This window comes from Fibrobacter sp. UWT2, from assembly GCF_900142545.1.
GTDB lineage: Bacteria > Fibrobacterota > Fibrobacteria > Fibrobacterales > Fibrobacteraceae > Fibrobacter.
In genome coordinates, this window is sequence record NZ_FRBF01000015.1 from 1 (window position 1) to 57,671 (window position 57,671).

The following is a 57,671-nucleotide window of genomic DNA, read 5'->3' on the forward strand; positions in this document are numbered from 1 at the left end:
AGTGTCAGGCCGTCAACGCGTGCAACGCGTTGCTAGTATCCTAGGGCTATGCCCGTATATGAAGAACCGCCGGCTATGCCGGCGGGTCACTTTTTTGATTTTGGTTGTTATAGACAACATTTCGAAAAAGAAAATGGCGGATCAAGTCCGCCATTCATTATCTACAGTCTGTAGCCTACTAAATAAGTGGATTTTTACGGGGACGGCCACGTCCGCGCTTAATCGGCTGGCCATCAGGCATCACGGTTGCTTCCGGGTGCTTAGCCTTGAAGAAATCCTGAATCTTCTTCGCGCGTTCTTCGGCTTTCTGCTTGGCGTGGTCTGCTGCGGACACGATTACGGCCTTGGGCTTGTCGCCGGTCTTGGCGCCAAAAGAGGCCTTGAGTACGCGGCCCGAGGCGGGCTTCGGGGCTTCCGAAATCATCGCCTTCGGCTTAATGAACTCGGAGCTGCTTTTCAGGTCGTAGGCGCTATAGCCCTTGCTTTCTTCGGTAAAGGCCGTTTTCAGCATCATCTGCTTTTCCAGGGGAAGCTCGCTCATGGGCGGAATTCCCGGAATTTGCGTCTTGGGTTTGAAGTACAGGTCGCTTTGCTTGGGGATGGAGCCGAAAATCTCGTTGGCGATGCTCTGGGCTTCTTGGAACTCTTTTTGCTGCTTCAAGGCAAGGCGGTCTTTTTTTGAGGGCCTTGCCGCCCCGTTCTTGCGCTTGCCGCTAAAATCCTTCTTGATTTTCTCGGAATTTTGGATGATTTCTTCGTCGGTGAGGCCGCGGAGTTCAGGCGGAACTTCGATGATTTGAAGCGCGATATTAGACAAATTCTGATCCATAAAACCCGATTTTTAGCCCTTTGTGGGCCTGTCAAGAGTGGAAAAAGTCAATTTATTGTAAAAAATGCGACCCAAATTTAAAAAAAATTGAAAAAAATGCTTGTCAAGACCTAGAAAAAAAATTTTTTTTGGACTATTTTTGTTATACATGCTTCGGTTTACTCAAGAAATATTACTTGCTCTCCGTGCTATCTCTAATGAAGAAGAAGCACACGAAATGTCTAAGAAGGCGCGAGAACAGTTCGATTTCCTTGGAATTCGCCTTGTTCCCCGCCGCGAGGTGACCTACCCCATATTCGACAAGTATCCGCCGAAAGACGGTGACGAATTGGTGGCTAGGGTCGAGGACATGTGGGCACAGCCGTATCGTGAAATCCAGTATGCGGCTTGCGACTACCTGTTCCGCCACAGGGTTCTGCTCGGTGGACAGCACCTTGCCTTCCTTAAAAAGTTGATCAAGACCCGCGCCTGGCGCGATACCGTCGATACCCTCGCCGCTTGCGTGTTGGGTGACCTGGCTCTCCGTTTGCCGGCCCTCCGTGGAAAGATCGCTTCCTGGATTCGCGACCCGAATGTCTGGGTTCGCCGCAGTGCGATTATTTTCCAGATCCAGTACAAGGATCGCACCGACTGGCCGCTGCTCAGACAGTTCTGCCTGACTTGCGCCAAGGATGACGACTACTACATTCGTAACGGTATCGGACGCGCCCTTTCGGAATACGCCCGAATCAACCCGACCGAAGTCCGTCGTTTTGTGCAGGACAATACCTTTGCCGAACAGACCGCTCAGGAAATCCTCCGTCTGATCTAAACGAAACAAAGAAAACATCATTTTAGCAGCCTTCCTGTAAATCTTACGGGAAGGTTTTTTTATGCAGTTTCTTTCGTCTTTTATCTCTCGTCTCTCGTCTAAAAACTAAATTTACACCATGCGTTACGGTGACATTTCATATTTCCAGAGCGGCGTGGCCGTTCCCCTTTTTAGCCTTTACAGCAAGCAGAGCATCGGTATCGGTGAATACCTGGATTTGATACCTTTTGGCCGCTGGGCCGCTTTTTGCAATTTTAATATTATTCAGCTTTTGCCGGTGAACGACACGGGGGCGGAATCTAGCCCTTACAGTGCCCGTAGCGCCTTTGCGTTGAACCCGGTGTTTATCAATGTGCAGTCGGTGGAAGGTTCTTCGGAATACGAAGACGAAATCCAGCAGGGTAAGGTCGATTTCCAGAAGTACGGCAAGATTGACTACTACAATATTTCGACCTGGAAGCGCATGATTCTGCGCAAGATTTTCGACAACCGTTACGACGATCTGAAAAAAGACAAGATTCTTTTGCACTGGATCGACAACAACGCTTGGGCGAAGCCTTATTGCGTCTATTGCACTCTCAAGGCTCAGAACGACGAAAGAAGTTGGAAGGATTGGAAAAACTATCGTGAGCCGACGTCGAAGGATATCGAAGCCCTTTGGAAAAAGTTCGTGAAGGACAACCTGTTCCAGGCCTGGATGCAGTTCGAAGCCGAAAAACAGTTTAGCGCTGCCGTAGCCGAAGTTTCTAAAATGGGCGTTCGCATCAAGGGCGACATTCCGATTCTCATTAACGAAGACAGTGCCGACGTCTGGGCTGACCGCAAGTACTTCTCGCTAGACGACCGTGCGGGTGCTCCTCCTGACATGTTCAGCTACAGCGGCCAGAACTGGGGATTCCCTACGTACCGCTGGGACGTGATCGAAAAAGACAACTTTGAATGGTGGCGCCGCCGCTTGGCTCAGGCAAGCAAGTTCTACCATGCTTACCGTATTGACCATGTGCTGGGCTTCTTCCGCATCTGGTCTATTCCGCAGACCGAAACCACGGGGATTTTGGGCTACTTCAATCCCTGCGTGCCGCTCACTTATGACAAGCTCGCTTCTGCTGGCTTTATGCGCGAAACCTTGGAATACCTGCGTCGCCCGAATTACGGCATTGACCAGCTTCGCGAATTCCTGGGTGACGATACGGATCGTCTTGCTCCCATTTGCTTTACGCAGCTCGAAGGTCACCCGGATCGCTTGATTCTCAAGTCCGAGTTTAGCTCCGAAAAGGCAATCCTTGGCATGAACGAACCGCAAGAAGTCAAGGACAAGCTGCTCAAGGTTTACTGGAACCGTGTGTTTGTCCCCTCGGGCGATGAGAACAATTTCTACCCGTATTGGTACTGGTACAATGCTCCGGTGTTCTTTACCTTGCCGGATTACGAGCAGGAGAAACTGCGTAACCTGATTAAGGAAAACGAAAACGCCCAGAACGGCCTGTGGGAAGCCAATGCGACCAAGCTCCTGTCGGTGCTGTCTCAGGAAACCGATATGCTGGTCTGCGCCGAAGACCTGGGTGCCGTGCCGCCTTGCGTGCCTGCCGTGTTGAACAAGCTCAATATTCTTTCGCTGCGTATTGAACGCTGGGCCCGCAACTGGAATGCTCCCTATTCGCCCTACTACGACATGGACGAATACCCGCGCATGTCCGTGTGCGCTACAAGCTGCCACGATACGTCTACCTTGCGTGGACTGTGGCAAGAAAAGGATTTCGACCGTGAACTTTACTGGTCCCATGCGCACTTGCCGGGCAAGGCTCCCGAAACGATTACGCCGTCGGTGGCCCGCCAGATTTTGGCTCATGTGTATTCTGCCAACAGCCTGTTCTGCATCTTGCCGGTGCAGGACTACTTCGCCCTCTCGGCCAGCCTTTCCAAGTGTGCTCCTGAAGCAGAGCGCGTGAATGTCCCGGGTACCGTGGGCGGAACCAACTGGTGCTACCGCATGCCTTGTTCTGTGGATGAACTGATGGATTATTCGTCGCTCAGCTCCGACATCCGCATGCTTGTGGATGTGCGCAAGCGCCGCCCGATGTGGAATATCTAGGATGTTCGCTCCTGCTTGGGTTAAAGACGCTGTCTTTTATCAGATTTTTCCGGACCGGTTTTGCCGTTCGGGGCGTTACCATGCAGTAGGCAAGTTCGTGGAGTGGGGGAGTAAGCCCACTCGCGAAAACATGTTTGGCGGAAACCTCGCGGGTATCGAAGATAAGCTTGAATACATTGCGGGCCTGGGTGTCAATGCGATTTACCTGTGCCCGATTTTCAAGAGCAATTCGAACCATCGTTACCATACGGTGGACTACTTTGAAATTGACCCGGTGCTTGGCACGCTCGAAGATTTTGACCGCCTGGTCAAGAAGGCGCACAAACTAAAACTGCGCGTGATTCTGGATGGCGTGTTCAACCATTGTTCGCGCGGATTCTTTCAGTTCAATAGCCTGATGGAATTGGGCGAGCATTCGCCGTATGTGGACTGGTTCCATGTGAAGGGCTGGCCGCTGAACGCCTATACCGACAAGCCCAATTACGAATGTTGGTGGAACTTTCCGGCGCTCCCGAAATTCAATACGGACTGCCCCGATGTGCGCGAATATCTTTTCTCGGTAGGCGAGTACTGGATGAAGCGCGGCATTGATGGCTGGCGCCTCGATGTTCCGAATGAAATTGACGACGATAGCTTTTGGCAGGAATTCCGCCGCCGCGTAAAGGCGGTGAATCCGGAAGCCTACATCGTGGGCGAGATTTGGGATGACCCGATTCGATGGCTGAAAGGCGACCAGTTCGACGGCGTGATGAATTACGTGTTCCGCAAGGCGGCGATGCAGTTCCTGTTCGACGAAAATCCGATTTCGATCAAGGAATTCGGCGAACGAGTGAGTCGCGCATTCCCCGAAGGTCGTGGCGACATTCCCATGAACTTGCTCGGAAGCCACGATACCACGCGCCTGATGTCGCAACCCTGCGCAACCCTTGAACGAATCAAGCTCGCGTATGCGATTCTGTTCTTCTTGCCGGGGGCGCCTTGCATTTATTATGGCGAAGAACTTTCGATGAAGGGTGGCAAGGATCCTGACAACCGCCGTAGCGTACCGTGGAGCAAATTGGCCGAAATGCAGGCCAAGCCCTTGTACGAGTTTATCAAACAAATGATTGCTCTGCGCAACAAGAATGCGGTCCTCCGTGACGGAACGCTTGAAATCCGCTCTGCAGATAACGGATTGGCCATTGTGCGTACCCTTGGAAAAAAGACGATGACGCTCGTTGTGCTGCAAGACGGCACGGAATATAAGTTTAATATTGTCTAAGATTCTGAAGCCGTGGGGTATTTTTGAGTTAATCTCTCGTCTTTCGTCTCTCGTCTTTCGTCAAAATTTCTACATTTGGGCGCAAAACTTACTGAATAATGCCTTATTAAGGGATTACAAATGAACAAGAAAAAATTCGGCATGCGAGAACTCATTATTCTCCTCGTCATTGTTTTGTCGGCCTACACTGTATGGCCTTCTATCCAGGTCCACACCAAGAAGGGCGAAGAAAAGCAGACCTTCCTCAAGGAAAATCCGAAGATGGGTGCAAAATCCATCAATTTCGGCCTTGACCTTGCTGGTGGTACGGCAATTACCCTTGAAATTGACAAGACCAACATCAAGGGCGACGATATCAAGGACATTCAGGAACAGTCCCTCGAAATCATCCGTAACCGCGTTGACCAGTACGGTCTTTCTGAACCGCAGATTTCTCCGTCCGGCGACGACCGAATCGTGGTTGAACTGGCAGGCGTGGATGACTCCACTGCAAAGGCTCTCGTGGGTTCGACCGCCAAGCTCGAATTCAAGATTTTGGCCGAAGCTGAAAAGTTTACCCAGGTTGTTGGCCTCATCGACCAGTACCTGACCCGTCAGACCACCGATATCGTGGCTGACTCCGCTGCAACGGATTCTACTGCCAAGGACTCTACGGTTGCCAAGGCTGATTCCGCCAAGGATACGACCAAGACCCTTTCCGATGACGAACTCCTCGGTAAGGCTCCTGCCGCTGAAGTTGCTGCTACCGATTCCGCCAAGGATTCTGCCGCAGTTGAGGCTCAACCGGCATCTGAGGTTGGCGTTGCCCTTTCCGCTTACTACATGAGCTTTGGCAACGGTGGCTTTATCGCCGAAGAAAATGTTGAAAAGGTGAAGAAGCTCCTCGCTACTGACGGTGTGCAGAAGCTGATTCCGCGCGATGTCGCTTTCGCTTTCGGCAGCGGTCTCGAACCGGTGCAGCGCGATTCCAAGATCAAGGCCAAGCGTCTTTACCTCCTCAAGCGCCGTGCTGAAATGGCTGGTGACGATGTGGTTGATGCTCGTCCGTACCGTGTGTCTGACGGTGTGAGCGCCGGTGAAGTGGCCGTGAGCCTCAAGTTCGGTGGCATTGGTCCTAAGAAGTTCTCTGCTGTGACTGCCGCAAACATTGGCAAGCAGATGGCTATCGTGCTCGACAACCAGGTGATTTCTGCTCCGGTGATCCGCGACCGTATCCCGAACGGCGAAGCCCAGATTACGGGTCTCGACGACATGGCCGAAGCTAACCGCCTCTCCGTGGTGCTCCGCGCCGGTGCCCTCAAGGCTCCGATGAAGATTATTGAAAGCCGCAGCGTGGGTGCAACCCTCGGTGAAGAAAACATTGTGCAGGGCTTCGGTTCCGGTGCTATCGGCCTTATCCTCTGCTTGGTGTTCATGGTTGCCTACTACCGCCTCGGTGGTCTTATTGCAAGCTTCGGTATGGTGATCAACACCTTGGTGACCGCCGCCGTGATGTCTGTGTTTAACGCTACGTTGACCTTGCCGGGTATCGCAGGCTTCATCCTCGTGGTCGGTATGTCTCTCGACGCCAACGTGATTATTTACGAACGTATCCGTGAAGAACTCAAGAACGGCCTGACCGCCCGCGCCGCTGTGGCCAAGGGTTACGAACGCGCCTTCGGTGCCATCTTGGACTCCAACTTGACCACCGTGCTTACCGGCCTTATCCTTTATAAGATTGGTACCGGTTCTGTGAAGGGTTTCGGTCTTACGCTTACGATCGGTATTTTGACTTCCTTGTTCTGCGCTATCACGGTGACCCGCTCCATTTTGGATTGGAAGCTTGCCAAGCGCGACGCTACGACCCTTTCGATCGGTGGCGGCTTCAAGGCTATCAACGAAGCTAACCTCCAGATCATTCCGAACCGTCGTCGTTTCGGTCTCATTTCCTTGATCCTCATTGTTGCTTCTATCGCCTTCATCGCTGTTAAGGGCTTTGACTTCAGCATCGACTTCACTGGTGGTCAGGTTTATACTGTGCAGTACCAGGACGATGCTAAGCACGAAAAGGACTTGAGCAAGGCTTTGTCTGCTGCCGGTATCTCTGGCACGAAGGTCCGTACGCTCGGTGGTACTTCTGCTAACTCTTACCAGATTAGCATGCGCGCCTCTGACGACGCCCAGTTCGAAGTCAAGATGGCTCAGGCCTTCGAAAAGGCCGGTCAGAAGTGCGAAATCGTCGCTAAGGACAATGTGGGTCCGACCATCGGTAAGGAACTCCGCTTCAACGCAATCCTTTCTGTGATTCTCGCATGGCTCGGCATTCTGATTTACGTGTGGTTCCGCTTCGGTAAGTTCGGTCTCGGCTTCGGTGTCGCTGCCGTGCTCGGCCTGGTGCACGATACCGTGATTACGCTCGGCTTCATCTCCGCCTTCGGTCTTTCCTTCGACGGCGCCTTGATTGCCTCGCTCCTCACCATGATCGGTTACTCTGTGAACGACACTATCGTGAACTTCGACCGTATTCGTGAAAATACTGCCGTGTATGGTTCCAGCAACTTCGCCGAAACCATCAACAAGTCTATGAACCAGTGCTTCAGCCGTACCATGGTGACCTCTCTCACGACCTTGTTCGTGTGCGTGATCCTCGCCGTGATGGGTGGTTCTTCCATCCGCGACTTCGGCTTGGTCCAGTGCTTCGGTATCCTTATCGGTACCTACTCTTCTGTGTGCATCTGCTCTCCGATCGTTCTGTGGTGGAGCAAGCGCTTCAAGAAGGGTGTGTAGTTTAGACGAGAGAACGCTCGCGTCGCTCGCTACAGACTAGAGACTAAAGACCCCGGCGAAAAGCCGGGGCTTTCTGTATTTGCATGCTTTTTAAATGAAAAATGGCAGGGGGTTGTTCTTTTTTTTAGAATAAGTGATATATTTATGAATAAGGAGAACTTGTATGAAATATCAAAAGAGTTTATTTGTATCTGGTTTTGCCTTGGCCTTCGGGCTGCTGCTTGGACTTGGGACCAATGCCCTGGCTAAGGAATGGGAACAGTCTTTGGTGGTTTACCTAACCCGTCATGATGTGCACGGACCGATATATGGCTATACTCGATGGGGCTTTTCTAAAGACAGCCTTGTTGTGGATAGTTCAGGTGTCGTGGGTAAGGGAATCACGTATTGGCAGGTGGATGAATCTTGTGTATGTGGTTTTATGTTTGGGGGCTGTGGGTATTATCTATATCATTGGAACTTCTTTGATTATGACCAATCATTTTGGAACGTTGCTCTAGTCGAAGGCTTAAAAGCGGGAATTGCCCTAGACTTGAACGATACGACTGCTTTTGCAGAGATTACTTATTATGGGTCTGATTTGCTTGAATCCTATAAGTTTTCCGAGAAACGTGGTTCGTCTGCAAATGATACGAACTACTTTGTCTATAGAAAAGATTCTACATATTACGCCCTTTGCCAATATATAACGGTGTATAATAGTTCTATGGATAATTGGGATGAAACGGAAACAGGCATTCCGGCCTATTTTGCGCATCAATGTATTTTCCAGGATGATGGTACGCCTACGTTTAGCAAGATTCCGATGTATACGGGCGAATTACCGGAGGGAAAGCCTGTGAAACCGCCTTCTGTTATTGCAAAGTCGATGCATAAGAAGGTTGAACCTAATGTGGACCACAAACCTTATTTGGTAAACGGGCAATCGGCTAGGAAAAATTCAGCGAGCGGTATTCGCGTCGAGAAGGAGCGCGTTTACCGACAATAAAAAATCAGCTGATGAGGCAGCCTTTGGCTGCCTTTTTTAATTGGTCTTTACGGCGTGTCCACTGGATACGCAGGGTGTACACAAAAGTGCTTAATTTTTATAAATTTTGCGTAAAATGGTAAAATTTTGCGAAAAACTTAATTTTTGTACACAAATTGATTTTAAAAACCTATATTTGTCTTTGTGAAAGATATTGTTGAGTATACGGATTACCGCAAGTATATCCAGGATTACTATGAGGAACAAAAGCGTTGTTCCGCCTTTTCCTGGAGAGAGTTTGCGAGGGCTGCGGGGTTCTCGTCGGCTGTATACCTGAAGTATATTTGCGAAGGAAAACGAAATCTGAGTTTAGGGTCCGCCGGATCGGTGGCGAACGCCATGGGACTCGCCGGATTTGAATGCACCTATTTTGTTTTAATGGTCTCGTATGCCCATGCGAAGAATGACGCTGCAAAACGCGATGCCTTCGAAAAGCGCTGTGCCTTGGCGAATGCACATAAGGTGCATGTGCTTGGAAATGAGGAATTTGATTATTATAAGTCTTGGAAAAATCCGGTGCTACGCGAATTGGCTCCGCATATGCCCGGTGCAAAACCGCTAGAGATGGCCCATGCCTGCGAACAGCCGATTACCGCGGCAGAGGTAACTGAAACTTTGAATTTCTTGGTGAAGGCGAATCTCTTGAAAAAAGACCGGGACGGCAATTATCGTCAGACGGAAAAGTCCGTGTCGATGGGAACTGCGGAAGCAGTCTCTGTGGCCGCAAGAGACTTGCAACGGCAAATGGGAGAATTCGCGGTAAAGGCGTTGGATTTACCCCTTTCGGAACGTGATATGTCGGGGGTGGTCTTGGGACTTACGCAGCATGCCTATGAACGGATTAAAAAAGAGATTGTCGACTTCCGCCGTCGAGTTGTGGCAATTGCTACCGAAGATGACGAAACGGAACGGGTGTATCGCTTGAACGTGCAACTGTTCCCGATGAGCGACCGTTTGAAAAAGGACAAGGATTTTAAAGGAGCTGAACAAAATGAGAAATAGTTTTGGGGCGTTAACCATTCCGCTTATTTTCGTTGCACTTGCATTGACTTCGTGCTCCGAAAGCAAGCCGGTTGCAGGCGGTTCTTCGGATGATTCTGGAATCATCGCAATTTCAGACAAGTCGGTGGCGGGTGTTTCGCAGAAGGGCCCGTTCGTGAAGGGCTCCGCCGTGACGGTGCAGGAACTGGAGGGCGAAACGCTGAAACAGACCGGCAAGAGCTTCAAGGGGACCATCATGAGTGACAAAGGTGACTTTGTCATCAATAATGTCAATCTGGAATCGCAGTATGCAATTCTTGAGGCTACGGGCTATTATCGCAATGAAGTTTCCGGGAAAACGTCTGGAGGAATGTTGACGCTGCGAGCCTTGACGGACCTTTCTAAAAGGAATTCGGTAAACATCAACATGCTCACGCATATGGAATATGAACGCGTGATGTATCTAGTGGGTACGGGCCTCAGTCTGCAAGATGCCAAGAATCAGGCTGAAGCAGAAATTTTCAGGGCTTTTGGAATCCAGGACGAATTTGATAGTCCTGAAGACTTGGATATTTTCCGCGAAGGCGATGGAAATGCAGCATTGCTTGCTATTAGCATTCTGATGCTCAGGGATCTTTCGGAAGCGGAATTTACCGAATTCTTGATTGATTTTGCCGCAGACATTGAAACTGATGGAACTTGGGATAATGAAGACGTCAAATTGGAATTGGCTACATGGGCAAATAGAATGGGCTATATTACTCGAGTGAATCTTCGTGAAAATATAGAAGCGTGGAATTTGGGAACAGTCCCTGATTTTGAAAAGTATTTGCGCAACTTTTGGTACTTGGTTTTTGGACTTGATGAGTGCGGAGCCGAACAAGAAGGCGTGATGTCTGCGATAAAGAATGATTCTATTTGCGATAGAAATATCGTGAAACAGACAGGAAATTTTATTACAACAATTGGTATCTGCGGCAAGAACGATCGCTATGTTTGTAAAAGCGGTGTTTGGACTCTTGCAAGCGATTTTGAAAAGGATTTTTATGGCTCGGGAAAGGCAGATGGTGGTGAAGATGGCGAAATATGGGTGGGCCCTAATACAGGGACGTATTACGTGTATGATGACAGTTTGAAGGAATGGACAGTGAGAGGCATTGTGTCAAAGCCTTATTTGGAACAAAGTGACACGGCTGGTGTTTCTGCTTTGATGACAGTGGGTGTGGGGTGTACGGTTAAGCGAAAGGATGAAGTTCGAATGGGCAAGGATGGGTTGTATTATGTATGCAAGTCAAACCAAATATGGTATGATGCCCAAGAATTTGATTATGATACTTCTTACTGACGTCCGAGGGTTTCGCGGTAATTGTGAACGGCATTCTTGTAAGCGCTGACGGCTTTTGAAATGCGTTCTGCAATATCGGCTTGAGCCTTGTTGGTCATCATGTAGGCTTCTTCTTCGGGGTTGCTGATGAAACCGATTTCGAAGAGCACGGCGGGCATTAACGCGCCTACGAGCACCATGAATCCGGCACCGCCGACACCACCGCCCTGACGCTTGATTTTGCCGTCGTCGAAGGCCTTGAGCATTTGTTCAGTGAACATGTAGCTGTTCTGCTTGTACTTTTCGAGGCGGGCCTCTAGCTTGAACCATTCAAGCGGGGAAAGTTCTTCCTTGGCGTTCTTTTCGCCGTAGAGCGTGGCCACCTTGTTTTCGCGGCGGGCAATCGCCTTGTCTTCTTCGCTTTCGGGGGCGCGAAGCACGTACACGTGGTAGCCCTTGATTTGCTTTTTGCGCTCGGGGCTTGCGTCAATGGCGTTACAGTGCAGGCTAATGAAAAGGTCGCCGTCCCATTGGTTGGCGAGGTTTGCGCGTTCGCCGAGTTCGATGAACACGTCTTTGTCGCGGGTCATTTTGACCTTGAAGCCTTCTTTTTCGAGTTCCTTTTTCAGGAGCTTGCCGACGGCGAGTACGATGTCTTTTTCGTTGGAATTCTTGCCCTGGGCGCCGGTGTCCTTGCCGCCGTGGCCGGGGTCGATCACGATGGTCTTGACTTCGCGGGTGCCGGCGGTTTCGTTCTTCGGCTTGGTGGCGGTAACGGGGGCTGCCGCTGCGACAATCTTTGCAGAGGACGATGAAACTTTGACGGAGGAACTGCTGCTTGCAGGAACGGCTGCAGCGGCCTGCACATTTCCGACTCCGTACAAACTAGCGACATCCGCAGAATCCAGCAGGATGTGCCCGTCTGCAATTTCGGGAGCGTGTTTAAGGTCGACTGATTTGCCGTGGCTGCTCACGTAAGGGAGCCCGATAGCGAATTTGAGCGTATCGGTTTCGCCTGCGAGAATGAATGTCTTTTGGATGGGGAACCAGTGGAAACTGGCCTTGTGCTGCTTGGCGACTTGTTCGGCATCGACTGTATTTGCGGCCCAGGCAGAAGCTGCGAGAGCTACGCAAAAGAGGATGTACCAAACAAGGTTTCTCATTATTTGTGCGCCTTTGCCGCACGGGCCATTTCAAGTTTCGCGTCGCGGTTGATGATGTCCTGACGTTTGTCGCGCTGGTCCTTACCGCGGCAGATTCCCATTTCGAGCTTGGCGCGGCGATTCTTGAAGTAGAGCTTCAGTGGAATGAGCGTGCAGCCCTTTTGTTCCTTGGCCTTGCGCATCTTGGCAATTTCATGCACATGGGCCAAGAGCTTGCGGCGTCTTGCCGGGAAATGGTTGAAGCGGTTTGCGAAAAGGTATTCGTCGATGTGGGCTCCCACGAGCCAGATTTCGTTCTTGGACTCGTCGATGTCGATCCACGCTTCGCTCAAAGTGCACTTGCCATCGCGGATAGATTTGACTTCCGAACCGATCAGCATGATACCCACCTCAAACGTCTCGTCGACGAAATAGAGGTGGTTTGCCTTGCGGTTTACGATGACCGGCGTACTCTGTTCTTTTTTCGCCATTCGTTAAGCCTTCTTCTTGCTGCGGGCTTTTTTTGCTCCGGCGGCCTTGGAGGCTGTTTTAGCGGAGCTTTTCGATGCCGAGCTAGCCTTGCTCTTTGCGATCTTCTTGCCGGTGCCGTCGATGCCGGTAGTGGCGCTGCTGAGTTTCTTGCTTTCCCAGCCGACCTTCTTCTTTTGCACGTGGGGCACGGCTTCGTCCAGAGCCAAGGTGAGTTCCTTGCAACCGTCGCCTGTTACGGCGGAGGTCACGATGACTGCTTCCTTGTGAGCCTTGAACTGCTTGATTGCTTCGTCAATGCCGAGGTCGCTCTTGTTCAAAGCAATCACGTAAGGCTTCTTTGCAAGCTTCGGGTGGAACGCCTTGAGTTCTTCCTTAAGGACGCTGAACTGTTCGTAGGCGTTTTCGGCAAAGCCGTCGATCACGAACAGGAGCGTGTGCGTACGTTCGATATGCTTCAAGAACTGGTGACCGAGGCCCTTGCCTTCGCTGGCGCCTTCGAGCAGACCCGGAATATCTGCGACCACGAAGCTGTGGCCATTCATCTGCACGATGCCGAGCACCGGTTCAAGTGTGGTAAACGGGTAGTCACCGACTTTGGGACGGCCGCTTGAAATCTTGTTCACGAGGCTGGACTTGCCTGCGTTCGGGAATCCGACGAGGCCTACGTCTGCCATAAGCTTCAGTTCCAAAAAGAGTTCGCGCTTTTCGCCCTTTTCGCCGGGCGTGCACTTGCGCGGAGCCTGGTTGGCGGGCGTTGCAAAATGTTGGTTGCCCATGCCGCCCTTGCCGCCGCGAGCTGCGATCCACTTTTGGCCGGGTTCGGTAAGGTCTGCGAGAATACGACCTTCGGCATCCTTTACGATCGTGCCGCGCGGAACGCTTACGATCAAGTCTTCGGCACTACGACCGGTGCAGCGCTTGGCACCACCGGCTTGTCCACTTTCTGCCTTGTAGATGCGGGCGTTACCCATGTCCAAAAGTGTGGAATATTGCTCGTTCACCTGCAGGATCACGTGACCGCCGCGACCGCCGTCACCGCCATCGGGACCGCCGAGGGGTACGAACTTTTCGCGGTGGAAACTGCAAATGCCATCGCCGCCCTTACCGGAGCGAACTTCAATTGATTTTTCGTCTAGGAACATTAAAGGCTAATTCCTTCGTCGAGGCCGAGGGCGATATTCATGTTCTGAATGGCTGCACCACTTGCGCCCTTGCCGAGGTTGTCGATAATAGTCGTCACCTGCATCACGGTTTCGTTGCCGAACACCTGGATGCGGGCGTTGTTCGTATCGTTGCAGACGGTAGCGTCAAGGCGGCCGTTGAACAGCACGGGGGCTGCTTCGTAGGGCATCACCTTCACAAAGCGGGATCCTTCGTAATGCTTTGCCAAGATTTCGGTGAGGCCTTCGGGGCCGACCTTCTTGGTGAGTTCATTTGCAAAGATGGCGACAGTGACCGCCATGCCCTTGTAATAAGGGCCAAGCACCGGGTTGAAGAACGGTGTGTTTTCAAGTTCGCAGTACTTCTTCATTTCGGGGAGGTGCTTGTGTGCGAGCGCGAGCGCGTACGGGGCGGGCGCCATGATTGCCTTCGATTCACCAGCCTTGTGTTCCATGGCTGCTGCTTCTTCGTATTCGGCAATCAGCTTCTTGCCACCGCCGGAATAACCGGTAATGCTATAGGCGGCCAGGTTTGCGCTCTTCGGCAAAATGCCTGCGGCCACCAGCGGGTGCACACCGAGAATAAAGCCCGAGGCATGGCAACCGGGGTTGGCGATGCGCTTGCTCTTGGTAATGGCTTCGCGCTGGGCAGCCGAAAGTTCCGGCATCCCGTAGGTCCAGTCGGGGTTTACGCGGTGTGCGGTCGATGCATCAATCACGCGGGTGTTCGGATTTTCGCAGAGGGCTGCACTTTCGACAGCCGCAGCATCGGGCAGGCACAGGAACGTCACGTCGGACTCGTTGATGAGTCGCTTGCGTTCGTTAATGTCTTTGCGGAGTTCGGGAGAAATGCGCAACACTTCGATGTCGTTACGCTTTGCGAGTCTCTCATAAATCTGCAGGCCAGTGGTCCCTGCTTCACCATCTACGAAAACTTTGAACATTTGCTTAATGATTTAAGGTTGAAGATTATTATTTAGTAGGAAGTAGACGGTAGGAAGTAGGAAGTTCTATAATCGCGGCAAAGCCGCCTAATTAAAACTGTTTACCGTCTACTGTCTACTGTCTACTTATTCGCGCCGCAGCACTTCTTGTACTTCTTGCCGGAACCGCACGGGCACGGATCGTTACGGCCAACGACCGGACCTTCGTGACGAACCGTTTCCTGCTTCACGGCACGACCGTCGTAGAAGAACCAAGCGCCGCCCACCTTGTGGAATTCGCCGAGTTCGTGGTGGTTACGGGTGATGTTGCCCTGCTTGAAACGAGCGATGAATTCGACCCAACCGATGTTCTTTTCTTCTTCGGTCTTGGTCTGCTTGATTTCGATGCCGAGCCATTCGGATTCCTTGCTCCAAGCGGTCACGCTAGCTTCGTCGAAGTCGCTGCGCTGGGTAGCTTCCAAAGAGTCCTTGAGCCATTCGATTTCCTGTTTCACATAAGCGGTGTAGCGGGAACGCATCAATGCTTCGGGAGTTGCAGCGAGAGTCTGCTTCTTGATGATAGGTTCGCAGCATTCGCCGTAGGCTTTGCCGGATCCGCAGGGGCATAAATCTTGTGCCATATAAATACCTTAGTTCCTTGTGTTGTTCATCAGGCGAACGCGTCGCCCGGTTTAAGTAAAAATCTTGCGAAAAAATAGAAAAATTGAAAGAGAATAGATTTTGTCAAGTGTGGCTTGATAACGAAAAAGACGAGAGTTTTTTATTCTCTCGTCTCTAGTCTGTAGCTCGCAATGCGAGCGTTCTCCAGTCTAAATTACAGGCACTTTTTAAGGAGCCAGATTTCTTCCTTGCCTTCGCGACCGGCGATGCTGTTTGTGGGCTTGATACGTTCGACGACATCGAACACGCCGCCGAGACGGGCCATGAGTTCGCCTTCGCTGGTGGCATGCGGCGGACCCTGCAGAGTCTTGCCGTTCATGAGCGGGTACAAGAAAAGAATCAACAGGCCGTCGTCCTTCATCATCTTGTAGCAGACTTCGAAGAATTCGTCGCGGCGCCCCGGGTGGATTGCCGTAAAGCAGCAGTAATCGTAAACGATATCAAAAAGCTGACCGCCACGCTTGTCGTCCTTGGGAGAAAGCGAGAACAGGTCAAGGTCCAAAGAACGCAGGTTCTTGTGTTTGCGGCTCAAGTGGTCAAGTTCATCGACGGCAGAGGGGGCAAAGTCTACTGCCAGCACGTCGTGTCCGCGCAAAGCCCAAGCTTCGGCGTCGTAGCCAAAGCCTGCACCGGGAACCAGAACGGAGCCCGTAGCGGGACAAGAGGGGTGCTTGAAAAATTCCGTCAGAGCGGGCGTCACCTTCTTGAGATTCCAGTAGTCCTTGCCTTCGGCATAAAGATTATCCCAGAAATCCGGGAGGTTCTGCGTTAACATTATTTACCTTCCTTTTTGTACGCAAGTTGCCCGCAGGCGGCGAGAATGTCGCGGCCGCGCGGGTTGCGGATCGTGATTTGAATTTCGGCAGCCCTAACCATTGCCAAAAAGTCTTCTACCTGTTCCGGCGTGGGGGCATGCAGCGTGGGGTCGTCGCCGTCGTTTAGCACGATGGCGTTCACTTTCACGCGGCGGGGGGCGCAAATGCGAATGAGCTCCTTGGCTGCCTTCGGGGTGCAGGTGATGTCCTGAATCAGGACAAATTCAAACGTTACATAATTATCGGTTCTGCGGATGTATTCGTCAACCGCTTCCAAAAGTTTTTCGATGGGCCAGGTCTTGTTTACCGGCATCACGGACGAACGGTATTCGTTATTGGTGCTGTTCAGGCTGACAGCGAGGCAGCAGGGCGTGTTGCGGTCTACCAGTTCCTTGATCTTGGGGACGACGCCGCTGGTGCTGACTGTCATGCGCTTGGCACCCATGTTGAACAGGCTCTGGTTATGCAGCGTACAGCAGACGCGATGCACGTTTTCCAGGTTGTTCAAGGGTTCGCCCATGCCCATGAAGATAATGTTGGTGACCTGGGCCGTTTTGCCTTCTTCGTTCAAGAGGCCGGCTTCTTTCAGGTACCAGTTCACGTTGATGATTTCTTCCAGGATTTCGCCGGCTTCTAGGTTTCTGGTAAAGCCCATTTTGGCGGTACGGCAGAAGGCGCAGTTCATGGCGCAGCCTACCTGGGTCGAAACGCATACGGAATAGCGTCCGTTTGCGGGAATCATCACCGTTTCGATGTGGTGGTCGTCGTGGGTCTTGAAAAGCCACTTGACGGTTCCGTCTACCGATTCCATGCGCTGTTCTTCGGTCAGGGCGCGGAGGGTAAACTGGTCTGCCAATTTCTGACGGAGGGCGGGGGAGATATTGCCCATTTCGTCATACGTCTTAACTTGTTGGCAAAAGAGCCATTTCTGAATTTGGCTGGCTCGGAACGGCTTTTCATCTACGTCCCGGAGCCATGCCTTAAGCTCGTCTTCGGTGAGCGATTTTATGTTCTTCGGCCATTCCATCGGGGGCTAAAGATAGCAAAAAAATACATTTTTGTTAAGGGTAAAAATAGCAGTTATTGCCCGGTGTTTTCTTGGGGAGCAGAGGGGGCGACTGTTGCTGAATCCGCTTGTTTTTTGGCGTTATTGATGTATTCGCTCAATTTTCGCCTAGTTTCTGCGGCTATATTTGGCGGAATCCTGAAGAGTTGCTTCTTGTTCTCGATAAGAGGATAAAAGCGGTCTACTTCGTGAAATAGCTGCGAAAGGGATTTGTTGTAGGCATTCGCCAAAGCGCAAAGCGTGTTGATAGATGGAAGTCTTTTTCCGACTTCAACTTGCGATATGAATTGCCGGGTGATATTTGACCGAATGGAAAGACCGCTTTGGGTGAGCCCCTGTTGTCGGCGACTTTCCACAAAAACAAGCCGAATGGCTTCGCTGAGAATGTGATCCTTGTATTCCACAAACAACCTCGAAAAAAAAACGTGGATTACCAAATCACTCTCTTGGTGACAATTTTAGAATTAGTGGGTGTGGATGCGTGCAAACACGTGTTTGCAGGTTTTGAAAAAATATCTTAACGGTTTTTGCGGTTTGCGGAAATGGGGCGTAAAACAAGAAAGGTCAACCTATTGGTTGACCTTTCTTTCTGCGGGTGCCAGGACTCGAACCTGGAGCCTTTTGGTTCGTAGCCAAACGCTCTATCCAGTTGGGCTACATCCGCTTGATTGATGGCCCAAAGATAGTTTAAAGTGGTGGTGCTGTCAAGGGTTTTTGTTGAAAATTTTTTAAGATTTTTTGATTTGTCGGCTAATTGCCCCGCTTTTGCGGGGTTGGGAGACTGTATGACAAAAAGGTCTGTCTTATAAATAACTATCTTTTTGGCCAAATTTTTTAACGGTATTGGACCATGGATAAAGTCAAACCCGTATTACTTTCGGTTCTTAACATTTTAAAGAGCTGGTTTACTGACCGCAGGGTGGTCAAGTGGCTGATTATTTTTGCGGTTCCTGTGTTGGCAGCTTTCATCGCTGTCATTGCAGTGTATAACCACTATTCGCCGGAACTTCCGTCCCTTTCGCAGTTGGAACAGATTAACCCGAAACTGGTCACCAACATTTATGATATGAACGGCAAGATCGCCCACGAATATTTCGTGGAACGCCGTGAATGGACTAGCTTCGACTCGATTCCCGAAAATGCAATTCACGCTGTGATGGCAACCGAAGACCGCGCTTTCTATAGCCACTGGGGCATGAACGTGTGGGCGATTCCTTCGGCAATCATGGAAAGCGCCATGTCGGGCAAAAAGCTCCGCGGTGCCTCTACCTTGACGCAGCAGCTGACCAAGCTCCTTTTCTTGACACCGGAACGTACGATTTCGCGTAAGATCAAGGAAATGATGACGGCTATCCGTATCGAACAGACTTATACGAAAGAAGAAATCCTTGAATTCTACATGAATGAAGTCTACCTGGCTGGCGGTAACTATGGTTTCCAGGCTGCAGGTAAGTTCTATTTCGGTCGCCCGCTCGATAGCCTTACGATTCCGGAACTCGCCGTGCTTGCCGGTATGTTGCAGCGCCCGGAAGCCTACCGCCCGGACCGTCATCCCGAAGCTTCTCTGGAACGTCGCAATACGGTGCTTTATGCCATGCGCGATGCTGGTTACATTAATGATGACGAATACCACGAATATATCAAGACGCCCATTACGCTTGCCGAAAAGGAAACTTCCAACGAATCGGGCCTGTACTTCTACGAAGAAATCCGTAAGTATATGGAAAAGAAGTATGGCGAAAATTCGCTCTATGCCGACGGTGTTTCGATCAACTCGACGATTGACCCGGATATTCAGGCCTATGCCGATAGCGTCGCCCGCGTGCAGGTTGAAAAGGTTCGCCGCCGCGTGAAGTACCGCGCCACGCGCCGTCTTTTCTTGACCAAGAAATTCAATATGCCCGAAGATAGCGTGGTGGCTCACTTCGACAGCCTCTATACGATTTTCAAGAAGGAATACCTGGCCGACGACTTGAAGCGCGATGCCAAGCACCGCCGCTTCCCGGACTCTATCCTTTATCACCATCCTGAAATCGCCGCCATTTTGATCGAAAATGAAACGGGTGCAATCCGCGCCATGGTGGGTGGTTCTGACTTTAACCAGTCCCGCTGGAACCGTGCGGTGCAGTCCCTGCGTCAGCCCGGCTCGTCGTTCAAGCCGATTGTGTATTCGACGGCTATGGATAACGGCGCAAGCCCCTGCGACTCGGTGAACGACCAGCCGGTTAGCATTCCCGACCCGGATGACAAGGACAAGAACAAGGTTTGGCGCCCGGCGAACTTCGAACACGACTTCGAAGGTATGATGACGCTCCGCCGTGCCCTTTACCGCTCCAAGAACTTGCCGGCTATTCTGACGGGTATGAAGTACGGCCTCAACAACGTGGTCAACTACGCCCGCAAGTTCGGCATTGTGCGTGCTCCGCTCATGGCCGTGCCTAGCTTGGCTCTGGGTTCCGTGGGTGCAACGCTGATGGAAATGACGTCTGCCTATACGGTGTTCCCGAACGGCGGTAACCGAATCGAACCGTACATGATCGAATCGATTGTGGACCGCAACGGCGAAGTCATCGAAAAGAATTCCAAGGTTGAACACGAAGTGTTGCGCCCGGCATCGGCCTACTTGATGGTCGACATGCTGAAGGACGTGAATATTCGCGGTACGGCAGCCCGCGTGTGGGCGAGCGGCTTTACTCATCCGAGTGGCGGTAAGACCGGTACCACGAACGACTATACGGACTGCTGGTACATCGGCTTTACCAAGCAATACACTATGGGCGTGTGGGTCGGTTCCGACAGCCCGGGTACCTTGGGCGCAGGCCATACGGGTACCGAAGATGCCTTGCCGGTCTGGATGGCTGTGATGAAGCAACTCCATAAGGACTTGCCGCGTAAACCGTTCCCGGTTCCGAGCGGTGTGGTCAGCAAGGGCGTCTGCAACCATACGGGTAAGATTGCCGGTGAATTCTGCTCCGAAAAGACTTACTGCCTCTATACCGCGGGCTACGCTCCGACTGAAGTCTGCGACGGTAATCACTTCGAAGTCAAGACCAAGTCTGCCGACGACGCTACGCTCTTCAGTAACAAGGGCGCAAGTACGGCTCCCAAGCCGAGCGCCAGTGGTAAGGGCCCTGCCAAGAAGAATACTCGCAAGATGTTCTAGAGGTCGCGTCCTATGGACGCTTGGGGCTATGAGGTCGGTCGCTGAGGCTCCCTTTGAGGGAGCCTTGCTTTATAAGGTTTTGTGAGTAAACTAAAAAGTGCCCCGGTTAGGGGCACGTGCTCATTACTCAAAGCCACGTAGTGGCGAGCTCACTTGCTATTTAAACATCTTGTTGAGCGTGGCGCGCATGTGGTTCATGTTCGCTTCGTTCAAAGTTTCGTAGCGGTAGAAGGTTCCGTCCTTCTGGACAACATAAACGACGGGAATGTAGCCGGTTCCGTAAGCGGGACCGAACTTGTAGTCGCTATCCTGGAATACGGGAATCGCTACGTGGAACTGGTCGATAAACAGGCGAATGTCGTTTTTCTTGATGCCGCCGCCGAGGCCGATTGCGATACCGGTCAGGCCCTTGGGTTCATATTCCTTGACCAGATTCTGGATTTCGGAAATGTGGCGTTGGCAGTGCGGGCACTTGGGGCTAAAGTAATAGATCAAAAGAGGTCTGTTTGCAAACTGGCTGAACAGAATTCCCGGATCGCTAATGCCCGAAAGAGGCTTCGAAAAGTCCATCTTCATGGGCTGGTTAGTGGTGGTATCCTGCATCAACTTCACATCGGCCATCTGGGGTTCCGGAGCGAGCTGCGCAAAAGGCGTAACCGCTGCAATGGCTGCAATACTTAAAATTTTAGAAACGAAATTCATAACCCTTAAAATACGAAAAAATAGGCCGAAAAGACAGGTTTATTCAAAAAAAATGCGATTTTTTGCGAAAAATCACACTTTTGGATATTCCAAACTGGAATGGTTACAGGTTGTAAGTCGTGATAATCGAGTAGTGCGGTTCTGCCTTGCGAACCCCGTTCAGCGGGATGCTGACATCTACCTTGTTGACGAGTCTGCTGATTGACTTGGTTTGTGCAAAACGTACGCCAAAACCGATGAGGTAGACCAGGTCCTTGCGGTTGATATCCCAAAGGTCCCAGGCGGTTTCGCCTACGCTTTCAAAGATCGCGAACACGGGCATGAGCGTTGCGATTTCGAAGTTCGTGAAGTAGCGCTGTTCCAAGTTTGCGAATACGCGGGCTTGTCCGGCGTAGAAACCGGTGGGGAATCCGGCGAATCCGTTTCCGCCGCCTAAGGTTAGCTGCTTGCCGTAGCGGGCGTCTTCGTAAAAGTCTACAAGGCCTGTGAGTGCGGTCGAGAATCTTTCGTTCGGGTGGAAAATGTATTCGCCTGAAAGCTTGCCGTAGTAGTCGTGCTGTTCGCCGTGATCCAGGTAGAAGTTCATCTCGGATTTGAGCGTGAGGTGGTGCATGGAGAATCCAAGCATCAAGTCGGCCCAGAAATCAAGGCGAATGTCGTTGTCGGCGGCACCCAGCTGTTCGTAGTTCTTGGAAATCTGCGCCTTGAGTGAGTAGCCTTTTTCGATGTCTTCGGTCCACTTGGCGTTGTGGAAGTTCTTGATTTTTTCGTAGCGGATGTTCGAGAACGTCAGGTACATGCCGAGGCGTGAATCTTTCTGTTCGGGGAGCCATTCGTTGACTGCCGTGGCGGAATCGATGGCATAGGTGGTGTCGCCGTCGGTAAAGGAGTAGCGGTAAAGCTTGCCTTCGGTTGCGGTGGTGCGGTGGTAGTCGTAGGTGGCGCCCGCGTAGAGCTTGCGGTAGGTTCCGCCGAAGGAGCGGCTGATTCTAAAGCTGAGCGAGTCGTCGATAAAGTCCTTGACAGCCATGAGCTTTACGGGTTCGTTGCCGTTATACAGCGGGAAAGAGTCCAGCAGGGCTTTCTTGTGATTGTAGATGGGGCTGTCGCCGTATCTCTGTTGGGCGTCGTAAACAGAGGCGCCTGGCGGGAGTTTCCCGCTGCCATAGAAGAAGGCGTTGCGCTTGTTCTTTAAGCCTTCGATGGTGTAGGCCCACTGGTTCTGGCTTCTGCTGAGGAACGGAATGTACATCTTTCCGTAGGCGAGGTAGCCGTCGGTATTGTAGCTATAGAGAAAGTCTAAATGGTTGTAGCGGAACAGAAAGTGCGGGTCGCCATATTCCACCTGCCACATGTCGCGGAATTCATCGTGTCCGAAGTAGAATCCGAGCTTTTGCCCAAGGCCCAGGAAGTTGCTTTCTTGAACGCCGATACCCCAGTTCAGGTTACTGTAGGTGTATTCTTTTCCGGAAAAACCGAATGTGGTCGGAACGGAGAGTGTCCAGTTGTCGCTGGTATTGACTGTGGCGATATTCTTGCCATTTTCGTTAGAAATCTTGATGCTTGCGTCTGAAAGGTAGCGCTGGGTGCGTAGGAAACGTTCGGCTTCTTGGATTTGGAGGTCGGTGACTACGTCGCCTTCGCTAAAAAGGAGCAATTTACGGACAGTCGATTCGCGGGTTTCGATATGAATCCAGTTTAGCAGGTCGTACGCCCACTTGTCGTACTGCGTGTGGTACTTGGAATCGTCAAAAGCGTCACCGATATTGTACTGAATAGAATCAATCTTGAATGCACCGGGAGTATCTTGCGCAAAAGCTGCAAGAGGTACAAAAAAGAGAATAAACAAGATAACAGGCATTGCAGGAATAATATAGAAATTTCTATATTTGCCCGCGTACAAATCAAGGAGTAGCTAAATGCTCAAATCTACACTGCAACAGACCGATCCGGAAATCTACAACATCATCCAGGAAGAAGCCGAACGCCAGGAATATGGCATCGAACTTATCGCTTCTGAAAACTACACCTCCAAGGCAGTCATGGAAGCCATGGGTTCCGTGCTGACCAACAAGTACAGCGAAGGCTACGTTGGCAAGCGCTACTACGGTGGTAACGAAGTGATCGATAAGATGGAAGCTTTGGCCATCGACCGTTGCAAGAAGCTCTTTGGTTGCGACCACGTGAACATCCAGCCGCTGTCCGGTTCTCCGGCCAACGCTGCCGTGTACTTCGCCGTCCTCAAACCGGGCGACAAGGTCCTCGGCCTCAAGCTCGACCACGGTGGACACCTTTCTCACGGCCATCCGGTGAACTTCTCCGGCATGCTCTACAACTTCGTGCAGTACGAAGTCGATAAGGAAACGGGCCGCATCGACATGGACAAGGTCCGCGAAATCGCTCTCCGCGAAAAGCCGAAGATGATTCTCGCCGGTTTCTCTGCCTACAGCCGCAACCTCGACTGGAAGCGCTTCAAGGAAATTGCCGACGAAGTGGGCGCGCTCACCATGGCTGACATTTCTCACATTGCCGGTCTCATTGCCGGTAAGGCTATCGAATCTCCGGTGCCGTACTTCGACATCGTGACGACCACGACCCACAAGACTCTCCGTGGCCCGCGTTCCGCTATCATCATGTGCAAGGACCGCACCATCCAGAAGATGGTGAAGGGCGAACTCAAGGAAGTTTCTTTGGCCAAGGAAATCGACAAGGGCGTGTTCCCGGGTATGCAGGGTGGTCCGCATGACCACGTGAACGCCGGTAAGGCCGTTGCATTCCTCGAAGCTCTGCAGCCGGAATTCCAGACCTACGCGAAGAACGTCATCAAGAACGCTCAGGCTATGTGCGCCGAAATGCAGAAGCTCGGCTACAAGGTCATTAGCGATGGCACTGACAACCACCTCATCGTGGTGGACATGACCTCTAAGGGCGTTTCCGGTAAGGAAGCCGAAGTGGCTATGGAAAAGGTCGGCATCTCCTGCAGCCGTTCTACGATTCCGTTCGATCCGCGCAAGCCGATGGATCCGTCCGGTGTCCGTCTCGGTACTGCCGCTATCACGACTCGTGGCTTCGATGAAGAAGACTCCCGCGAAGTGGCTCGCATCATCGACCGCTGCGTGAAGGCTAAGGACGACGATGCCGCTCTCGCCAAGATCCGCGAAGAAATCGTGGCTCTCTGCAAGAAGCACCCGCTGTACAAGTAATTTTGCGGAGCAAAATTACTTGGGCTATGAGCTCGGTCGCTACGCTCCCTTTGAGGCGTGAGCGCGGACTTTCGGTCCTTTGAGTAAAATAATGGCGCCTTTGGCGCAAGATATTGAAAAGTGGTTCGCGTTTGCGGACCGCTTTTCGTTTTCTATATTTACGCTTATGTTTGCGATTAAGGTCCAAGGTGTTTCGTTTACTTACCCCGGTGCTCCAGTGAAGGCGCTTGCCTCGGTGAATCTCGAAATTCCCGAAGGCAGTTTCTTTGCGCTCCTGGGCCCGAATGGGGCGGGCAAGACCACGCTTTTGCGACTCTTGTGCGGGCGATTCGCGAAGTTTTCGGGCTCGCTTGAAATTGCAGACGGTTTGCGCGGCAAGAATGGTTTTCTCGACGCAAAAGCCTGCGGAATCTTGCTTGAAAATCCGGGTGTTTACCCGAAGCTTTCGATTGCGGAATACGTGGACTATTTCGTGGGCTTCTACGCGGCGCGCAATCCCGAGTGGAATGAATCTGCCGCCCGTGAACGCATCGCGACTCTTGCGAAAAAGTTGGAATTGCCGGATTCTGCAACCCGCATGGGTAAACTTTCGCTCGGTAACCGCCAGAAGGTGCAGCTGCTGCGTGCCATGGCGCCGTCGCCAAAGCTTTTGATTCTTGACGAGCCGGTCGCAAACTTGGATCCGATGGCGCGTGAAACCGTATGGAGCCTGCTTGCCGACTGGCGCAAAGACGAAGGCGGTACCGCTATCGTTTGCTCGCATATTCTCGCTGAAATGGAAGAAGAGGCAACGGATTATGCTATCATTGACCGCGGCCAACTCCTGAAGAGCGGGCGAGTCGCCGACCTTGCCGGCGAATCGGCGTCGTTCAAAGTGGACTCTGCCGCATCATTAGAGCAAATTCGCGCGGCTCTCGCTGCGGCTGGAATTAAAGCAAATGTTACGCCTTCCGCATCGAATCTCGCGAATGTCTATCGCGAAACGGTCGGCGCCTAGAACGTCTGCGACAGGTCGAAGGCGAATCTGCCCCAGCCGAATTTTTCCGGATTCCAGTTGCTCAAATCCTTCTTGAACGCGTAATCTAGACGGAAGGTCAGGAACTGCCAACGGTAACGCACACCGGCGCCAAGGCTTTCGCTTTCACGTTCTTCGTACAAATCTTTTTCATGGTCGGTCACGAGAGTCCAATCGTAGAATTGCACAATCTGCCAGCGCTGCCAAGACTTCCACGGGAACGTCCAGCGGATTTCTTCGTTGAATCGGTAGTAGAGCGGAGTCAGACCCGTATTGATAATCTTGTCGCCGTTTTCGTCGGTGGACTCGTTGCTTGCGAAAATACTTCTGAAGCGGTAGCCGCGAACAGAACGCGTACCGCCCTGGTAGAAGATTCTGGCATCGTCTTCGATTGCCTTGGCGAAGAATTTACCGACGCTTCCGCTAACGGCCCCGTTGAAAGTCCAGAAGAGCGGATGGTAAAGGTTCACCGTCATTTCGCCGTAGGTGTACGGGTCGCCCACCATCGTCAGGTTTTGAATATCCGCCTTCCAGTTGGTGCCCGTGCCAAATGTCGGTGCAAAGCGCAAGCCCCTCGTGGGGTTAAAGTAATCGTTGGTGTAGTCGAATGTCAGCGCAATTTCGCCCTTGAGCTTAAAGAGGCTTGAATCGTTCTTGTTCACGTATCGGGTATCGAGCGTACTGCGGAAGCGAATTCTCTTGGTAAGGCCGAAGGTCAAGTCGCCACGGTTAATCACTTCGTAACGTTCTTCCAAACTGTCGGGGTATGCCGGCGGATTGATTTTTTCGTGGTTTAGCGTAAGGCGGTCTTCAAAACGGATTGCCGTCGGAATGAAACTGAACGAGGTTCCGAACAAGAGCGGATTTGCATAGCCAATAGATGCTTCTTGCTTGTGCTGGGCGATTTGGGCGCTCGTCGAAAATTCATGCAGTCTTCCAAAGAAGTTCTTGTGCTTTGCAGAAGCCTGTGCGCCAAAACCGTAAATTTCTTCGAAGAAGAACCCATAGCGGGTTTCGCCCGGAACGCGCTCCGTCACATTCAGGTAAACGTCCGAAAGACCGTCGCTTCTCAGGGAGTCGCTCATCTTGATTTGCGTAAAGAGCTGCGTCGAGAAGAGTTTGTTTCTAAAGGTGTTGTACTGGTTACCGTCAATGATTTCGCCTTCGGGAATTCGCCACAGACTTGAAAGCCATGCCGTGTCGGTAAGGCCGGTCTCAGAAATGACGATATTTGGATTTCGCTTGTCTTTGGTGCGGTGGCTTGAAGAATTCATGTTGCCCATGATGACTTTTGCACCGGGATCAATGGTGATTTCAACATAAATCTTCTTTTGCGTGGTGTCGATTTTTTCGATAGAAGAAAGCGTGGTATGCAAGTATCCTTCGCGGCGGTATGCCTTCTGGATGTCTTCCATATCTTCGGCGATATCGTCTTGGTTGTAAAGGTGGTCTTGCGCGATGTTTAACTTTGTCTCGTCAATTTCAACTTTTCGGTCTTCAGGGACAATCAACTTCGCTCCGCTAAAGCGGTAACGTTCGCCGTCGCGAATGGTGATGTAGTAGCCGCGAATGCAACTGTCTTGAGCGACGTAGTTGCGTTGAATGTCCATCGTCAAGTTGAGACTGTAGTAACTGCGAGAGTAGTAAAGCGCCTTGATGTTTTCCAACGAAAGACGCATCATGAAGTCTTGCTTGGTGGTGTCCATTTTACCGAATTCTTCGGGAATGTCAAGCTGTTCTTCTAGCTGGAAATTCGAGAATGCCTTGTTGCCCCTGATGTCGAGGTACCAAGGGTGCTTATCTTCTTCGGCAAAGCAGAGGAATGTGAGAGCTAAAAGAAGGAGTAGGATTTTTCTCATTTTGAATCCTCCTTTTGCTTAGAGGGCGATTCTATGGCTTCGCACCGTCCAATACCCAGTAGACAGGGGTTCCAGAATCGATACACGTAGTTGATACCGATGTTCTTTTCCAAACGGTCGTTGCTTCCGGCTCCGGTACTAGTCAGGTACTGCTTGGAATTCAGCATGCCGTTCAAGTACAAGGTGGGCGATAGATGGTTCTCGTGAGAATACTCGTCTTCTTGGAACACAGGCAGTGTGTAGTTGACACCGAATTGTAGAGACTGGTCGTAAGTCGGGTTGTCGCTCTGGTCTTGCGTATAGCCGAAGATCAAACTCAAGTTCTTGACCCAGCGGTCAAGCGAAACCGGTATCTTGAAGTAACTGGAGTCTTTGTCGCTGGTGGTGTTGCTTTCGAAGAACATCACCTTCATGTCGATGTCGCCAATGTAGTCGCCACCCAAGGTCTTGTTGGCCGTCGTCGAAATGACTTTGCCGATAGCCTTGCCGGCCAACTTGTTCCAGTCGGTTTCTTCGCCGTTGTCGTTTGCGATACAGCCGAGCAAGATGTTGTAGTAAATCGATGCGGTAGAAGATTCGTTGCCGCAGTTCGAGGATGGAACGGCTTGTAGGTTCGAAATAGTTCCTTGTAGGTCAAGATTGATGGGGCAAGTTTCTTTTTCTGTTTCGTTCGTTTCTGAACAGTAGGGAAGTTCCTGGCTACTGGAAACATCAACCACGCCCTTTTGCCAAGGAACAACGTTCCAAGAAATCATGAAGGCGTTCAGCTCGAATTCGTAAATGTCCTTGACTCCGATAAAGCCGGTGTTGGTATTGGTGATGTCGCCGTGCAATAGCGGACGCACCGTGTTACCGAGAACCCAAATGTCAACGGTTAACGGGAAGGTTGCAAAGGGTGTTACGATGGCAATCGAGTCTTTTTGGGAGTCGCTGATATGCATGGCCAAGTTGATGGGACTCGATACGGAAATCTTTTCTTCTTGGGCTCCGCTCTTGCGTAGCTTGGCCACAAAGTTGTTGAACATGGTTAGGTACTTGTCAAGAGCCGTCGGCGTCACATCGATATCCAAGTCTCTGTAGAATACCATCTTGTCGATGGAAATGTCGCCTGTAATGGTGCTGTTCTTGATGATGCCTTCTTGGCTGTGCGGAATCTTGAAGCCGATGTTACCGCGGGCAATCGCTTCGGCCTCGCCGTAAATGGAGTTGTTGAACTTGTAAGAAATTTTGGGAATGTTTGCCGTCACTAGCAGATCTTCTTCGCTGTCGGTCATGGTACTGCTGATGTCTTCAAGCACAAGGTAGTGAGATTCTGTCTTGATGGAGTAACGGTCCGAATGGACATTGATAGAATCCAGCTTCATGCTGTCCAGGTTAAACTGCAATGTACCCGAGATGACTTCGTCGTTTTCGTTTCGTGTTCTTGCTTCGTAAATGTTCAGGAGTCCGTTTTCAACATGGCCGCGCATGTAGATGGGGAATTGCACCTTGGTCTTGGGAGGCTCGTAAATAGTGGAGTCCAGTCGAAGGTCTGCGGTAATACCGGTAAGGCCTTTGCGCAGTTCAGCGGAAATATCGATGTGCAAGTCCGTATTCTTGATTTCGCTGACAGTTCCCGGAATGAACCAAGAGCCGTTTGCGTCCACGGTTCCACTGAAGATGAAATCGTTGTCGATAAAGCCTTCGGCCCAGAGAGTGCCTTCGTTATCACTACCATGCGAGAAACTCACGTGTCGCTTGTCGCTAAAGACATTGTCAATAATCACCTGCGTGTTGCCGGTCCAGCCACCGCCACCGATGTCCAGGTAAGAATTCAGCTCGATCTTGTCGTTTTCAGCAAAGATGTTCAGTTTGCGAATGTTGAACAGGTCCGGCGGAATCTTTCGGAAGTTAATGTCTGCAAAACTCAAGTTACCAATCAGCTTGTTGCCTTGGCTGTACGTCAGGTCGCCATTCAGCATGCCAGAAGTGAGCGTGCTGTCGTTAAAGCCTTCTAGCAGTAGCGGTATGCTGAATTCGTGAGAAGAAATGTTGGCGAATAGAACTTGAACGGGCAAGAAGGTGGTCGGCTTGAAGTTGGGGTTGGAATCGTTAGGCAAAATGAAGACGGTAGATGCCGTAACGGAGTTCCTGTTGTGAATGGCTTTGAAGTTGTCTACGAAGAGCGTGTCTTCGTCTGCGCGAATGGATGTCTCGAGGCTCACGTTGAAGGCGTCCAAACCGCCATCCACGGTAACGTCCAGTTTTCCGACCCGGTTGTCAAAGTCGTGGTGCCATTCGCCGCTTACCTTTCCGCGAATGTTTCTGCCTAGCTTGATGTCCGAGAAGGGAATTGTCTCGAAGATCACCTTGTCCGCCTCGACGTCGAGTGCGATGGTGTCTCCGATGTGTACGTACGCGCTTGCTTGTCCGCCATGCTGTTGCCGCACGTTCCAAGACGTGTGGGGGTGCGGGTCGTTCCATTTTACGTCGCCATCGAAGTCGAAGGTTTCCTTAGGAGCGTAAATGATGCCGTTAGAGAAATCAATTCCTTTCTTGTTGATCGCCAACATCACTTGTAGCGAGTCTGCGGCAATGTGGTAGGCGTTGATGATGGAGTTAATCTTGGCAAGGATTTTCAGGGAATGTCCGTCAAAGGAACCGTAGGCTTTAGAACGGGCGCCTAGGGTGAGGTTGCCTTGAGTCCAGTCTAGAGCCCAAGGTTCGTAGGGCGAAATGTCACCGGTAAACGTGAGCGAAAGAGAATCCTTGAAGTTGATGACGGCGTCGACTTGGGAGCCTTGGCGAGTTTCTGCAGAAACCGTCAGCTCGTTATCGTAGAGTTCGCCCGATTTGATTTCCATGTCTAGAGGCATCATCTGGGGACCGAACTTGGCACTCATGTGTCTGACGCGCCCGCTAAAGAAGGCGTTCATTTCTTTGTCCAGGGTGCCGTTCAGCTGAATGCTTCCGCCTTCGTCATTTTGTAGCAATACGTCGGCTTCGATGTTGTTCATGTCTCCAGAAAGATCAATGGTCACGTTTTCGGCAAGCAACGGCCAGAAGGCTCCGATGCGGGTCTTGATATTCGCTTCGTAGTTCGTGCGTTTCTTTTGCAAGTCGAAGCTTGCGTTCGCGCTTACCTTGACTTTCCCGAGCTCGGGAACCGCCTTGGGGAGTTCTACAGGAATCCAGTCTTCGGGATTGTCTATGGTGACGTCCGTTTTCGTCTTGATGCGGCCCAAGTTGTTTTTGGGCGCTTCTACGCTTAAGACGATCGCGTCTTTTTGTGTCTTGACGTTGCCGGAAACCTTTAGCATGTCGCTGTTGAAGTCGGCGTTGAGATCCAACTTTGCCGGACTTGAAATGAAGTCGCCACTGATTCTGTTTGCCTTGAGGGCTACCGCCTTTTCGCCGCGGCTTTCTACGGAAATGTTGCTAGCTTGCCAACTCTTGCCGTCGGAGAGAGTAACTCGTGCTTCTCTGACGTCGACTTGGACTGGGATTGGAAATTTTAACTTCTCCGGGAATTGGGGAATTTCGTTTGATTTCTTTTTCGGGGCGCTTTCTTTGGGTAGCTGGATGACGGCTATGGCCGAATCCATTTGCAGGTTGACTCCCTTGGGTTCCCCGAGCAAGGTGATTTCCAGATTCGGGTTTGAAACTTTAATGTCTTGGCCATCAAAAGAAACTCGAATGGAATCGAAGTGATGGGTCAGAAGGTCGTCCATGCGGTGGCCGTAAGGGCTAATCGTAATGCCTGCGACCGTGTGCGGAGTTGATAGGAATCGTTCCAAAAGTGCATGCAGGAACCAGACGCCAAGGGCAATGGCGCCAACAACAGCCGTGGCGAAGGCGGCTGTTCCTAGAAATGTCGTCGGTCTCTTGATCAACTTGATTCCAATTATAGAAAATGCAAGGATTCCGGTCTCGGGAAATTACGGGAATGACGCCTGTAACTCGTTGACTGTCAACGAATTAGCGTCTTTGAAAATAAAGATTTGTAAACGAAGGAAAATGGGCGGGCTTATGGCTGATTTTGAGTGAACGTTTGTGCATTTGTTTTGGACTTTTTGGGCCAAATGTTTTTTTTGCTTTGACATTTTGTGCCATATTTTCGATAGTATATTTGGAAGTGAAAATCATCGCCTTCAAGGCAAAGGACTAAGATGAAGCTGATACATACCGCCGACTGGCATTTGGGCAACTCCATGCACGACATCGACAGGTTAGAAGAATCCAAGCAGTTCCTGGATTGGCTCAAGGAACAAATCGTGGATTTCGGGGCAGAATGCCTTGTAGTTGCAGGCGATATTTTTGACACGACGAACCCCTCTGTAGAGGCGCGCCGCCTTTATTTCCGCTTTTTGGCCTCTTTGTTGGATACTTGCTGTAAAAATATTGTACTGGTGGGCGGTAACCACGATTCGGGTGCTCTGCTCGATGCTCCCCGCGATTTGCTGGATGCGCTCAATATCCAGATGGTAGGTTCCCTGGGCGAGCGTCCGGTCGAAGAATTGATCAAGGAATTGACGGATGCCAATGGCAACGTGGTTGGCATCAGCGCCGCAGTCCCTTACGTGCGCGAAATGGAATTGCGTCGTTTCAAGACCGAAGACGCTATGGATTTTGCCTCCAATACCTTTAAAGGCCTGTATCATGCCGTGTACGAGGCTGCCGACAAGGTGCGTAATGGCCGTAATGTGCCCATTATTGCAACGGGACATTTGTATGCTGCCCAGTTGGAAGGTCGTCCGGATAACGATAACGGTAGCGATGCCAAGGAACACGGTATGCGCGATATCGTGGGAAATCTAGGTACTGTTCCCGTGGCGGTTTTCCCGGAAGGTTTTGACTACGTGGCTTTGGGACACATTCATTATACGACCATGGTGGCGAAAAATCCGAAAGTCCGCTATTCCGGTTCACCGTTTGTGCTCGGCTTTGACGAAGCGGAACGGGATCACCATATCTTGTTGGTGGACTTGGCGAAGGATGCGACCCCTGTCGTGGAAAAAATTGTTACTCCGCAGTATTACGCCTTTAAGCGTGTATCGGGCTCCATCGATGCCGTAAAAGATCAGTTGAAACAGTTGGCTAAAGCTCCGTCCGAAAAACCGTTGAAAGTAGAAGTGGTCTATGACTATATGCCGGGCGTGAGCGTTCATGAAGCTCTTTCGAGTGTGTTGGAAAAGGCTCCTTTTGAGGTGGTGAGTTGGAAGGTGAACCGTGCGGCATCGCTCTCTGCCGAAGACTTTTCCGACGATGCCCTTGAATCGATTGAAGTCTTGGATGATGAGGAAATTTTCAGACGCCTCATGATGAGTAAACTCGGTATAACCGAGGCTAATGATGAATTCAATAAGGATTACGAAAAATATCTATCGCTTTATAGATTGGTTGTAGAAGAAGTGAACAGCGAGGAGGCATAAACATGAAGATTTTGAAAGTTGAGTTTGAAAATATCAATAGCCTCGCAGGGCAATGGTGCATCGATTTTACCGATGCCTCTTATGCGGAATTGGATCACAGCCTTTTTGTCATTAGTGGCAAGACGGGTATGGGCAAAACCAGTATCCTTGATGCGATTACGTTGGCCATTTACGGGGCAACGCCGCGCCAGGGAATCATTTATAACGGCAACGAGGGCAACGCTGTCATGACTTCTGACAAGGGCAACTGCTATGCCCGCGTCACCTACAAGTGCCAAAAGGGTATCTTTGTTTCGGAATGGAGCCAGCGCCGCGCCCATGACAGGGCGAACGGAAATTTGCAAGCGGCTCAGGGCGAAATCTACTCCGTAGATAATCCCCAGCAAAAACTGTTTAGTGGAAGAACGGGGGCGAACGGTGAACTGGGTAAGGCCAATGCCGAAATAATCCAGTTGGATTATTCGCAGTTCTGCCGCTCCATTATGCTTGCCCAAGGTGAATTCAGCAAGTTTTTGACTAGTGACGAAAGGGAACGTGCCGACATTCTTGAAAAGTTGAACGGTACGGAAAAGTACCGCCGCATCGGCAAAAAAGTGGGTGACCACAGGAGCGAAGCTAGGTCTGCAAGAGACAATGCGCAGACTGCTTTTGATACCTTGAATAACGCCATGCCCAAGGCTGAAGAAATTGTAGCGGACGAAGCCTTGCTTGCTGATTTTGCCGAAAAAGAAAAGAACTTGACGACAAAAAAAGCGGAACTCGAAGCGAGAATTACTTGGCGTAATTCTATGAACGCCGCACAGAATCGCATGATCAAGGCGGATGAAGATCTTAAAAAGGCCACGCAGAATAAATCGGATTTTGCGGAAAACGAAACTCTGCTTGCCCGTGCCGAGAAGGCGAAGGAATGCGTGTCTTTTTATACGAAATTGCAGGGACTTCGCAATCTCCAAAAATCTGACGGAGAAACCTTAGCTCAGCTGCAGGGCAAGCTTCCGAATGCGATGGAAGGCTTGAAGAATGCTGGTGATCAGAGGGCTCTTGCAGAAAAAGCGAAGTCTGAGGCAGAACAGTTTGTTGTTGAAAATGAGCCTCTTTGGAATGAAATCCGCAAGTTGGATGAAAACCTGAAAAATGCGCAGAATCTGGTGGCTGACGCAAAAAAGCGCAAGGAAAATGCGGCGCGGGTGTTGGCCGAAGCCGAAGGTGAAGTCCAGAAGGCGAATGGTGCTATTCTTGAACTTGAACCGAAATCCAATGAACTTAAGGCCGTCCAAGCAGCGAATGCCAAGGATGTGGATCTGCGCGGGATTATTCCCCAGAGCGAAACTCTTGTAAAGCGAATCGGCGAATTTGATGGGCAAATTCGTGATGCTGAAAAAGCGAGAGTTGCTGCTGTCACGGACTATGAAAGGGCCGAAGGTGATTTCAAGTTGCAGTCCGAAAAGAAACAGGGCTTGCTTCTGGAACAGCAGAAACTGTTTGAAAACGACGTCTTGGTGCTTGCCGATGTGATCCAGAAACATCTGGTAGACGGCGAGGCCTGTCCGGTTTGCGGCTCCAAGGAACATCCGGCCTGTAGTCATGCGGAAAATGCTTCTGTAGACGAAACCTCTGTGGTGAGTGTCGCTGAAAAAATCCGCGAACTTAACGGCAAAATGCAAGCGGTTGATGCGGCTTTGGGACAGAGCGATGTCGCCAAAACTCGTGCAAAAACTGCTGAAAATGCGGCTGTAGAAAGCATCGAGTCTTTGAGGACGCAGAAACAGGAGGCTGCCGATCAGGTCGCCATCCTTTGGAAACCTTGGGCGGAATTCAGCGTCGATACGGCTTCGACTGTTTTGGAAGGCCTGCGTCAGCGCTTGCAGACTTTTGAAAAGAACCAGTCCGATTTGGAAAAGTATACAAGTAAACTCGAACTTGCGCGTAACAACGAAGCGCTTTATAAGAATAAGGTCGCTGAGGCGAAGAAGAGTCTGGATGCGGAAACTGCAGCCTTTGACAAGGCTTCTGCGGATTTGCGGAAGTTGGCTGATGAACGAACTGAAAAGTTTGGCGACAAGAATGTAGACGCGGAATCGTCTGCCGCTGCGAACAAGAAAAATAAGGCCGTTGCCGCGTATGAAGCTGCCGATGGTACTTTCCGTTCTGCAGAAAATGAATGCAATAAACTCGATACGCAAATCGCTGCGCTCAAGGATTCTCTTGCAAAAACGGTAGCGGATATCGAGACTGCATCTGCAGATTTTGCGAAAGCGCTTAAGGCAAAGGAATTTGAGGACGAACGTGATTACTTGGCTGCCGCGATGCCGGAGGCAGATTTTGCTCGGCTGCAGGCGAGGAAGAAGTTCGTGGATGAATCCCTTGCTTCGGCAACAAGCCTGCGCCAGGAAGCTCTTGATGCGCTTGAAAAACTGAAGACGGAACGTACTGACGAAACTCCGCTTCAGACTTTGCTTGACGAAAAGAAAAATGTGGAAGATTCGTTGAATGGTCTGCTGCAGAATTCTGGTGCAGCAAGAGAACGCGTGACTCGCTACAAGCAGAACCAGGTAAGGTTGCAGGAACTTGAAAAGGATCTTGAGGCGAAAAAGGCTGAATTTGCTCGCTGGGAGGCCATGGGGGAATTCTTCGGCGTGATGGATGGCCGTGATTTTGCCACGTTTGTGCAGGGATTGACCTTTAAATCGTTGCTGAAGCTTGCCAACAAGCATTTGGCGATTGTCAAGGACCGCTTTAGGCTGGTTGCAAAAGGAAACCTGGACTTCGAAATTTCTGATGCGGAATTTGACAAGCCTCGTGGAATTTCGAACCTTTCCGGTGGCGAAAAATTCCTGGTAAGCCTCTCGCTGGCCCTCGGTATTGCTGACTTCGCTAGCCGCAATGTCCGCGTGGAATCCCTGTTCATGGACGAAGGCTTTGGTACTTTGGACGATGCCACCTTGGAAGATGTAATGAGTTGTCTCCGGAGCCAGCAGCGCGAAGGAAAGATGCTTGGAATCATTACCCACGTGGAATCGGTGGTGAATAGCATTACCCAAAGGATTGAACTGGAACCTGCCCAGCAGGGACACAGTATCATCAAGGGCCCGGGCGTAAGCCGGGGCACTGCAGTGGCCTGACTTGACAAAATCTGAAAATTACTATATTTTTGTGCAGTAAAACAAATGTTCACTATACGGAACTCTGTATAGTGTTCATCAAGTTTGTGAGGTGCACATGGCCCTAGAAAATATGGATCAGGAACAGCGGGAAGCGGTGGAAACCACCGAGGGTTTTGTGCGCGTGGTGGCGGGGGCTGGGTCCGGTAAAACCCGGACGCTGACCCAGCGTTACCTGTACCTGGTGAAAGAGATGGGAATTTCGCCGTCGAACATCCTTTGCGTTACGTTCACGAACAAAGCTGCGAACGAAATGAAGAAACGCATTCGCACGGTGTTGGGCGGTGACGATAGCGGCTACATTTCCACGTTCCACGGCTTTTGCGTGCGGTTCCTGCGCGAAGAAATCCATGTGCTGAACTACCCGAAAGAATTCATGATTCTGGACGAAGACGACCAGAAGTCTCTTTTGCACAAGGCCTACGCCGATTTGGGTTACTCGCTTAAGGATTTGAAAATCAGCAGCGTCATCGACTACATCGGGGGCCGCAAAGCGGCCGATATCAATTACGTTTCGCTGTTTGCGGAACTGCCATCAGAAGGCATGACGACAAAGGATCATCTGCTCTCGCTTTCGGAAGCGGCCGATGACAAGTGGATGCGCGTTTATTACCGCTACCTCTACGAGCAGAAAAAGAATTACGCGCTGGACTTTGACGACTTGATTCTTTCGACGCTGTACATTCTCGAGAATTTCCCGGAACAGCTTGACAAGTGGCGCAAGCGCATGATGTACATCATGGTCGATGAATATCAGGACATCGATGGTCAACAGTACCAACTGGCGGATTTGCTGGCGAGCTACCACAAGAATCTTTTTGTGGTGGGCGACCCGGACCAGACCATTTACGGCTGGCGCGGAGCCGATGTCAACCGCATTCTGGAATTTGACAAGACTCACGAAAATACCAAGACGATTTTGCTGCAGAACAATTATCGTTCCACGCCTAGCATTTTGAAGGTACCGGATGCAGTCATCAAGAACAATAAGTTCCGAATCGAAAAGATCTTAAGGCCAAAGCGTGTCGGCGGCAAGACACCTGTCTTTTACCACGCCAAGAACACCCGCGAAGAGGCCAAATGGATTGTAGAACAAATCCAGAACGCCGTGCAAAGCGCCGGCGGCGTCCACTACAAGGATATCGCGGTGCTTTATCGCATGCACTCGCAGTCGCGTTCTGTAGAAGAAGCCTTGATGGCCGAAAACATCCCTTACAAGGTTTACAGCGGTGTCGGCTTTTACCAGCGCAAAGAAATCAAGGATGTCATTTGCTACTTGCGAATGCTGGTGTACGCCGATGATTTGTCGTTCATGCGTACGGTAAATACGCCCAAGCGCCAGTTCGGCCCGCGCAAGATTGCGACATTGCAGGCCTTTGCCGATGCTCGCGGTGTCGGACTCTACGAAGCTCTGCTTGAAATTGTTTCGGAAGCGGGTCTTTTGAACAATGTGGCGGCCGATGTTTCTTCACAGGCAGAACTCTCTTCTGTCGGCAATGAAAATCAAAAGATTGATTTCGACTGCAAAGCATTTTTGGCCCGAAGCAATGTGGTGGAATATGTGAAGCTGATTGAAAGGTACCGTTCCCGCTACAAGGACATGAGTGTTTCTGAAGTCCTCGCGAAAATCTTGCGTGAAACCAAGTACGAAGAAATGCTGCGTCTAGACGGCGACGAAGACCGCCTAGACAATCTGGCGGAACTCAAGCAGGGAATTCTGGAATTCGAAAATTACTACGAAGAAGATGCTTCGCTAGATGAATACTTGCAGAACATTGTGCTGTTTACGAACACCGACGAAGATACGGAAGAAAAAGACCGCGTGCAGCTCATGACGATTCACAATGCGAAGGGTTTGGAATTCCCGTATGTGTTCGTATGCGGCTTGAACGAAGGCTTTTTTCCGGTCAAGCGCGTGCAGAACAAAATCCAGCTGGAAGAAGAACGCCGCTTGGCCTATGTGGCATTTACCCGCGCTGAGAATGTACTTTGCTTAAGCGATGCCGAAGACGGCGTTGCAGGCGAAAGCGGAACCCGCTACCCGTCTAGATTCTTGCTTGAAATGGATATGGGCGGACTGAACATCGCCCGCGGCATTTCAGAAGATTTTCTCGAAGCCGCGAAAGCCTACATTGCAAACATCGATCGCGATCGTGAATTTTTGAGCGACGAAAGTCTTGGGCTCGTAAAGAAAGCGCCTTCGGCCGAGTTTGCCGAGGGTGACCGCGTGATGCATAAAATCTTTGGCGAAGGAACCGTGAAGGCCGTAGACGAAAAGAATTTCTGCTACGAAATCGCCTTCGAAAAGTTTGCGACTCCGCGTTCTATTCAATTTGATTTTCCTTTGACACGGATTTAGAATAAATTTATATTAGGGTGTCAAAATCTAAAAAAGGAAAAATGTTTAAATGGTTTCGTTTAAAAAAGTCGCATTTCTTTTTGCCATAGCTTCTTCTTTGTCGCTTCTTGCCTGTGGCGATTCCAGTTCAGCATCTGCCGATGATGTTGGATCCTCTTCGAGTGAGTCTGAAAAAGTTATCGAGTCTTCTAGCAGTGAATTGAACGATTCTTTGTCTAGTTCATCTAGTGAGGAGAAAATCGAGTCCAGCAGTAGCTCCGTAGAAGAGGAATCGTCTTCTAGTAGAGAACGTCTCCTTTGGCCTTCGGATTCCTTGAAGACCGTTCTTGGTGGGGATTATGTTCCGGCTTTGACAATCGATGATGATCTCGTAGACTTCCATTTCGAAAGGCTTCGCACTGTGTTCGACAAAGAATTCCATTATGAGGTGTGGGGGAATGTGGATTTTGAAGAATTTGGCTATACGGATTCTCTGAAGGCTTCGAATTTTGAAGAGACAGCTGATGCTAATTATTATGGTTCGTTTCTCGGAAAGTATGTTGATCATAAAATTATCATTGTGAAGTATGCAGATGAATTCAAAAAGAGTGTCTATATCAAGTATTATGATTTGAACGCTGTTGAATTTCCTGCTGAAGCGTTTAGCGCAAAGAATGGGGGTGTAGAACTTCCTGAAATAAAAGCAGATGGCTTCTATTTTGATTCGCTGAAAAATCTTCTTGTGGTTGCAGGAACGGAAGAAAACTTTGGGACTGCATATAGAGATTCTCTCAAGGCTTTTGGTTATGAAACGGAAGATGATACTGTGTATAAAAAGGTGGATATTGAAAATAAATATGAACTTTCGGTGAAAATTCATGAACTTGGCGTGGGCAATGCTTTTGAGATGAAATTTGAATATGGAACCCTTGCCTATTATGCCTATTACAGAATGCCGGAAAACTTTAAGGTGACTTATTATGAACAATCTCCAGGAATTTATGTTCAGCAGAATACCTTCTATAGGGATGGAATGGATTATTACTATACCTCATCCCTGAAATACACGTCCACGATATCTTTTGAATCAAATACTTCATATCGCTTTAAGTTTGATGACGCTTCTGGAACCTGGTTGAAATATGAAAATGAACGCTTAAACGATACCTTGAGCCAACTGGAATTTGTTGCGCGTATCGCGGACTATGCAGGCTTGTTGGGACAATGGGATATATTTGATACGGATGTAGAAGGTTATACGGATCAGGGTGTCGTAAATTACAAGGTGACGACGAATGTTTCCGGGCTGGAATGCCACAAATGGACTTCAAAAGGATATTCCGATACGATTGAAAAAATAATCTGCACTGCAGATGGTAGTGATTATCTTCTCAGTAAAAATAATAGTTCGTCATCGAAGACCATCGGAATTTCTGAATTCTTGATAGGTGGTGTTGAGGTCCCTGCGGAGTCTCCGTAATTTTAGTGCTTTTTTGTGCATTTGTATGCGCTTGACAATTTGTGTCAGGCGCATTTTGTTATATTAGTGCACATGGTAGCACTAAATAAGTCGAAAGCGAAAAAAGAAATTGAGTTCCTTTGCACTGAATGTGGCAATACTACGCCCAAGTGGGCGGGCAAGTGCCCGTTCTGCGGTGCATGGAGCAGCCTCAAGGAACACGTGGTCGAAAATATTCTCGAGGGCGGTCGAGCCTCTCGCGGCTTGGGCGGCCCGGTGCACAAGGTGGTGCCGCTTAAGGATGTCGCGACTGAAGATACGCGGCGGCTGAGCTCCGCCAACGCTGAATTTGACCGCGTGCTAGGGGGCGGGCTTGCACCAGGTTCCCTGGTGCTCATTGGTGGCGATCCGGGAATCGGCAAGTCCACGCTCGTGCTTTCGACGCTCGCCACCATGACAGCCGCCGGCGTCAAGACGCTGTATGTGAGCGGCGAAGAGAGCGCGGTACAGGTCAAGCTCCGCAGCGAGCGCCTGAATGTCGCTGGCTCCGATATGCTTTTGCTTTGCGAAACCAGCCTCGAAAAAATCTTGCAGCAGGCGCAGGATATTAAACCTCAGGTGCTTGTAATCGACTCTATCCAGACGGTCTATAAGAGTGACTTGTCGGGGACTCCGGGCTGCGCTACCCAGCTTCGTGAATGTACCCTTGACCTGATGGTCTTTGCCAAGAATACGGGCTGCATCACCATTCTAATCGGGCATGTGACCAAGGACGGTCAGATTGCGGGCCCACGTATTTTGGAACATATGGTCGACACCGTCGTGTACTTCGAGGGCGACCGCAATCACCAGTACCGGATACTCCGGACTATCAAGAACCGCTTTGGAGCCACTGACGAAATCGGCGTATTCGAGATGACGGGGCACGGGCTTTCGCCTGTGGAAAACCCGAGCCGGGTGTTCTTGCAAGAGAATGTGCCGCCGACACCCGGAAGCGTTGTCTGCTGTACACTAGAAGGTTCCCGTGCCATGCTTTTTGAAACCCAGGCGCTGGTGAGCTCTACGACGTTTGCTGTGCCCCAGCGCGTGGCTGCTGGAATCGATTCCAAACGTCTGACGATTATCCTTGCTCTGCTAGAAAAGTTCGGCGGGGTAGTGGTCGGTGCATCAGATGTGTTCGTTTCTATTGCCGGCGGGCTGAAGGTCTCCGACACTTCATCGGACCTCGCCCTGGCTCTTGCCATCGCCAGCAATCATCTTGGTATCCCGCTGGGCCGCCAGTCCATCGCCATTGGCGAATTGGGACTGTCTGGCGAGGTCCGCTCCGTGAGCCTGTTGGAAACAAGACTCAAGGAAGCCCGCCGCCTGGGAATCACCGAGGCGGTTGTCCCTGCGGGCGGACGCCTCCCCGAAAACACCTCCGGCATGAAGATTGTCCAAGTCAACACCCTTTCCGCCGCCGTAAACTGGTTGATGGACAAAAAGTAATTACCGCGGGCGAAAGTGAGCGGTCTTATAACAAAAGCCCCGGTTCATTACCGGGGCTCTTTAAATCCGTTAAGGTTCGAAACTATTCTTCTTCGTCGTCAGCAGCTTTTTTCTTTCTCTTCTTCTTCTTGGGAGAAGAACCAGTACCTTCGACCTTGATGTCGGCGGCCTTTTCACCACGCTTAGTGAAACCGTACTGACGCGGGTCAAAGCCGGACGGGAACTGCGTCTTGTTGTCGTAGATCACCTTCTTGGCGGTGAACTTTTCGATCTTGGCGCCTTCGAGGTTTGCACCGGAGAAGTCCACGTCTTCCATCTTGGTGTCTGCGTCAATCTTGATGCCCTGCATGTTGGCGTTGGTGAAGTTCACCTTTTCGAGCTTGGCACCGGCGAAGCTTACGCCGTTGAGCTGGGCGAGAATGAAGTCGGAACGTTCGATGGTGGAGTTTGCGAAGTTGGCCTTGGTGAGGTCAGCCTTGTCGAAGATGTTCTTGCGAACGTAGGCGCCGTCGAACACTGCCTTCAGGAGTTCTGCGTTCTGGAAAGCGTTCTTGCTCACTTCGGTATCGTAGAAGGATGCCTTGGAAAGCTTTGTCTTCTGGAAGGAGTTCTTAGCTACGGAGCCCTTGTCGAAGATAACGCCAGTTAGGTCCTGGCCGTCGAACTTCATGTTCTTCACGGTGGACTGGGCAAACTTGGCCTTCTGGAGCTGAGTCTTGGAAAGATCAACGTCGTTGAAGGTCGTCAGGGAAAGGTCGGCATCCTGCAGGTTCACGTTCTTGAATTCTGCACCGCTGAAGTTGGCCTGAGAAAGACCAGCCTTGGCGAAGTTCACGTCAACCAGGTCGACGCCCTTGAAGTTGGCGGCAATCAGGTTACAGGCGGTAAAGTCGGTCTTCACGATGGTGGCCTTGCGGAGGTCGCTGTTAGCCATCAAGGAACGGGAGAAGTTTGCACGGGTCAAGTTGGCCTTGCTGAAGTCTGCAGCGGTCAGGTCCACGTCCATGACGGACGCCTGGGTGAGGTCAGACTTGCTGAAGTCGGCGTTGTCGGACACCTTCATGGCGTCGAGACGAGCGTTCTTCATGTTGGTCTTCGGGAACTTGCTGTCCAGAAGGGTTGCACGATAAAGGTTGGCTTCTTCGAAGTTAACGCCTTCGAAGGAAGAAGAGCGAATGTCGGCACCGCTGATAGTTGCCTTGGAAAGGTCTGCGCCTTCGAAGTTGGCGCCGCTAATCACGGCGTTCTGGAAAGACACGCCCGGGAGCTTGGCGCCCTGGAAGTTCGGACCTTCACCGGTAGCACGGCGGAAGTCGGTCGTGTGAGCAACGGCCTTAGAGTTCTTGAAATTAAAGCCGTCGATACGCTTGTTACTGAAAGAAACGTTCAGGTCCTTGCCTGCCCAGTTGTCTTGGGCAAAAACATTGAGAGCAAGCGCGCTCACAAGGCACAGGCCGAACTTTGATACACTCTTCATATTCATATAAATTCCCTTTTAAGGATAAACCAAATAACGGATAGCTCTAAAATAACTAAAAAAAATGGCAAATAACAATAAAAAAGAAAAAAACTTCATAAATAAATGCTAATTTGTTCCCCGAAATGGCAAATTTTACCTCAAATCGGTACGATGTGGTGGTTTGCGGGGCCGGTCCTGCCGGTCTCATGGCTGCCTGTACCCTTGGCCGCTTGACCTCCGGTACTAGACGGATTTTGCTTCTGGACAAAAAGGAACCTTGGAAGGAACCTATTTTCTGTGCCGAAGCAGTGTCTAAGGATCGCCTGAATGCGCTGTGGCCGGTAGACAGTTCCTTTGTCCGCGGCACCCTTTCGGGTATCTACTTTACTTCGCCCAAGCGTTACCGCGCCGAGTTCTATAGCAAGGACTGCGGCTTGGTTCTGGATAGAGCCCGTTTTCACCATGCCCTTTCGGATGGTTGTGTGTCCGCAGGTGTGGAATGCCGCTACGATGCGCTGATCAAGAAATTGGAAAAGACTGACGAAGGCTGGAACATCTCGGTGTCCGTCGGTGGCGAAATCGAAACTTTGTTTGCCGAGGCCGTTGTCGATGCCTCGGGCCCGAGTTGCAAGCTGACTCGCGGAATCGAATGCCTTAAGGGCATTGAGTCGGGCGATACCGATTTGGAACCCGCTATTTTTGCGGTGGCTGACGGAATTGAACACAGCAAGGAACACATCGAACTGTTCTTCGGGTCTGAATTTGAATCGGGCTACGGCTGGATTTTCCCCCGCGACGGCAAGGAAGTGAATATCGGTTTCGTGCTGGGGAAGGATGTGGACCACAAGGTTCCCCTGCGTCAGAAGTTGCTGGACTTTATTGCCCGTGACTACCCGAATGCAAAAGTCAAGGCGGTGTATGGCGGCATGATCGCTTGCGGCCAGTCGGAAAAGCCTATGGCCAAGTGTGGCCTCTTCAAGGCGGGTGATGCCGCTAGCTGCGTGAACCCGATTAGCCGTTCGGGTATTGTGGAATCGCTCCTTTGCGGTCGCATTGTCGCAGAATCGGTCAGGGAATGGCTGGGCGATTCCGGTATGAACCGTAGCGCTATCGAGGCGAAGGTTCTTGACCGCTGGATGGCTGCTCTTGGCAAAAAGCACCTGCAGGTGGCTCACGCTAAAGTCGGTTTTAATAAAATTAGTGACAAGCAGTTTGACCGTGCGGCATATAAGCTTTCGAAACTCCCGCGCGAAAAGCAGACCTTGTTCCGTATATTCTTCAATGTTTTGTGGGCTGCACCTTCCTTGATCTGGAAGATGCGTTCCTTCTTGCGGTAGGTTTATGAGCGAATTAATGGATGCACGCCTAAGCGAGATTCGCGAAAAGTTTGCAAGCTTTAGCGACCCCGATGACAAGTGGAAATTCCTCTTGGATTTGGCTCGCGCCCACAAGGGTATGGACGCTGCCTTGAAGGCTGAGAAGTTCATTATCCAGGGGTGCGCCTCGACCATGTACTTGGTTCCGAATTTTGACGGTGCAAAGATCCATTTTGAAATGGATGTAGAAGGCGGTACCACGAACCCGCTCATTAGCCGCGGGCTCGGTGCCTTGGCGCTCAAGGTCTACAACGACATGGCTCCCGCAGACATTCTCGCCGTGGATCCGAAGTTCTTCCAGGACATAGGCCTTAACGTGGGACTTTCTCCTACCCGCTCCAACGGCTTTGCGAGCCTGGTCAAACAGATTTATTTATATGCAAGGGTCTTTGCGGCCCTCGCCAAAAAATAGGTATAAAAAGTAGGTTGAACATGTTTAGCTTTTTGAATGGCAAAAGCCCCTTTGATGAAGCAGAAGAACGCCTGGAAGCAGGCGACACCGTCAACGGAAAACCGAGACTCCCGTCGGGCCCGATTATGGGCTGGCAAGATGGCGTGTTCCTCTTGGTCGTCATCGGCTTGATCGTGGGTGGCTATCAGTATTACCAGTATGTCAAGCGCAACTGTGCCGAAACGTTCGCTAAGTGCGATGCTTTGTATGTGGCCGCCACTGAAGATGCGTCCAAGTTCGCCGAAGTGGAAACCTGCTACGAGGCTACTTGGGATCTTGCTTTCGTGAGCGATACGCTGGAAGTGCTTCGTCAGAATCGTCTGGGTCAAATCGAAGACTTGCGCAATGTCCAGAAGGACTTGCTTGCTAGCGCCAATGACGCTTTGGACAAGGGTGACACCGCCGCTGCCGCAAAGATCGTGACGGAATACAAGGGTGCCATGCTCCTTTACACCGGCGACAAGAGCGAATGGGACGAAATCGTAAAGATTGCCGAAGTCCAGGCTGCGAAGGAAGCTGCCAAGGCTGCAGCTGCTGCTGAACCGGCTGCTGATACCGCCGCTAAGAAGTAATTCATCACTCTGAACAACGTCACCCTGAACTTGTTTCAGGGTCATTTCAGAGTCGGCATTTCACTTTAAAGAGCCGTAACTTCGATTTCCCTCTCGGTTTCCGAGAGGATTTTTATTTCAATCTTGTGCGTGAGGCCGGGGTCGTTGTCTTCCAAACGTTCCGGCCATTCGATCAGGCTGATTCCCTTTTCGAGGTAGTCGGGGTCGAGGCCGACTTCGTAGAGGTCGGCGCCGCCGTCTAGGCGGTAAAGGTCGAAGTGGAAAATCGGCGGATTGTTCGGGTATTCGTGCAGAATGGTGTAGGTGGGGGAGCAGACAGATCCCGTGAAACCGAGACCTTTGCAGACCCCGCGACTGATGACCGTCTTTCCGGCGCCCAGGTTGCCGTAAAGAGCCACCTTGTCGCCCGGCTTCAGGCTACGCCCGAATTCAACCGCCCAGTTGTATGTTTCTTCTTCACTATTGAATTTCACTTCCGACTTCCTACTGTCTACTGCCTACTGCGCCGTAGGCGCTACAGCTTATCCTTGAACTGCTCGTAGGTAAACTTGTGCAACAAGTGGAATTTCCCCTGTTCGTCGAACTTGCCGATGCTCGGGTGACGTACACCGTTGAAGAACGTGGTCTTCACCATGGTATAATGAATCATGTCTTCAAAGATGATCTTGTCGCCTACCTTGAGCGGTTCATCGAAGGAGAAGTCGCCCAACTGGTCGCCGGCCAGGCAGGAATTGCCTGTTAGTTTATATGTAAATTTCTTTTCGCCCGGCATGCCGGCGCCCGTCACGGTGGGGCGGTACGGCATTTCAAGACAGTCCGGCATGTGTGCACTGATGGATACATTCAGTATGACAATGTCCATTTCGTTATGAACAATGTCGCCGACGGAGGCCACCAGTTCGCCCGTCTGCCAACCGACTGCTTCACCCGGTTCCATGATGACGTTGAGGTGCGGGTAGCGACTATGGAAGTCGTTCAGGATGCGCACGAGCTCTTCGCGGTGGTAATCCTTACGGGTAATGTGGTGTCCACCACCGAAATTCACCCACTTCATTTGCGGCAGATATTTGCCGAAATGCTGCTCAAATGCCTTAAGAACGCCTTCCAGCGCATCGGCATCCTGTTCACAGAGGGCGTGGAAATGGAGCCCTTCGATGCCGTCCAAGAGTTCCGGTTTGAACTCCGCTTCGGTCACGCCCAGTCTCGAAAACTTTCCGCAGGGGTTATATAAATCTGTTTCGACCGTGGAATATTGCGGGTTGACGCGAATTCCGGCGCTCACTCCGGCGGCGAGGGTCTTGTCTTTGAAACGCTGCCACTGGCTGAAGCTGTTGAAGGTGATGTGGCCTGCGCAGGCGAGAATCTGGTCGATTTCGTCGTCTTCGTAGACGGGTGCAAATACGTGGACTTCCTTGCCCATTTCTTCTTTGGCAAGGCGTGCTTCGTTCAGACTCGAGGCGGTAGCCCCGGCAAGATACTGCCTGATGAGCGGAAAACTGCGCCAAAAACTGTAACCTTTCAAGGCGCAAATGATTTTGACGTTCCCGCGCTTCTGGATATCGTCCAAAATTTCCATGTTTCGGCGAAGTCTGGCCTCGTCAAGAACAAAACAGGGGGAGGGAACCTGGGAATAATCGAGCGTTTTACTGAACATAGCCCAAAGATAGCCTTTTTTTTATCCATTTTACTACTCTTTTGCATATGCTTTAACTACATTTAACTTGATGAGAGATTTCATGTACAAGCATATTCTTATTTCGTTACTTTCTTTGGCTTTCGCAGGAATGGCTTTTGCTCAGCAACAAGCTGCCCCTGCAGCCCAACCTTCGGCTACCGCCGCTACTGTTCAATCTTCTACCTCCCAGCCTCCTAAGGCCCAACCGGCACAACAGGCTCAGCCTGCAAACCTGGCCAAGGTCGAGTCCCAGGTGGTAGCCACCCCCCGTGGTGCTACGGCAACGCTGGATGAAATGATTCAGGCGAAACTTGATTCCATGAACCATGCGGCACCGGTGGTCGGTCCTCGTAATGCGGACAGCCTCGCCAAGGTTCAGGCCGACAGCGTTCGTAAGCTGGTCCAGACGGGTAAGTACGTGCAGCGTGCTCGCTACGACAAGAGCAACTTCGATCACTGGAGAATCGATACTGTGCTCCAGAAGAAGATGAAGGATCAGGTTGTGGGCGTCTGGCGCACTCCGATTATCGCTCATGGTCACGCTTTCCGCGATGCTGAACTCCGCTTCGGTGCAAACGACACTCTGGTTGGTATCACTCGCACTTACTCTGATTCGGGCCGCTACCAGAAAACGGGCGAATACACCTTTAAGGCTCGCTACCGTTTCGACAGCGAAAGAACCCTTGCTAGCCGTGAAGTCTTTAAGGATCGTCAGGTGGTTCGTTGGGACTACATCACGTTCGATATCGTGAACGACACTCTGCAGTACAATTTGAATAAGCTGGAATTCCGCGATCTGAACGATAACTGGCTTAACGCATTGCAGGGCTTCGACAATATTCCGCCTGAAATCTATATCCGCGATGCAAAGCAGACTGCTGAACTGAAGCAGGCCGCCGCGCAGGCTCAGGACAAGAAGAAAAAGTAAGGTTTTCTCGTGGCTGGGAAATGCCGCTTCGATCATCGAATCCTGATTGGATTCGCCCTGCTCATTTCCCTGGCCGTTGTCCTTTCTTATTTGACATTATTTTCGGGAGCGGTCGGGCTATCTTGGTCTGACCTTTCTTTTGGTTCTGTTGAATCCCGCATTTTCTGGGATATCCGTGTGCCGCGACTGGCTGCAGCGGTGCTCTCCGGAATTTCCCTGGCGGTGGCGGGACTTTCGTTACAGACGCTCTTTAGAAACCCGCTGGCGGGTCCCTTTGTGTTGGGCATTAGCAGTGGCGCAAGTCTTGGTGTTGCCCTTTCGCTGTTGGCCGGGTTCAGTTTCGGTTATTTTGGCGTGCTGTCTGCGGCGTCGGTGGGTGCCCTTGCGGTGACTCTTGTGGTGATGACCGTGGCCGCCCGCTTTGAAAATTCTACGGTACTTTTGATTGTTGGCCTATTGGTCGGCTATTTCATTGATGCCCTGGTGAGCCTCCTGATTGTGGGAAGCGATGCGGAATCTTTGCGGGTGTATGTGTCATGGGGCATGGGCAGTTTTGGTAGGCTTACCTTTGATTGCATTTGGATTTATGCCCTGAGCGTTTTGGTGGGGCTTGCTTTGTTGGTGCTTTCGGTGCGTTACTTGAACGCTGCTAGAATGGGCGATGACTTTGCGAAAGGCCTAGGCGTGAATGTGCGTCGCGGTCGCATGATGGTGCTCTTGGGAGCCTCCCTTTTGGCGGCAGCGTCAACGGCTTTTTGTGGGCCTGTTGCCTTTGTGGGAATCGCCGTTCCCCATTTGGCTTTTATGTTGTTCAAAACCAGCAACCATCGTGTGCTGATGCCTGCTTCGGCCTTGTGCGGAATTGTGCTTTGTCTTGCGGCTTGTCAGTTCTCCAAGATCCCGCTGAATGCGGTGCTTAGCCTGGTGGGCGTGCCTGTGGTGCTTTGGGTGATTGTTCGCGGCGGAGGAATTCGTAAATGACGATGCTTCTTCAGTGCGAAAATCTGGTGCTGGGTTATCCGGCCAAGGCGAATGCTTCGGGAATTGTAGCTCCCTTCAGTTTTGAATTGGGGGAGGGCGAGGTGGTCGCACTGCTGGGTGAAAACGGCTGCGGCAAGAGTACTTTTTTAAAGACGCTTTGCGCTCAGTTGCAGCCGGTTTCTGGAACGGTATCTTTGTGCGGCCGTCCCTTGAATTCCGCTAAGGGCTCTGCCTGGAGCGCTCGCGAACGCGCGAAGCTTGTCACGCTGGTGCGTATGAGTGGAATCTCTTGCGATCGCATGACGGTTCGTGAATTCGTCAGCTTGGGCCGTATGCCTTATGCGGGTTTGTTCGATGGCCGAAGCGAAGAAGACGAGCGAATTATAGACGAAGCCATCGCTCTCTTGGAATTGGAAAATTTTGCGAATCGTTGGGTGAATGAATTGAGCGACGGCGAACGGAGCCGTGTGTACTTGGCGCAGGCCGTGGCTCAACAGGTGAAAGTGCTTTTGCTGGATGAACCCAACGCCTTCTTGGATATTCCCCGCAGCCGAAAGCTTTTTACGCTTTTGCAAAAACTGGCGGATGAACGCAAAATGGGAATTTTAGTGTCCACTCATTCTGTGGAATACGCTGAAAAGTACAGTGACCGGATGGTGGTGATTGTAGATAAGCAAGTGCGCGTGGCTAAGACTGAAAATGCTCGTGCCGAAGGTTTGCTCGACTGGACCGAAGATTAACTCCGCCAACGTCCAACTTCCTACAGTCTACTTTCTACTTCCTACTTCCTTAATATTCACGCCTAGATGATTCAGGCGGTTATAGAGGGCGGTGCGGAAAAGTCCGAGCTTTTGGGCGGCTTCGCGGACAGAGCCGTTGCATTCGCGGATTTTCGCGATCAAGAAGTCGCGCTCCTGGGCCAGTTGCATTTGGCGGAACTTTTCGTAATCCGATACAGTCTCGTTACTTTCGCTGTCTGAATCAGAATGATTCGACGGAACTGAATGCGCCGTTGTAGCGGATGAGACTTGAATGGTATCGATGTGAAGGTCTTCGGGCTGCAGGATGCCTGCGCTGGTAAAGCAGAGGGCTCGCTGGATGACGTTTTCCAGTTCGCGGATGTTGCCCGGCCAATCGTATTCCTGCAACTTGCGGAGCGCTCCGCTTGAAAGCGTATAGTGCTCTCCGGTTCCCTGGTAGGTGCGGATAAAATAGTTCGCCAGGTCTTCGATGTCTTCTTTGCGCTCGCGGAGCGGCGAAATCTGCATCGGGATGACGTTCAGGCGGTAATAAAGGTCTTCGCGGAAACGCTTTTCGGCTATTTCTTGCTGCAGTTCTCTATTGGTGGCCGCGATGATGCGGACATCAACATGCTTGGTCTTGTTGGAACCGAGCGGACGAATTTCCTTATTCTGCAAGACACGCAAGAGTTTCACTTGAGCGTGCAGCGGCATATCGCCAATTTCATCGAGGAAGATGGCGCCGCCGTCGGCTGCCTCAAAAAGACCGATGCGTTCGTTTTGAGCACCCGTGAATGCTCCACGGGTGTGTCCGAAAAGTTCGCTTTCGAAAAGGTTGTCGGGAATGGCGCTGCAATTGACGGTTACGAACTTTTCGTACATGCAACCGACGGCGCGGGCGATGAGTTCCTTACCTACACCGGTTTCGCCTTGAATGAGCACGGGACCCGTATGCACGATGGCGCGCTCTACGGTTTTGCGGAGCTGTTCCATAGCCTGGCTTTTACCTACCAGGTGGCTCATGCGTTCCCTGAAAATTTGACGGGCGGTATGGATGTCCTTGAGCTTTGCGATTTGCGACATCAGGTGGAGTTTCAAGGATTCCACCGAAAGAATGCTGTCGTAAAGTTTGTTGGATATTTCTCCGAATTGCTCGGGAGATTCGGCATAAACAAGAATCAAGGTGTCCGGAGATTTTTCGCGGAGCGCCTTGAGCATTTGCAAGTTATGCGTTGAAAAAGAATCCAGATCCCAGATAATCAGGGTTGCCTGAGGAATGGAATCTGCGGCGGGAATATCGCGGAAAATGTCTACGGCATAATCTACTGACGAAAGAACGTCCTGTATAAACGAGGACGTTGCATTTTCTTTCGCGAATAGATTGATGGTAGCCATTTAGGGCTTACTTTCCCAGTTCCTTGCTACGGTCGGTGCCTGCAACAACAGCCTTGATGAGCGTGCTGCGGAAGGCGCCTTCTTCAAGGGCGTTGATGCCTGCGATGGTGGTGCCTGCGGGAGAGCAAACCATGGCGCAGAGGTCGCTGGGGCTCTTGCCGGACTGTTTCACGAGTTCAACGCTACCTTCGATGGTACCGAGGGCGAGCTTGAGAGCGACATCGCGGGTGAGACCGGCCTTCACGCCGCCGCGGGTGAGGCCTTCGATGAATTCAAAAACGTAAGCAGGAGCGCTGCCCGAAAGACCGGTGACAGCATCCATCAAGGATTCTGCAACGCGGCAGGTCACGCCGATATTGCCAAAGATCTTTTCGGCGATAGCGAGTGTTTCTTCGGTAACGCCATCAGTAGCGAGGCCGACGGAACCCTTGCCGACGGTAAGCGGCAGGTTCGGCATCACGCGGAGAATCTGGTTCTTTTCGCCGAGAACTTCGATGAGTGCCTTGCGGGTCACGCCGGCCATAATGCTCACGAAAGTCTTGGTGGACTTTTCGGCGGCTGCTGCGGCTTTCCATTCGGCGGCGACCAGCTTGAAAATCTGCGGCTTCACGCAAAGGAAGGTAACGTCTGCCTTGGCGAGGCCTTCGGCGAAACTTGCCACGCGAACGCAACCGAGAGCAGAAACTTCTGCGGCGGCCTTGTCGGAGGGGTCAAAGAAGAAAATGGTGGAAGCGTCCGTGCCGGCCTTCAAAAGACCGCGGAGGATTGCGCCACCCATGTTTCCAGTACCAGCGAAAAAGATTTTTTCTGACATAGAATATCCTTTTGTTTAGCGAAGGCTGTCCTTTGCTTTTTTCATAAATTCTAGTAATTCGGCATTGGTCTTGTTTTGCTTCATGAGCTTAATGAGCTTATCCATGATGCCGTTTTCGGTATCGTTCTGGGCTCCCTGACGGAATTTCCAGATGATATCCTGTTCGTAAAGGCTGAGAAGGCGGTCTTCTTTGCGGGTGCCCGACTTGAAAATATCGATGGCGGGCCAGGTGCGCTTTTCGGCCAGGCGGCGGTCAAGCACTAGTTCCATGTTACCCGTACCCTTGAATTCTTCGAAGATCACTTCATCCATGCGGCTACCGGTTTCGATCAGGGCGGTACCGATAATGGTTAGGGAACCATTCTTCTGGACGATTTCGCGAACGGGTTCGCCTGCAATCGTCTGGACAATCTGACCGTTGGAATCCTTCTGGAAGTCACCGAGTTTGTCTGCAATTTTACGGGCTGCACCAAAGAACTTCTTCGGGAACTGCATTGCGTTGGCGTCCACACCACCCGAAAGAATCTTGCCGGAGTGCGGAATCACCACGTTGTTGGCGCGGGCGAAACGGGTAATGGAGTCAAGCAAGACAACCACGTCCTTCTGCTGTTCCACGAGGCGCTTGGCCTTTTCGAGTACCATGGTGGCCACACGGGCGTGATGGTCAGGAGGTTCGTCGAAGGTCGATGCGACGACTTCGGCGCGCAGGTTCGGATTGGCTTCCACCAACTTGCCGATGATTTCTCGCATTTCCGTTACTTCTTCAGGTCGTTCGTCAATCAGAAGCACCATGATGATGATTTCGGGGTGGTTCTTGGCGATGGCGCGAGTCATGTTCTGCAACAGGATCGTCTTACCGGTACGCGGGGGTGCGAGAATGATACTACGCTGACCCTTACCGATGGGGGAGAACAAGTCCATTACGCGGGTGCTCAGTTCTTCGGGATCCCATTCGAGTTGAATCTTTTCGTTCGGGTGGATCGGCGTCAGGTATTCGAATGCCACACGGCGCTTGATCTTTTCGGGATCTTCGAAGTTGACCTTGTCCACGCGGCGGAGTGCATAGTACTTGTCGTTCTGATCGCGTGGCGGGCGAGCAAGGCCAGCGACGGTGTCGCCAATTTTGAGGCCGAGCTTGCGGATTAAATTCTGGCTAACGTAAACGTCGTCCGGACCCTGCTGGTAGTTGAATTCGGTATTGCGCAGGAATCCGTGACCTTGCGGAGTGACTTCCAGAAGGCCTTCGGCATAAACGATGTTATTTTCGTTTTCGAGGCTCTGCAAGAGAAGTCCCAAGGACTGCTTGCGGTAACGCCTGAAGTCGAGATTTTCTTTTTGCGAAGCCAGTTCCTGCAAGTCGCTCATGGTCATCTTGCGATACTTGCTCCAGCATTCGCGAGCCTTGTTCCATGCTTCGGAATCCGGTTCCGGCAGCGGAGTCGTGTCTTCTTCTTCGGGCTGGAATCTCTGGTTCTGACGGTTGTTGTTCTTGTCGAAACGACGGTTGTTCTTGTTGAACTTATCGAAGCGGCGGTTCTGCTGGTTTTGCTGCTGGCCGTTGTTGTCGTTCTGGTTGGCACCCTGTTCGCCTTGGCTTGTGCCTTGTTCGCCCTGGTTGGCGTTCTGTTGTTCACCTTGTTCGGCAGGTTTTTCAGCGGGGGCGGCTTCTACATTTTGTACAGGCTTTTCTGCAGGAGCTTTTTCAGCAGCAGGTGCTTTTTCGACGGGAGCTTCTGCAAAAGATTTTTCTTCTTTATTTTCTACAACTTTTTCAACAGGTTCCTTTTCGGACTTTGCATCTACTTTAGCTTCGGCAGATTCTTCTTTAGCACGTTTAGGTCTTCCGCGGCGTTTGGGAGAAGATTCTTTTTCTTCGGGATTCGAAAAATCTACGTTCAATTCAGGGGGAATTTCTGCGCCAGTAGGTTCTTGATCTGCCAAATAGGCATTTTTAGAATTCTTTTTAGTTGGAGCCACGATGGTGTCCTATTGAATTAATAAATGAAAATGAATGTTAATTGATAAAGTTAATGTAATTGAATAAGCCCAGGTCTCTAAATATGACCGAATAAATATCACGGGCTCCGATAAAATAACTAAAAAAATTGCTTTTGTCACGGAAAAACGCCGAAAATTTGGAAAAAATTTTTTGAGGCGGTTTGTAGGCTGTTAAAATCCGCCTGTGGCGGTTAGGTTTGCGTTTTTGTCGTAAAAATGACAATTTGAATATCTATATTTATTTCGTGGATTCTTTAGAAAGAGTTTTTGTTGCCTTGGGCTCAAACCTCCCCGACCGTTCAAAACACTTGAACGAGGGTCGCGAAATGCTCCGCAAAATTTCGGCGGGCGGGTGGCTAGAAAGTCCCATATACGAAACTCCACCGGTAGGACCGGCGGGCCAGGGTCCCTATTTCAATCAAGTTGTCAGTTTCTGGTATTCGGGAACATCGACACGCCTGTTGCATTATTTGAAGGGCGCTGAATTTGTGTTGGGCCGTAAGCCCCGTGGACACTGGAATTCCCGCGAAATCGATTTAGATCTACTGTATTTTGGAAAAGAGGTTCAACAGGGGAGGCCGAACCTTCCGCACCCCCAGATTGTGAACCGCCAGTTTGTACTGGTCCCCTTGAACGATATTGCCCCAGAATGGGACGATCCCCAGCTGGGAATAAAGGTGAAAGATATCCTTTCGAACCTTTTGCAGAAAGAAGAAAAAATCCCGTTCCGCGTCATTACTTCGGAGGAACCTTGATATGCTGAGAGAAAAAGGCGTTCATTTTTTGGCCATCGAAGGCGCTATCGGAGTGGGTAAGACTTCTCTTGCAGAAATCCTTGCGGATCGCTGGAAGGCGACTCTGATCGAAGAGAATTTCTCGGAAAACCCCTTCCTTGAAAAGTTCTACCAGAACAAGGAAGCTTACGCATTCCAGACGCAGTTGTTCTTTTTGCTTGACCGTTTAAAGCAGTTGCAGAATTCGGCAATTCAGAGTGACCTGTTCCGCGACCTTTTGATTAGCGACTATACATACGACAAAGACCAAATTTTTGCAGCCCAGAACCTGACTGAAAGCGAATACGCCATGTACGATCAGGTGGCCAAGGCCTTGAACCATGATATCCCGAGGCCCGATTTGGTCGTTTATTTGCAAGCATCGGTTCCGACGCTCCTCAAACGCATTCACGGCCGTGGCCGTACCATGGAAAAGACGATTGAAGGTTCTTACCTGAATGGTCTTTTGGAACGTTTCGACAATTATTTCTGGAACTATCCGTACGCTCCGGTGCTGATTATCAATACCGACAATATCGATTTTGTCCACAACGAAAATCATCTGCAGTTGGTGCTCGACGCCATTGCCGCATGCCCCAAGCAGACGACTTATTTTGTACCAGAAGGTAAATAATGCAAATCGTAACTACTGTTGATTCTCTTCGTCAAATCATCAAGCCCCTTTCGAAGCAGGGCAAGACCATCGGGCTTGTTCCCACGATGGGAGCCTTGCACGCCGGGCATGGAGCATTGATCAAGGAATCTGTCAAGGAATGCGACGTGACGGTGGTCAGCGTGTTCCTGAATCCGATCCAGTTTGGTAAAAACGAGGATTTGGATAAGTACCCCAAGCGTCTGGAAGCCGATGCGAAGCTTGCTGAATCGCTGGGAGCCGATTACGTGTTTGCTCCGAGTGTCCAGGAAATGTACCCCGATGGCGACCCCTTGACCATGGTCCGCGACGAAACGCTGGAAGGCATGTACTGCGGTGCTTATCGCCCCGGTCATTTCCGCGGAGTGCTTACGGTTGTCTCCAAGTTGTTCCTGATTTCTGGCTGTAACCACGCTTACTTTGGTGAAAAGGATTACCAGCAGGTGTTCTTGATCGAACGCATGGTGAAGGACTTGAATTTCGATATCCAGATTCACCGCGTGAAGATCGTTCGTGAAGAATCTGGCTTGGCTCTTTCTAGCCGTAACGAATACCTGAGCGATGAAGAACGTGAGAATGCCTTGTCCATTAGCACGGGCCTGAAGCAGGCTAAGGAAGCCTACGAAAAGGGCGAACGCGCAGTCAGCAAGATCCGCGATATCGTGCTGAAGTCCATTCTGGGAGCACATGGTATTGTGCAGTTCGTGGAACTGGTAAACCAGAAAAATCTCCAGAAGTTTGTGGGCGTTTTGGGCCCCGAAGACAAGGTGGTGATTCTGGTGGCGGCCTTCTTTGGCAAGACCCGCCTAATCGACAACATCGAACTGAACTAAAAGTTTGCAAAAAAAAATGCCCGCGAAAGCGGGCTTTTTTTATTTCTCTGTAGCGGTGAACACGCCGTCCCACACCTCGCCTTGTGCAACTGGCGGGGTGATTTTGTATGCTTCGCAGCGCTGAATGTACACATGGGAAGGTGTTGTCTTGCTGCCCGGATCGCGGTCGGGGTGATGCGGCTCAAGGTCAAGACATTGCTTGAACAAGGCGATGGCGTCGTCCCATTGCATATTCAGGTAGCAGGCGCGGGCTCTTTCCCAGAGTTCCACAAGCTTGACCAGGTTCTGGTTCTGGGCATCGCGCTTTCGGGCGAAATAGGCGATTTCACCAGAAGTGTAGACTTCTCTCGGGGCATTAAGCTTGTATTTCTTGTTGAGTTCTTTCTTTGCTTTTTGAGTGATGTCGTCTCTGAGAATCTTCTTGACGTTCGCCTTGACATTCATGTGCGTTTCGTTCTTGATTCTCATGATTTCTTCATCGAGTCTCTTGTTTACGATTCTGTTCAGTTCGTCTTCTTTTTGCTGCGCTCTTGTCTTTCTGGCTTTCTTTCTCTTTTTGATAATGAATTTATTCTTGGCTTCAATCGCTTCGTTCTTGAAGTTTTCCTTCTTGAACAGGCTGGTTTGGGCTTCGTCATTGAGCTTGGTGAGTCCCAAGCCGGTGATGGCCAAGAGTTCGAAGGTCTTGATGGGTTGACTTTTACCCACCACTCGAATCGTATCCAGGGAGCGGTAGATGAAGGTGCCCGTTTCCAGATTTCTTTGGGTATCTTCGCTGATCTGGATATAGGCGCCGTACTGCTTTGCAGCACTTTCAAGACGGGCTGCCAGGTTCACGGCGTCGCCCATCATGGTGTAGTTCTTACGCATCGAAGAACCCATGTTACCCGTCACGATGTCGCCGGTGTTGATACCGATGCGCATGTGCATGTTGTGGACGACCTTGGGCCACTTGAGGACTTTCTGGTTGTTTTGAATTTCTTGTTCGCTTGCCCAAATGCGTCTCAGCTTCATCAGCTTTTCTTGCATGCCCACGGCCGTTTCGCAGGCGTATTGGGCATTGTTGGGCAAGGGCATGGGCGCTCCGAAGAATGCGATAATGGCATCGCCTTCGTATTTGTCCAGGGTTCCCTTGTTTTCGATCAAGGTGTCTGTCATGGCGGTTAGATATTCGTTTAACAGGTCCACCAATTTTTTCGGGTCGCCAATCTTTTCGGAGAAGGTAGAGAAACTTGCAATGTCGGTAAAGTAGGCGGTAAGGTTCGACTTTTCTCCACCCAGGGTCGGCATAATTTCGTTATCCACCATGGCGGTAATCAGTTCAGGAGAAATGTACTGCTTAAACGCGTTGTTGATGAAGTTCTTCTCTTTGTTTTCGAAGTGGAACTGCACGACCAGCGCCGTGATGCTGGTTAACAACATGGCGAGCAACTGCTTGGAGGCGCCGATGTATAGTCCGCCTTGGAAGTACTTGTAGGCGATGTAGGTGTAGACGCCCATTAATACCAGGGAAAGAACCACTGAAATTGAACTCGTGAAGTAGAGACCGAGAATAAGACACAGGAACGCGAGAAGGATGACGATGACTTGCTGCTTCTTTTCGCTCAAGGTGACAAGGTAATCGTCTTCCAGAATGTTCTTGATGATGGTCGAGTGAATCAACACGGCGGGGTAGTTTTCTTCTTGCGGGCCTGGCACAAAGTCGAATAGGGCTGCTGCAGCGGAACCGAGAATGAAGATTTTGCCTTGATAGAACAGATTGTCGATACGTCCCTTGTACACGTCGTAGTAAGACAAGTGCTGGAATCGTCTGTTGTTGACTTCGTTATAGCGGCCTTTGTACTTGACTTGGTAG

At 50.9% G+C, this 57,671-nt stretch carries 44 protein-coding genes and 1 tRNA gene (1 of these 45 running past the window's edge); 24 read left to right on the forward strand and 21 right to left on the reverse strand.

The genetic code is table 11. The annotated features are described in order from the left end of the window. Positions 1 to 178: 178 nt before the first annotated feature. Positions 179 to 829, reverse strand: a complete 651-nt coding sequence (locus BUA40_RS10570; protein ID WP_072800688.1) for a hypothetical protein — start codon at positions 827 to 829, stop codon at positions 179 to 181. Between the two features lie 148 nt (positions 830 to 977). Between BUA40_RS10570 and BUA40_RS10575 the strand changes: the two genes are divergently transcribed. The 7 genes from BUA40_RS10575 (at position 978) to BUA40_RS10605 (ending at position 11,112) form a co-directional block, all read left to right on the forward strand. Then, positions 978 to 1,640 (forward strand): DNA alkylation repair protein, encoded by a 663-nt coding sequence (locus BUA40_RS10575; RefSeq protein ID WP_072800690.1) that lies wholly within the window; start codon positions 978 to 980, stop codon positions 1,638 to 1,640. A gap of 118 nt (positions 1,641 to 1,758) precedes the next feature. Then, the gene (locus tag BUA40_RS10580; protein ID WP_072800692.1) at positions 1,759 to 3,732 is read left to right on the forward strand and encodes a 4-alpha-glucanotransferase; all 1,974 of its coding nucleotides are present in this window, start codon (positions 1,759 to 1,761) and stop codon (positions 3,730 to 3,732) included. Between the two features lies 1 nt (position 3,733). Beyond that, on the forward strand, positions 3,734 to 4,993 hold the full coding sequence (locus BUA40_RS10585; protein WP_072800694.1) for a glycoside hydrolase family 13 protein: 1,260 nt from the start codon (positions 3,734 to 3,736) through the stop codon (positions 4,991 to 4,993). A gap of 120 nt (positions 4,994 to 5,113) precedes the next feature. Next, a complete protein-coding gene (locus BUA40_RS10590; RefSeq protein WP_072800696.1) occupies positions 5,114 to 7,759 on the forward strand; it encodes a protein translocase subunit SecDF in 2,646 nt (881 codons plus the stop codon). A 163-nt stretch (positions 7,760 to 7,922) separates the two neighbouring features. After that, positions 7,923 to 8,747, forward strand: a complete 825-nt coding sequence (locus BUA40_RS10595) for a hypothetical protein (protein WP_072800699.1) — start codon at positions 7,923 to 7,925, stop codon at positions 8,745 to 8,747. A gap of 183 nt (positions 8,748 to 8,930) precedes the next feature. Next, positions 8,931 to 9,788, forward strand: a complete 858-nt coding sequence (locus tag BUA40_RS10600; protein WP_072800702.1) for a TIGR02147 family protein — start codon at positions 8,931 to 8,933, stop codon at positions 9,786 to 9,788. Next, positions 9,778 to 11,112 (forward strand): hypothetical protein, encoded by a 1,335-nt coding sequence (locus BUA40_RS10605; RefSeq protein WP_072800704.1) that lies wholly within the window; start codon positions 9,778 to 9,780, stop codon positions 11,110 to 11,112. Before BUA40_RS10600 ends, BUA40_RS10605 begins: the two co-directional genes overlap by 11 nt. Here the strand turns inward: BUA40_RS10605 and BUA40_RS10610 are convergent. From BUA40_RS10610 to BUA40_RS10650, 9 genes are all read right to left on the reverse strand, one after another. After that, a complete protein-coding gene (locus BUA40_RS10610) occupies positions 11,106 to 12,254 on the reverse strand; it encodes an N-acetylmuramoyl-L-alanine amidase family protein (RefSeq protein ID WP_072800706.1) in 1,149 nt (382 codons plus the stop codon). The two genes, BUA40_RS10605 and BUA40_RS10610, sit on opposite strands and share 7 nt — an antisense overlap. After that, positions 12,254 to 12,724: an SsrA-binding protein SmpB gene (gene smpB / locus BUA40_RS10615; RefSeq protein WP_072800708.1), complete on the reverse strand. Its 471-nt coding sequence runs from the start codon at positions 12,722 to 12,724 to the stop codon at positions 12,254 to 12,256. The genes BUA40_RS10610 and smpB overlap by 1 nt, the downstream gene beginning before the upstream one ends. 3 nt (positions 12,725 to 12,727) lie before the next feature. Further along, complete coding sequence (gene obgE / locus BUA40_RS10620) at positions 12,728 to 13,867, reverse strand: GTPase ObgE (protein ID WP_083585370.1); 1,140 nt, start codon at positions 13,865 to 13,867, stop codon at positions 12,728 to 12,730. Next, the gene (gene argC, locus BUA40_RS10625) at positions 13,867 to 14,829 is read right to left on the reverse strand and encodes an N-acetyl-gamma-glutamyl-phosphate reductase (protein WP_072800710.1); all 963 of its coding nucleotides are present in this window, start codon (positions 14,827 to 14,829) and stop codon (positions 13,867 to 13,869) included. Before argC ends, obgE begins: the two co-directional genes overlap by 1 nt. 122 nt (positions 14,830 to 14,951) lie before the next feature. Next, positions 14,952 to 15,449, reverse strand: coding sequence for a YchJ family protein (locus BUA40_RS10630; RefSeq protein WP_072800711.1), 498 nt, complete (start codon positions 15,447 to 15,449; stop codon positions 14,952 to 14,954). A 194-nt stretch (positions 15,450 to 15,643) separates the two neighbouring features. Then, positions 15,644 to 16,264, reverse strand: coding sequence for a methyltransferase (locus tag BUA40_RS10635; protein ID WP_072800714.1), 621 nt, complete (start codon positions 16,262 to 16,264; stop codon positions 15,644 to 15,646). Continuing rightward, complete coding sequence (gene rlmN, locus BUA40_RS10640; RefSeq protein ID WP_072800716.1) at positions 16,264 to 17,331, reverse strand: dual-specificity RNA methyltransferase RlmN; 1,068 nt, start codon at positions 17,329 to 17,331, stop codon at positions 16,264 to 16,266. Before rlmN ends, BUA40_RS10635 begins: the two co-directional genes overlap by 1 nt. Before the next feature lie 53 nt (positions 17,332 to 17,384). Then, positions 17,385 to 17,774 (reverse strand): helix-turn-helix domain-containing protein, encoded by a 390-nt coding sequence (locus tag BUA40_RS10645; RefSeq protein ID WP_178299618.1) that lies wholly within the window; start codon positions 17,772 to 17,774, stop codon positions 17,385 to 17,387. Between the two features lie 186 nt (positions 17,775 to 17,960). Beyond that, positions 17,961 to 18,034 (reverse strand) — tRNA-Arg (locus BUA40_RS10650). Positions 18,035 to 18,220: 186 nt separating this feature from the next. Between BUA40_RS10650 and BUA40_RS10655 the strand changes: the two genes are divergently transcribed. Continuing rightward, entirely contained in the window at positions 18,221 to 20,533 is a 2,313-nt protein-coding gene (locus BUA40_RS10655) for a penicillin-binding protein 1A (RefSeq protein ID WP_072800720.1), read from the forward strand. 156 nt (positions 20,534 to 20,689) lie between these two features. Here BUA40_RS10655 and BUA40_RS10660 read toward each other — a convergent pair whose 3' ends face one another. Together BUA40_RS10660 and BUA40_RS10665 are read right to left on the reverse strand one after the other, a co-directional pair. Next, positions 20,690 to 21,235 carry a TlpA disulfide reductase family protein gene (locus BUA40_RS10660; protein ID WP_072800722.1) on the reverse strand — a complete coding sequence of 182 codons (546 nt, stop codon included), beginning with the start codon at positions 21,233 to 21,235 and terminating at the stop codon, positions 20,690 to 20,692. Between the two features lie 103 nt (positions 21,236 to 21,338). After that, positions 21,339 to 23,096, reverse strand: a complete 1,758-nt coding sequence (locus BUA40_RS10665; protein ID WP_072800724.1) for a BamA/TamA family outer membrane protein — start codon at positions 23,094 to 23,096, stop codon at positions 21,339 to 21,341. A 58-nt stretch (positions 23,097 to 23,154) separates the two neighbouring features. Here BUA40_RS10665 and glyA point away from each other — a divergent pair, with 58 nt between their 5' ends. Both glyA and BUA40_RS10675 read left to right on the forward strand, forming a co-directional pair. After that, positions 23,155 to 24,438, forward strand: coding sequence for a serine hydroxymethyltransferase (gene glyA / locus BUA40_RS10670; protein ID WP_072800727.1), 1,284 nt, complete (start codon positions 23,155 to 23,157; stop codon positions 24,436 to 24,438). A gap of 166 nt (positions 24,439 to 24,604) precedes the next feature. After that, positions 24,605 to 25,435, forward strand: a complete 831-nt coding sequence (locus BUA40_RS10675; protein WP_072800792.1) for an ABC transporter ATP-binding protein — start codon at positions 24,605 to 24,607, stop codon at positions 25,433 to 25,435. Here BUA40_RS10675 and BUA40_RS10680 read toward each other — a convergent pair. Together BUA40_RS10680 and BUA40_RS10685 are read right to left on the reverse strand one after the other, a co-directional pair. Continuing rightward, positions 25,432 to 27,312, reverse strand: a complete 1,881-nt coding sequence (locus BUA40_RS10680; protein WP_255369286.1) for a BamA/TamA family outer membrane protein — start codon at positions 27,310 to 27,312, stop codon at positions 25,432 to 25,434. The genes BUA40_RS10675 and BUA40_RS10680 overlap by 4 nt on opposite strands. After that, on the reverse strand, positions 27,309 to 31,184 hold the full coding sequence (locus BUA40_RS10685) for a translocation/assembly module TamB domain-containing protein (protein WP_072800729.1): 3,876 nt from the start codon (positions 31,182 to 31,184) through the stop codon (positions 27,309 to 27,311). The genes BUA40_RS10680 and BUA40_RS10685 overlap by 4 nt, the downstream gene beginning before the upstream one ends. Before the next feature lie 276 nt (positions 31,185 to 31,460). On the opposite strand from BUA40_RS10685, the gene sbcD reads away from it, so the two are divergent. From sbcD to radA, 5 genes are all read left to right on the forward strand, one after another. After that, complete coding sequence (sbcD, locus tag BUA40_RS10690; RefSeq protein WP_072800731.1) at positions 31,461 to 32,723, forward strand: exonuclease SbcCD subunit D C-terminal domain-containing protein; 1,263 nt, start codon at positions 31,461 to 31,463, stop codon at positions 32,721 to 32,723. 2 nt (positions 32,724 to 32,725) lie between these two features. Further along, complete coding sequence (locus BUA40_RS10695) at positions 32,726 to 35,845, forward strand: AAA family ATPase (RefSeq protein ID WP_072800733.1); 3,120 nt, start codon at positions 32,726 to 32,728, stop codon at positions 35,843 to 35,845. A gap of 97 nt (positions 35,846 to 35,942) precedes the next feature. Further along, a complete protein-coding gene (locus BUA40_RS10700) occupies positions 35,943 to 38,243 on the forward strand; it encodes an ATP-dependent helicase (RefSeq protein ID WP_072800735.1) in 2,301 nt (766 codons plus the stop codon). 97 nt (positions 38,244 to 38,340) lie between these two features. Continuing rightward, entirely contained in the window at positions 38,341 to 39,702 is a 1,362-nt protein-coding gene (locus tag BUA40_RS10705) for a hypothetical protein (protein WP_143149778.1), read from the forward strand. Between the two features lie 72 nt (positions 39,703 to 39,774). Further along, entirely contained in the window at positions 39,775 to 41,169 is a 1,395-nt protein-coding gene (gene radA, locus BUA40_RS10710; protein WP_072800739.1) for a DNA repair protein RadA, read from the forward strand. 82 nt (positions 41,170 to 41,251) lie between these two features. Here radA and BUA40_RS10715 read toward each other — a convergent pair whose 3' ends face one another. Next, the gene (locus BUA40_RS10715; RefSeq protein ID WP_255369287.1) at positions 41,252 to 42,646 is read right to left on the reverse strand and encodes a pentapeptide repeat-containing protein; all 1,395 of its coding nucleotides are present in this window, start codon (positions 42,644 to 42,646) and stop codon (positions 41,252 to 41,254) included. Positions 42,647 to 42,771: 125 nt separating this feature from the next. Between BUA40_RS10715 and BUA40_RS10720 the strand changes: the two genes are divergently transcribed. From BUA40_RS10720 to BUA40_RS10730, 3 genes are read left to right on the forward strand one after another with little or no spacing between them, the layout of a single operon-like run. Then, positions 42,772 to 43,965 (forward strand): NAD(P)/FAD-dependent oxidoreductase, encoded by a 1,194-nt coding sequence (locus tag BUA40_RS10720; RefSeq protein WP_072800742.1) that lies wholly within the window; start codon positions 42,772 to 42,774, stop codon positions 43,963 to 43,965. A 4-nt stretch (positions 43,966 to 43,969) separates the two neighbouring features. Then, entirely contained in the window at positions 43,970 to 44,416 is a 447-nt protein-coding gene (locus BUA40_RS10725; protein WP_072800744.1) for a SufE family protein, read from the forward strand. Between the two features lie 20 nt (positions 44,417 to 44,436). Then, on the forward strand, positions 44,437 to 45,027 hold the full coding sequence (locus BUA40_RS10730; RefSeq protein WP_072800748.1) for a hypothetical protein: 591 nt from the start codon (positions 44,437 to 44,439) through the stop codon (positions 45,025 to 45,027). A gap of 65 nt (positions 45,028 to 45,092) precedes the next feature. Here BUA40_RS10730 and tsaE read toward each other — a convergent pair whose 3' ends face one another. Both tsaE and nspC read right to left on the reverse strand, forming a co-directional pair. Beyond that, complete coding sequence (gene tsaE / locus BUA40_RS10735) at positions 45,093 to 45,500, reverse strand: tRNA (adenosine(37)-N6)-threonylcarbamoyltransferase complex ATPase subunit type 1 TsaE (protein ID WP_072800750.1); 408 nt, start codon at positions 45,498 to 45,500, stop codon at positions 45,093 to 45,095. 41 nt (positions 45,501 to 45,541) lie between these two features. Further along, positions 45,542 to 46,681: a carboxynorspermidine decarboxylase gene (gene nspC, locus BUA40_RS10740; protein WP_072800753.1), complete on the reverse strand. Its 1,140-nt coding sequence runs from the start codon at positions 46,679 to 46,681 to the stop codon at positions 45,542 to 45,544. Between the two features lie 70 nt (positions 46,682 to 46,751). Here nspC and BUA40_RS10745 point away from each other — a divergent pair, with 70 nt between their 5' ends. Genes BUA40_RS10745 through BUA40_RS10755 form a run of 3 tightly spaced genes read left to right on the forward strand, consistent with a single transcriptional unit; the run spans position 46,752 to position 49,351 of the window. Beyond that, positions 46,752 to 47,630 carry a hypothetical protein gene (locus BUA40_RS10745; RefSeq protein WP_143149779.1) on the forward strand — a complete coding sequence of 293 codons (879 nt, stop codon included), beginning with the start codon at positions 46,752 to 46,754 and terminating at the stop codon, positions 47,628 to 47,630. Positions 47,631 to 47,639: 9 nt separating this feature from the next. Beyond that, the gene (locus tag BUA40_RS10750) at positions 47,640 to 48,611 is read left to right on the forward strand and encodes a FecCD family ABC transporter permease (protein WP_072800757.1); all 972 of its coding nucleotides are present in this window, start codon (positions 47,640 to 47,642) and stop codon (positions 48,609 to 48,611) included. Beyond that, positions 48,608 to 49,351: an ABC transporter ATP-binding protein gene (locus BUA40_RS10755; RefSeq protein WP_072800759.1), complete on the forward strand. Its 744-nt coding sequence runs from the start codon at positions 48,608 to 48,610 to the stop codon at positions 49,349 to 49,351. Before BUA40_RS10750 ends, BUA40_RS10755 begins: the two co-directional genes overlap by 4 nt. A 27-nt stretch (positions 49,352 to 49,378) precedes the next feature. Here the strand turns inward: BUA40_RS10755 and BUA40_RS10760 are convergent, their stop codons facing one another. From BUA40_RS10760 to rho, 3 genes are read right to left on the reverse strand one after another with little or no spacing between them, the layout of a single operon-like run. Beyond that, a complete protein-coding gene (locus BUA40_RS10760) occupies positions 49,379 to 50,746 on the reverse strand; it encodes a sigma-54 interaction domain-containing protein (RefSeq protein WP_072800762.1) in 1,368 nt (455 codons plus the stop codon). A gap of 7 nt (positions 50,747 to 50,753) precedes the next feature. After that, positions 50,754 to 51,560: a pyrroline-5-carboxylate reductase gene (proC, locus tag BUA40_RS10765; RefSeq protein ID WP_072800764.1), complete on the reverse strand. Its 807-nt coding sequence runs from the start codon at positions 51,558 to 51,560 to the stop codon at positions 50,754 to 50,756. Between the two features lie 15 nt (positions 51,561 to 51,575). Further along, the gene (gene rho, locus BUA40_RS10770) at positions 51,576 to 53,501 is read right to left on the reverse strand and encodes a transcription termination factor Rho (protein ID WP_255369288.1); all 1,926 of its coding nucleotides are present in this window, start codon (positions 53,499 to 53,501) and stop codon (positions 51,576 to 51,578) included. A gap of 302 nt (positions 53,502 to 53,803) precedes the next feature. Here rho and folK point away from each other — a divergent pair, with 302 nt between their 5' ends. The 3 genes from folK to panC are packed head-to-tail and all read left to right on the forward strand — an operon-like array spanning position 53,804 to position 55,816. Beyond that, positions 53,804 to 54,313 (forward strand): 2-amino-4-hydroxy-6-hydroxymethyldihydropteridine diphosphokinase, encoded by a 510-nt coding sequence (folK, locus tag BUA40_RS10775; RefSeq protein WP_072800797.1) that lies wholly within the window; start codon positions 53,804 to 53,806, stop codon positions 54,311 to 54,313. A 1-nt stretch (position 54,314) separates the two neighbouring features. Continuing rightward, a complete protein-coding gene (locus BUA40_RS10780; RefSeq protein ID WP_072800765.1) occupies positions 54,315 to 54,965 on the forward strand; it encodes a deoxynucleoside kinase in 651 nt (216 codons plus the stop codon). After that, positions 54,965 to 55,816, forward strand: a complete 852-nt coding sequence (panC, locus tag BUA40_RS10785) for a pantoate--beta-alanine ligase (RefSeq protein WP_072800767.1) — start codon at positions 54,965 to 54,967, stop codon at positions 55,814 to 55,816. The genes BUA40_RS10780 and panC overlap by 1 nt, the downstream gene beginning before the upstream one ends. Before the next feature lie 39 nt (positions 55,817 to 55,855). On the opposite strand, the gene BUA40_RS10790 is transcribed toward panC, so the two are convergent. Beyond that, positions 55,856 to 57,671, reverse strand: partial view of a CHASE2 domain-containing protein gene (locus tag BUA40_RS10790; protein ID WP_178299620.1) — the 3' portion only. Its footprint extends 1,628 nt past the window's final position; only the last 1,816 of its 3,444 coding nucleotides appear in the window; its start codon lies beyond the right edge, outside the window; the stop codon is at positions 55,856 to 55,858.

Bases quoted from the DNA above. Each gene is read 5' to 3' on its own strand.
- obgE (WP_083585370.1), bottom strand. From the start codon at position 13,867: ATGTTCCTAGACGAAAAATCAATTGAAGTTCGCTCCGGTAAGGGCGGC.
- BUA40_RS10780 (WP_072800765.1), top strand. From the start codon at position 54,315: ATGCTGAGAGAAAAAGGCGTTCATTTTTTGGCCATCGAAGGCGCTATC.
- BUA40_RS10720 (WP_072800742.1), top strand. From the start codon at position 42,772: ATGGCAAATTTTACCTCAAATCGGTACGATGTGGTGGTTTGCGGGGCC.
- BUA40_RS10695 (WP_072800733.1), top strand. From the start codon at position 32,726: ATGAAGATTTTGAAAGTTGAGTTTGAAAATATCAATAGCCTCGCAGGG.
- smpB (WP_072800708.1), bottom strand. From the start codon at position 12,724: ATGGCGAAAAAAGAACAGAGTACGCCGGTCATCGTAAACCGCAAGGCA.
- BUA40_RS10755 (WP_072800759.1), top strand. From the start codon at position 48,608: ATGACGATGCTTCTTCAGTGCGAAAATCTGGTGCTGGGTTATCCGGCC.
- panC (WP_072800767.1), top strand. From the start codon at position 54,965: ATGCAAATCGTAACTACTGTTGATTCTCTTCGTCAAATCATCAAGCCC.
- BUA40_RS10675 (WP_072800792.1), top strand. From the start codon at position 24,605: ATGTTTGCGATTAAGGTCCAAGGTGTTTCGTTTACTTACCCCGGTGCT.
- BUA40_RS10745 (WP_143149779.1), top strand. From the start codon at position 46,752: ATGAGAGATTTCATGTACAAGCATATTCTTATTTCGTTACTTTCTTTG.
- rlmN (WP_072800716.1), bottom strand. From the start codon at position 17,331: ATGGAATGGCCGAAGAACATAAAATCGCTCACCGAAGACGAGCTTAAG.
- glyA (WP_072800727.1), top strand. From the start codon at position 23,155: ATGCTCAAATCTACACTGCAACAGACCGATCCGGAAATCTACAACATC.
- radA (WP_072800739.1), top strand. From the start codon at position 39,775: ATGGTAGCACTAAATAAGTCGAAAGCGAAAAAAGAAATTGAGTTCCTT.
- BUA40_RS10610 (WP_072800706.1), bottom strand. From the start codon at position 12,254: ATGAGAAACCTTGTTTGGTACATCCTCTTTTGCGTAGCTCTCGCAGCT.
- BUA40_RS10680 (WP_255369286.1), bottom strand. From the start codon at position 27,312: ATGAGAAAAATCCTACTCCTTCTTTTAGCTCTCACATTCCTCTGCTTT.
- BUA40_RS10630 (WP_072800711.1), bottom strand. From the start codon at position 15,449: ATGGCACAAGATTTATGCCCCTGCGGATCCGGCAAAGCCTACGGCGAA.
- BUA40_RS10700 (WP_072800735.1), top strand. From the start codon at position 35,943: ATGGCCCTAGAAAATATGGATCAGGAACAGCGGGAAGCGGTGGAAACC.
- BUA40_RS10660 (WP_072800722.1), bottom strand. From the start codon at position 21,235: ATGAATTTCGTTTCTAAAATTTTAAGTATTGCAGCCATTGCAGCGGTT.
- BUA40_RS10575 (WP_072800690.1), top strand. From the start codon at position 978: ATGCTTCGGTTTACTCAAGAAATATTACTTGCTCTCCGTGCTATCTCT.
- proC (WP_072800764.1), bottom strand. From the start codon at position 51,560: ATGTCAGAAAAAATCTTTTTCGCTGGTACTGGAAACATGGGTGGCGCA.
- BUA40_RS10730 (WP_072800748.1), top strand. From the start codon at position 44,437: ATGTTTAGCTTTTTGAATGGCAAAAGCCCCTTTGATGAAGCAGAAGAA.
- BUA40_RS10605 (WP_072800704.1), top strand. From the start codon at position 9,778: ATGAGAAATAGTTTTGGGGCGTTAACCATTCCGCTTATTTTCGTTGCA.
- BUA40_RS10635 (WP_072800714.1), bottom strand. From the start codon at position 16,264: ATGTTAACGCAGAACCTCCCGGATTTCTGGGATAATCTTTATGCCGAA.
- nspC (WP_072800753.1), bottom strand. From the start codon at position 46,681: ATGTTCAGTAAAACGCTCGATTATTCCCAGGTTCCCTCCCCCTGTTTT.
- argC (WP_072800710.1), bottom strand. From the start codon at position 14,829: ATGTTCAAAGTTTTCGTAGATGGTGAAGCAGGGACCACTGGCCTGCAG.
- BUA40_RS10570 (WP_072800688.1), bottom strand. From the start codon at position 829: ATGGATCAGAATTTGTCTAATATCGCGCTTCAAATCATCGAAGTTCCG.
- BUA40_RS10590 (WP_072800696.1), top strand. From the start codon at position 5,114: ATGAACAAGAAAAAATTCGGCATGCGAGAACTCATTATTCTCCTCGTC.
- BUA40_RS10585 (WP_072800694.1), top strand. From the start codon at position 3,734: ATGTTCGCTCCTGCTTGGGTTAAAGACGCTGTCTTTTATCAGATTTTT.
- BUA40_RS10580 (WP_072800692.1), top strand. From the start codon at position 1,759: ATGCGTTACGGTGACATTTCATATTTCCAGAGCGGCGTGGCCGTTCCC.
- BUA40_RS10665 (WP_072800724.1), bottom strand. From the start codon at position 23,096: ATGCCTGTTATCTTGTTTATTCTCTTTTTTGTACCTCTTGCAGCTTTT.
- BUA40_RS10715 (WP_255369287.1), bottom strand. From the start codon at position 42,646: ATGAAGAGTGTATCAAAGTTCGGCCTGTGCCTTGTGAGCGCGCTTGCT.
- BUA40_RS10725 (WP_072800744.1), top strand. From the start codon at position 43,970: ATGAGCGAATTAATGGATGCACGCCTAAGCGAGATTCGCGAAAAGTTT.
- BUA40_RS10595 (WP_072800699.1), top strand. From the start codon at position 7,923: ATGAAATATCAAAAGAGTTTATTTGTATCTGGTTTTGCCTTGGCCTTC.
- BUA40_RS10655 (WP_072800720.1), top strand. From the start codon at position 18,221: ATGGATAAAGTCAAACCCGTATTACTTTCGGTTCTTAACATTTTAAAG.
- BUA40_RS10760 (WP_072800762.1), bottom strand. From the start codon at position 50,746: ATGGCTACCATCAATCTATTCGCGAAAGAAAATGCAACGTCCTCGTTT.
- sbcD (WP_072800731.1), top strand. From the start codon at position 31,461: ATGAAGCTGATACATACCGCCGACTGGCATTTGGGCAACTCCATGCAC.